Origin of the sequence: Thermoleptolyngbya sp. C42_A2020_037, assembly GCF_015272455.1 — a bacterium.
Lineage (GTDB): Bacteria > Cyanobacteriota > Cyanobacteriia > Elainellales > Elainellaceae > Thermoleptolyngbya.
The window spans coordinates 1-57,671 of sequence record NZ_JACYLP010000008.1 but is presented as its reverse complement, the minus strand read 5'-3'; the positions used below and the strand labels follow the sequence as shown (position 1 = coordinate 57,671).

Genomic DNA, 57,671 nt, shown 5'->3' with positions numbered 1-57,671 from the left:
TGATTTTGATATCTACTGGATATCTGGCTGAGAAGCAAAGCACCTCAATCTCGATTATGCTGCACATCTGGCCCCTCAGCCGGAACAGGCCTCTCCTCAACAACATTCGCACTAGCCTTGTCTAAATCCAGCGAATAACTCTCAAAGCTCAGGTTCAGCACTAGCTCAGTTTACGACCTGCTTAATTTCCTTCCAGTCTCTCTCAGGTTTTTACAGCGTTCTTGGAGCTTCTCCGAAACCCAACATCCAGAGAAATTAAGCCATTTCGGGTTCAGCCAAGGATGCACAATCTGAAATGAGAGGTACGTGTCGGATTGTAAAAATTTTCGTATGTACTTATCATATAGACAAATCTAAACTGGCTTGGCGAATCAAGGACTAGGTATAACTACCTGCTTGGGTTCTGTTTCCCCAAAGCCAAGCTGAGTCACACCACTTCAATCGGGCTGCCGATTCTGGTCAAACAGGGTCGCACCGTGAGAGGATTGGATTTTGCGCCATATTAAGAGGTTATGAAATGACCATAGCAATGGGAAGAGCGCAAGCCCAGCGAGGATGGTTTGACGTTCTCGACGACTGGCTAAAGCGCGACCGATTTGTCTTTGTAGGGTGGTCAGGCATTCTGCTATTCCCCTGCGCCTACCTGGCGCTGGGCGGCTGGCTGACCGGCACCACCTTCGTCACCTCCTGGTACACCCACGGCATCGCCAGTTCCTACCTAGAGGGCTGCAACTTTTTGACCGCCGCCGTATCCACCCCGCCCAACAGCCTGGGACACAGCCTGCTGTTTTTGTGGGGTCCCGAAGCCCAGTGGAACTTCACCCGCTGGTGTCAACTCGGCGGCTTGTGGACGTTTGTCGCCCTGCACGGGGCTTTTGGACTGATCGGCTTCATGCTGCGACAGTTTGAGATTGCCCGTCTGGTGGGCATCCGTCCCTACAACGCCCTGGCATTTTCCGGTCCGATTGCCGTGTTTGTCAGCGTGTTTCTGCTGTACCCGCTAGGACAATCGGGCTGGTTTTTTGCCCCCAGCTTTGGGGTTGCTGCCATCTTCCGATTCATCCTATTCGTGCAAGGGTTCCACAACTTTACCCTCAACCCGTTCCATATGATGGGAGTAGCAGGCATCCTGGGGGGTGCGCTGCTGTGCGCCATTCATGGTGCGACGGTGGAGAACACCCTGTACGAAGACGGTGACAAAGCGAACACCTTCCGCGCCTTCAACCCGACGCAGTCAGAAGAGACCTACTCGATGGTGACGGCCAACCGCTTCTGGTCCCAGATTTTCGGGATTGCGTTTTCCAACAAGCGCTGGCTGCACTTTTTCATGCTGTTTGTGCCGGTGACGGGTCTGTGGATGGCGAGCATTGGGATTGCGGGGTTGGCGCTGAACCTGCGGGCTTACGACTTTGTGTCGCAGGAGATTCGCGCGGCGGAAGACCCGGAGTTTGAGACGTTCTACACCAAGAACATTCTGCTGAACGAGGGCATCCGCGCTTGGATGGCTCCGCAAGACCAGCCTCACGAACAATTTGTATTCCCTGAAGAGGTACTGCCCCGTGGTAACGCTCTCTAGTAACTCAATGGTTGCCGGAAACCGCGACCAGGAATCCTCTGGGTTTGCCTGGTGGGCCGGTAACGCTCGTCTGATTAACCTTTCTGGAAAGCTGCTGGGCGCTCATGTTGCTCACGCTGGTTTGATTGTCTTCTGGGCAGGCGCGATGACCCTGTTTGAAGTGGCTCACTTCGTGCCCGAAAAGCCCATGTATGAGCAAGGGCTAATTCTGCTGCCTCACCTGGCAACGCTGGGTTGGGGCGTGGGCCCTGGCGGTGAAGTGCTGGATACCTTCCCCTACTTTGTGGTGGGTGTGCTGCACCTGATTTCCTCTGCTGTTCTGGGTCTGGGCGGGATTTACCATGCCGTTCGTGGCCCCGAAACGCTGGAAGAATACTCTTCCTTCTTTGGCTACGACTGGAAAGACAAGAACCAGATGACCAACATCATTGGGTATCACCTAATCCTGCTGGGTCTGGGTGCCTTCCTGCTGGTGTTTAAGGCTATGTTCTTCGGCGGTGTGTATGACACCTGGGCACCGGGTGGTGGTGACGTTCGCGTTATCACCAACCCGACGCTGAACCCAGTGACGATTTTTGGCTACCTTCTGAAGTCTCCCTTTGGCGGCGAAGGCTGGATCGTCAGCGTCAACAACATGGAAGACGTAATCGGTGGCCACATCTGGGTAGGCTTCATCTGCATCGCAGGTGGTGTGTGGCACATCCTGACCAAGCCGTTCGGCTGGGTGCGCCGCGCCTTTATTTGGTCGGGCGAAGCTTACCTGTCCTATAGCCTGGGCGCTCTGTCGCTGATGGGCTTTGTGGCTTCCACGATGGTTTGGTACAACAACACGGTCTATCCTAGCGAGTTCTTCGGTCCCACCGGCCCCGAAGCGTCGCAGGCTCAAGCTCTCACCTTCCTAATCCGTGACCAGCGCCTGGGTGCAAACGTGGGTTCTGCTCAGGGCCCCACGGGTCTGGGTAAGTATCTGATGCGCTCTCCGACGGGTGAAATCATCTTTGGTGGTGAAACCATGCGCTTCTGGGACTTCCAAGGCCCTTGGCTGGAGCCGCTGCGTGGCCCCAATGGTCTAGATCTGGACAAAATCAAGAATGATATTCAGCCCTGGCAAGCTCGCCGTGCGGCTGAGTATATGACCCATGCGCCCCTGGGCTCTCTGAACTCTGTGGGTGGTGTGGCGACTGAAATCAACTCGGTGAACTTTGTGTCGCCTCGCGCTTGGCTGGCAACGTCTCACTTTGTGCTGGCGTTCTTCTTCCTGGTTGGTCACCTGTGGCATGCGGGTCGTGCCCGTGCTGCTGCGGCCGGCTTTGAGAAGGGCATTGACCGTGAGTCGGAGCCAGTGCTAGCGATGCCGGATCTTGACTAATCTGATGCTCGATGTTGGTAGGTAATTGCTGACTTTGAAGGTGCCCTCTGCGATTGCGGGGGGCGCTTTCTTTGTTCTTGGGTTTTCTGTTAGCCGCCCAATTCCCGCTGGAGTCGGTACAGAATTGTGTCTTCGTCTACCTGGCTGAGGATGTCCTGAATCACTGTGTTTGGCCCGTCTGGGCCCCAGGTGCAGCCGCGCTCTAGGTAAGCTTGGGCGGCCTTGCCGACGCGGTAGGAGCCGTATCCGGCGATCGCCCCCTGAGCCACCGCCGCGCTGCCATAGGCCATTAGACCCCCGACGCTGTCGAACATCGCGCCCACCGCTGATGCACTCTTTCCCGCTCCCAGGAGCAAGCCGCTGCCCACTTCACCCAGCAGCAAACTGCCCGAACTCCACAAAATCGCCTGGAGCAGTTTGCCCGCCTCAAAGCTGGTCATGGGCAAGCCATAGAGCTTTGCCAGGTTGCGAATCATCACCAGATCGGTGATTGCGCCGCCCGCCAAGTCGAGAATGGCAATCGGGTTCACGCCAACGGCGATCGCCTTCCACTTGGCAAACTTCCAGATCAGTTCCTCGGCTTGCTCTTGATTCAGCTTCAGGGCTTTGCGGGCGATGCCCTGTTCCGTTTCTCGTGCCTGCCGCAGCGCATTCAGCGCCAGCAGCGACTTGCCTTCCTTTTGGATAATGTCCACCAGCAGCGTCCGCAGTTCCTCCATCTGTGGCGGCGGCGATTCCCATTCGTGCGTCACGCTGCCGTCGGGCCACTCCACGCGCACTTGCACGGGCGCAGGCTCCGCCGACACGCGCACCACGTCCTCCGGCATGAGAAACGGCCGACCGCGATCGCCCCCCTCTGCAAACAGAATTTTCAACTTCTGGTAAATTGCGTCCCGATCCTGGTCAGGATACAAATCTGCCTTGTTAAACACCAGCAGCATGGGCTTATGGGCTGCCTGCAACTCTGCCAATGCCTGATACTCGGTGCGCGTAATATCGCCTGCAATGACAAACAGAATCAGGTCAGCTTGATTGGCGACATCCCGCGCCATCTCAGCCCGCGTCTGTCCGCCCACTTCATCCAGCCCAGGCGTGTCGATGAGTTCCACCCGCAGGTCACTCTCCGGCAGCGCCCAATAGACCGATCGGGGATACTGCGTCACGCCGTTGATCGGCCCGGTCGGCAATAGCTTTTGCCCGATGAGTCCGTTAATCACCGCTGACTTGCCACGGCTCACCAGACCAAACACTGCAATCCTCAGCAGGCTGCAATTCAGCTTGTCCAGCGCCGCTGAAAGTTGGTTCAAATCAGTTTTGAGAGAGGCCTGAAGCTCCACATCTCCTGCGCCTCGTCGGGGCGATCGCGCCTTTTGGGTATAGCGCCCGATGGCTTGCCGCAGGCTGGCCCGCGCCCGCTGAAAATGTGTATCTTGCATTCCCAAGGGAATCAAGCCAGCATGCGGCGCAGCAGATGAGTCGCGAGGCGGAAACTGAGTCACAGCAGAAAAGAAATTCTTCAGTTATATTTTGGACGATTCTGCCCATCGCAACGATCGGAGATCGGGAGCAGTGGAGGCGAAATTGCCGTATCCCCCCGACCAATCTGGAAAAATCCAGCCGAACCCACAGCCAAAGCGTCATCAAAGTCACAGCAATGTCCCAATCATCCAGGCTTCGATAACAGCATTCCGCCAGTCCTAACTCCTCGCTCGCCGCCATGCGCTATTGGATTCGCCACACAACAACTTATCGATACGATCGCCCCGTGACGCTTGCTCCGCACTGGGTCCGGCTGCGGCCCCGCAGCGATGTCACACAAATCTTACATGATTTCTCCCTGACGGTAGATCCAGCGCCAGAGCGTATTGCTGAGAATTTAGATTTAGAGGGAAACAGCGTCCTCAAGCTGACGTTTGGCGATGAACCGCTAGAGCAGTTCCAGCTCGCAACGATTTCAAAAGTAGAAACCTTTCGCACCAATCCCTTTGACTTTTTGCTAGAACCCTGGGCCAGCCGCCTGCCCATCGACTATCCCATTTCGCTACATCGACAGCTTCAGCCCTATCTAGCCACCTCGACGGCCGGACTGCCCGCCCTTGACCCGATCGCCCTCCAGTTGGCCAACGACCTGTGGCTGCAAACAGACGGAAACCCCGTTACCTTCCTTTGGCAGTTGAACCAGCAAATTCATGCCAACTGTCGCCACATCATTCGCGAGACAGGCGAGCCATTTCCGCCGAGCGTCACCTGGGGCAAAGAGGCGGGGTCTTGCCGCGACCTGACGGTGCTATTTACGGAAGTGTGTCGGGCTGTGGGGCTGGCGGCGCGGTTCGTTAGCGGCTATCAGGAAGCCGACGCAGGCAACGATCCCGAACTGCACGCCTGGGCAGAAGTGTACCTCCCTGGCGCGGGCTGGCGCGGCTATGACCCAACGCAGAATCTCGCAGTGGGCGATCGCTACATTGCGCTGGTGGCCAGCTCCAGCTACCGAGATGCAGCCCCTCTTAGCGGCACACTGAAAACCGGCATCGGCGCAAGCTCAGAACTCCACACCACGTTGGAAATTGAGGCTCAGACGTAAGCCCGCAGGCATCGTTTGGAATCTGTGTCTGGCAACTGGTAGATGGAGGTGGGTCTTCTCCAGCCTACTTTTTCTGCCCAGAAGGTGACACGCACCTTAGGCCAGGCTTCGCATTAGCCAGGATATTTTTACATTCTTAACATTACATGTCCTGAAACTGGGTGAGTAGCCAGCGGATGACTTCGCTTTGGGGAGTTTCGCGGGTACGGCGGAGGGTGTCTTCCAGTAGGGATAAATTTAGACCAGGAAGCACTTGAGATTCGGTGATGCGCTTGCTGCCGCCGTCGGCGATCGCAAATGCCAGAATTTGCACGTTGGCAACATCGACCACCCAGTATTCGCCAACGCCCAACGCTTCGTAGAGCAATCGTTTCTCGCCCTTATCATCGGCTAGAGACGTGTTGGCAATTTCAATCACTAGGGTTGGCGCGGGATATTGGCCGAGGTCAATAATCGTGGTTCCCCAGGGAATCGCATTTGCAGCATCGCCGATGTAATAGGACACATCGGGCTGCGCTTCGCTATATCCTGTTTTGCGATAGGTGCAGTTGTCTCTGCCAGTGAGGGTGATATTTCGAAGCGCTGAAAACAGCCCTACAGCGACGATAACAACAGTGTGATCACATGCATGGTCATTTCCAATTGGTGTCATCTCAACCCTCATCCTGCCGTCGCAATAGTATCCTTTTGCTTTCTCTAAAGCTGGATCTTGGATGAGATTTAGGTATTCATCCCAGCTTGCGGAAACCCAAGTGTTAGTCAGCAATTTGGTTTGCATAGCGCTTGTCAGCTTGTGAGAATGCTTAGTGCAGGGCAAGCACTGCCCGCCCTGCTGGAGATCTGCGGATTGGGTAGGGTTAGGCGATCGCCCAACCCCTAACCCCTGACTCCCAACCCTTAACCTACTGCTCTGCACCTTCGATCGGAGCGAAGCCCTGCCGCTGGATGTTCTCGCTGATGTGGCGCGGTTCCAGGAATTGCAGCAGGTAGTCTGGGCCGCCCGCCTTGGAGCCAACGCCAGAGAGCTTAAAGCCGCCGAAGGGCTGCCGCGCCACGATCGCCCCGGTGATGTGGCGATTGATATACAGATTGCCCACTTCAAACTCGGCTTTGGCGCGATCGAGGTGGGAGGGCGTGCGCGAGTAGATGCCGCCCGTCAGCGCGTAGAGCGTGCCGTTAGCAATGTCCATCGCTTCATCAAACGTCGTCGCCTTGATCACCGCCAGCACCGGGCCAAAGATCTCCTCCTGGGCGATCTTGGCGTTGGGCGACACGTTGGTAAAGATCGTCGGGCCGACGAAATATCCGTGGTCGGGTGCGGGCATTTCCAGCGCCAGCGTGGCTTCCTCCTTGCCCTTTTCGATATAGGCTTTGATGCGGTTTTGCGCCTGCGCGTCGATCACCGGGCCGACCTTGGTGTCGGGCGATTCGGCGATGCCGACGTGCAAGGATTTAGTCGCTTCAATCAGTCGATTCACGAACGCATCGTAGATAGGTTCTAGCACGATGACGCGAGAGCAGGCGGAACACTTCTGACCGCTATAGCCGAACGCAGAGTAGACCACGCCCTGCACGGCTTGATCCAGATCGGCGCTTTCATCGACGATGATAGCGTTCTTGCCGCCCATCTCCGCCACCACGCGCTTGAGATGGCGCTGGCCCGGTTGCAGAATCGCGGCATCGGCATAAATGCGACAGCCGACCTCTTGCGAACCCGTGAACGTGATCATGTGAACGTCGGGATGTTTGACCATGTGCGCGCCCACGGTTGATCCCTTGCTGGGAACATATTGGAACACGCCAGCGGGAACGCCTGCCTCAATCAAAATTTCCGCTAGCTTGGCGGCGATCACGGATGAGGTTTCCGCAGGCTTCAGCAACGTGCAGTTGCCCGCGACGAGGGAGGCAACCGTCATGCCGGTGGGAATGGCCAGTGGGAAGTTCCACGGCGAAATGATCAGCGAAATGCCGCGCGGTTGGTAGTGGTAGCGGTTGGTTTCGCCCACTACGTCGAAGTTTACGCCTGCGTCCAGCCGTTCCATCTCGTCGGCATAGTAGCGGCAAAAGTCGATCGCCTCTGAGACTTCCGGATCTGCCTGGCCCAGCACCTTGCCCGTTTCCAGCACCATCCAGGCGCAGAGTTCGGCGCGGCGCTGTTCCATCAGATCCGCAGCGCGGCGGAGAATGGCGGCGCGTTCCGTCGCAGGCGTGTTTTTCCAGGCAGGGAAGGCAGCTTTGGCAGCGGCGATCGCCCCATCCGCCTGTTCAATGCTCAGCAGCCCCACCTTGCCCACCACCTCCGACGGGTTCGACGGGTTCACCGATTCGATCACCTCCAGCGTATTCACTCGCTGCCCATTCACCAGCGGCAGATAGGTTTGCCCTAACTGCTGACGCACGGTTTGGATAGCAGCGAGAGCGCGATCGCGCTTTTCGGCAATCGAAAAATCCGTGTCGGGGGCATTGGTAAAGGCATGGGGAGATGGCGGGCTGGCGGATTGAGGCGCTTTCTGACCCCACTCATCCTTCATCTGCGGGATTGCCAGCAGTTCCTCCACCGGACGCTCCTCCAGGTTTTGGCGCAGGAAGGAAGTGTTGGCGGTGTTCTCCAGCAGGCGGCGGATCAGGTACGCCATGCCAGGAATCAGGTCGCCGTAGGGACAATAGACCCGGACGCGATGCCCCTGGTTCACCATTGCCTTGGCCAGCTTGTCGCCCATGCCGTAAAGCACCTGAAACTCGATGCGGCGGCGGGGGATGTTGAGTTCCTGGGCGATCGCCATTGCATGGGCCTGCGATCGCACGTTGTGGCTCCCGATGGCGGCGTAGAGATACTCGTGATTTTCCAGCAGCAGGCGCGTCAGCTTCTCGAAGTTGGCATCGGTCGATTCCTTATGCTGAAATACGGGTACATCCCAATGGTGCTGGGCGGCTTTGATGGTTTCCTGATCCCAGTAGGCTCCTTTCACCAGGCGAATGGTGATCGGTGTGCCGCGTTCTTTTGCCCAGTCGATCAGCCCCTTCAGGTCAGCTTCGGTGTCCTTCAGGTATGCCTGGAGCGTTACGCCAATGTCGCTGCGGCTGCGAAACTCCTCTTCCATCAAGATTTGCTTGAGGATGGAAATCGTCAGGTCTTTGTAGGCGTATTGCTCCATGTCGAAGTGGACGGCGGCTCCGAGTTCCTTGGCGCGGCGCAGCAGGGTGCGAGCGCGATCGCTCACTTGCTCCTGGCTGCCCTTCGCGTCCAGCGGGTCAAACTGCGAATAAAACGCCGTCAGCTTCACCGACACCTGCACCTTCGGCAAGGGTTCGCCATCGGCTTCGTCAATTTGTGGAATCGTGGGCCACGACTTCGACGCGGCAGTGAGTTCTTCCATCAGTTCCAGGTAGCGATCGAGGTACGATTGTGCTTCGACCTCCGTGATTACCGCTTCGCCCAGCAAATCCACGGTAAAGCACATTTTTTCTTTGCGAAGCTGCTCCAGGGTTTTGATCACCTGTTTAATGGTTTCGCCAGAAATGTACTTGTGGGCGAGGGTTTCGACAGCGGTAGAAACGGTTGTCGCGGCCACCTGGCCGGGCATCGAGTCCGGGCTGGCAAAGTTCAGCATTCCCTTCAGCGCGGCGGGCAGTTCCACATTTTCCTTGCTGAGATACTCCTGGAGATGGCGGGCAATTTCGGGTTTGCTTTGCAGGGCGGGCAGCGCGTCGATGAAGTGAAACAACTGCACCCGCAGCCCTGGGTTGCCCATCGTCCAGCCCAGCAGTTTTTCGCTCATGTTCATCTGGTCGCGCATCTGGGCAAAAAAGGAGCGGTTTTCTCGCGTGGCGCTGAGCAGTTGGCGGGCGATCGCCTGGGTCTTGGGTTCGTATTGGGTTTGGGCAATATTGCTTACCACAGGTAAACACTCCTAATAAGTTTGGTGTGAAGGCGGCGTACAGCTTTAAGAGACCCTTCCTCCCCCAGCCCCTTCTCCCAAGCGGGGAAAAGGGGAGCCGGACGGCTCGGAAGCCCCTCTCTCGCTCTGGGAGAGGGATTTAGGGGGAGGGCAGTTAGGTAAAGCTACACATCAAGAACTTAAGGTTCTGTCGGGGGCTTTAGAAACGGCTATCTTTCTATTGTCTGATCTGGGGATCAAAGCGGGGGAGGGCCTTAAATTAAGGTAACGACTTTGGGGCAGGACGAATGCTGACAGAGCCGGAATGCCTATTGATTTTGTTAGGTAATCTTCAAAAGCACCGGAGAAAATTTAGGGGGCGATCGCCCTTCCCTCTACCCCGCCTGCCTTTATGGTTAGACCAGGGTGCATCGTAGCCCAGCACACAATTTTTCCTATTTGCAACCTCCTAACCTGACGATCAGCAGGTTCTTGAAATCACAGGGTTCGGCAAACCGGAGGTACGTTTTGGAACAGCACTATCCCGTCATTGTGGTGGGGGGCGGTCAGGCTGGATTGTCCATGAGCTACTGCCTGAAGCAGCGGAGCATCGCCCATCTGGTGTTTGAAAAGCACAAAATCGGGCACGCCTGGCGGGAATATCGCTGGGATTCGTTCTGCCTAGTCACGCCCAACTGGCAGTGCCAGCTACCGGGGTTTCCCTACGCGGGCGACGACCCACATGGCTTTATGGTCAAAGACGAGATTGTGCAATACATCGAAGCCTACGCCGCCGCGTTTGATCCGCCGGTGCTGGAAGGCGTGGAGGTACGCCACCTGCGAAAAGAGGGCGATCGCTTCTCCCTCAGCACCACCAGCGGCGACTACACGGCCGATCAGGTCGTCGTGGCCACGGGCGGCTACCATAAGCCCAAAATTCCGGCGATCGCCCAGCGCCTTCCCGCCTCCATCCAACAACTCCACTCGTCGCAATATCGCAACCCAGAGCGACTGCCCGACGGCGCGGTGCTGGTGGTGGGCACGGGCCAGTCTGGCTGCCAGATTGCCGAAGACCTGCACCTGGCAGGGCGAAAAGTCCACCTTTGCGTGGGCGGTGCGCCGCGATCGCCCCGTCGCTATCGTGGCAAAGACGTGGTGGACTGGCTGCACGAGATGGGCTACTACGACCTGCCCGTCGATCAGCACCCGCAAAAAGAAGCCGTGCGCCACAAGGCAAACCACTACGTCACCGGGCGCGACGGCGGCCGCGAAATCGACCTGCGCCAGTTTGCGCTGGAGGGCATGAAACTGCACGGACGGCTAAAGGACATCGGCGCTCGCGAAGCGTTTCCGCAGGAAAATTGCCAGCTTTCCTTTTGGGACGACCTGAAGCAAAACCTCGACCACGCCGATGAAGTCGCCGAAAGCATCAAGAAAACCATCGACGGCTACATTGAGAAAAACGGCATCGACGCGCCCGTTGACCCACCCTTTCGCCCCGTCTGGGAACCGAACGACGAGCCGCTGGTCATCGATCTGAAAACCGCAAACATCACGTCCGTCATCTGGTGTACGGGCTATCTTTCCGACTTTAGCTGGATCGAGATTCCCATCTTCGACGGCAAGGGCTATCCGGGGCACGAACGGGGCATCGTCTTGGGGGCGCGGGGGCTATATTTCCTGGGGCTGCCGTGGCTCTACACCTGGGGGTCGGGTCGTTTTTCCGGCATAGCCCGCGATGCCGAATATCTGGCAGAACAGATTCTCTCTCGCTACAAGATGACGCAGGCCAGCCCGCCAAGCTACATGAACGTGGCGGCGTTCGGCTCCTGAGTTTAGGGGTCAGGCAGAAGTTCCCCGTCCCTGATCACCTGTCTAAATCGATAGGTGCTGTCGCAAAAGCGAATAAAGCCTGACAACAAAATTTTTCGTACTACCTGTATGGATAGTCCTGGATGCTTGGTATGAAGAGATACAAACTGATCTGGCCAAAACCCCGTAACGTGGCAAGTCAAGCGCCCGGTTACTAGCAAAGTTTCGAGTAAATAGCTTAACAGCGGGCGATCGCCAATGGGTTCCTGTATCAGGCGAGTATAGATGCTTCACGATTTTTCTGAGGTTCGACAGCCTGCTCAACTGCGTCCTAGCCTTTCATGAGCATCTAAAGATTACCTCTCATACCTATCTCGGATTGCGTCATACAGCCATAGCCAGCTTTTCACTGTTTTCAAGGAGGATCGTATGCCCGAAGTTACTACCCCTGCCCATCAGCCAGGCGACTATTTTGTTGATTTTGAAGAAAAAGTGTTTCCCGATGTCAAAGCTGATCCAGGGGAAAAAGCACTGGTCACGTTCCACACGGTCGCCTTTGAAGGCTCGATCGGTTTGGTGAACCTGCTGCAAGCACTGCGGCTTCTGCGGAAAGGGTTTGAAACCTCTGTGCTGCTCTATGGGCCGGGCGTAACGCTGGGCGTGCAGCGCGGCTTTCCCAAGATTGGCGATGAAGCCTTTCCCGGTCATCAGAATTTCAACAACCAGCTCAGCAAGTTCATGGCCGAGGGCGGCAAAGTCTACGCCTGCCGCTTTGCTCTCCAAGCGCTCTATGGACATGGCGAGCCGTCGCTGATTCCCGGCATTCGCCCCATTAGCCCGCTCGACGTGCTGGATCTAATCCTGCTGCACCGCAAGGACGGCGCGTTCATTCTGGACACCTGGACGCTATAGGATTCGGGAAGATTCAGGATTAGAGGTTAGGGGCCAGGTCGGATTGGGTAACTTAAGGTCGCCCTACTCTCTAACGCCTGACCTACTAACTTCCGCAGGCTTCTTCAAGCTTTCTGGTTCCCTCTTCTCAAAGGGGGGCAAGCGGGAACCAGATTGGCTGCTTTGGGGCGATCGCCCTCAAGGCGGCGTTTCATCTTCCGGCAGCTTCCTGCTGTGGATGTGTGAGGGGGGCGATCGCCCGACTGCTCTTTCTTGCGGGCGATTCTTTGCCTAGAATCTGAAGTTTGCACCCACACAGCCCGGAGCGGGGCTTGCCGATTGGTTTTAGAAGCGGCGCAGGGCACTGCCTGGTTGCGCCAGGTTTTTACCTGGGACGTTTCGTGGCGCTGATTGAGTGTTTTGCAGCGCTCCTGCCTTCTTGCAGCAATTAAACGAGGGAAACAGTGATGGAATATTCCCGTACGGTTCGAGCAGCAGCGGTTCAAATCAGTCCGGTTTTATTCAGTCGGGAAGGCACGACAGAGAAGGTATTGCAGGCGATCGCCCAGGCCGCTCAGGCGGGGGCCCAACTGGTCGTGTTTCCTGAAACCTTCGTTCCGTATTATCCCTACTTTTCCTTTGTGCAGCCGCCCGTACTGATGGGCAAGGAACACATGCGGCTGTACGAAGAAGCAGTGGAGGTGCCCGGCCCTGTGACCGATGCCGTCAGCCGGGCCGCCCGCTCCTACAGCATGGTGGTGGTGCTGGGGGTAAACGAGCGCGACGGCGGTTCGCTTTACAACACGCAGTTAATGTTTGATGCAGACGGAACCTTGCTGCTGAAGCGCCGCAAAATTACGCCGACCTATCACGAGCGGATGGTGTGGGGCCAGGGCGACGGCGCAGGGCTGACGGTGCTGGAAACAGCGGTAGGTCGCCTAGGGGCGCTGGCCTGCTGGGAGCATTACAATCCCCTGGCGCGGTATGCCCTGATGGCGCAGCACGAGCAGATCCACTGTGCCCAGTTTCCCGGCTCGATGGTGGGGCAGATCTTTGCCGACCAGATGGAGGTAACGATTCGCCACCATGCGCTGGAGGCGGGCTGCTTTGTGGTGAACGCAACGGGCTGGCTGTCGCCGGAGCAAATCGTCCAAATCACGCCTGACGAAAAGCTGCAAAAGGTGCTGACGGGCGGCTGCCATACAGCAATTATCAGTCCCGAAGGCGTACCGCTGTGCCCACCAGTTACTGAAGGCGAAGGCATGGCGATCGCCGATCTGGATTTCTCCCTGATTACCAAGCGCAAGCGAATGATGGACTCGGTGGGCCATTATGCTCGCCCCGACCTGCTGCAACTCCATCTCAACGCCAGCGCTTGGTCGGTGATGCAGGACAATCACGGCGCGGCATCGGCGCTGCCCGATCCGCTGTCTGCTGAGGCTGGCTCTTTCACGACGAACCATAGGATTCATGAACAAACAGCAGTTGATTACGGCGCTTCAGTCTCAGGGTCTGAAGCTGGTTGAAGACCGCGTGGGGGCATCGGGGCGCAGGGGCGGCGCGGGCCCGTCGGATCACAAAGCGGTGACCGTGGACGGCACGACCGTAATGGTGCCTGTGTTTACGGACACGGCGGCGCGATCGCCCTTCTCGGTGTCCCTGGACGACCCCGCCGACTTGCCCCTGCTGCGCGTGGATGACGAGGCGATCGCCCCGCTGCACTTTCCCCAACAGCCCAAGTTTTATGGGCTATCCACCGCCGACGGCATTCCCTACTGGAAAATTGCCCTGCTGCACAGTCACGACGTGCTGGCGACGACGGTGCTGCAAACCTGCCGCCGCTATCGAGACGACTCCACCGTTTGCCAGTTTTGCGCCATTGAGAAGTCGCTAGAAGCTGGCCGCACCATCGCCCGCAAAACGCCCGCCCAGCTTGCCGAAGTGGCGGAAGCAGCGGTGCGACTGGATGGCGTGAAGCATATGGTGATGACCACTGGTACACCCAACACGGGCGATCGCGGGGCGGCATACCTGGCGGAGTGTGCGCGGGCCGTCAAACAGCGAGTTGACTTACCCATTCAAGCCCAGTGCGAACCGCCAGACGACTTTGCCTGGTTTGCCAAGCTGCACGCGGCGGGCGTAGACAGCCTGGGAATGCACCTGGAGGCAATTACGCCGGAGGTTCGCGCCCGCATCATGCCCGGAAAAGCAGACGTGCCCGTGGACTATTACTTCCGGGCGTTTGAAGCGGCGGTGAAAGTATTTGGGCGCGGGCAGGTTAGCACCTACCTGCTGGCGGGACTGGGCGACACAGTAGAAGCGTTGGTGCAGGGGTGCGATCGCCTCATCCAGCTTGGCGTATACCCGTTTGTTGTGCCGTTTGTGCCGATCACGGGAACGCCGCTGGCTCAACATCCTGCACCCAGCAGCGAATTCATGATGGCGGTCTATCAGCAGGTCGGGGCATTGCTGCGGCAAGCCGGACTGTCTTCCCGCGACATGAAAGCCGGATGTGGAAAGTGTGGCGCTTGCTCAGCGCTGTCTACCTTCGAGTAACCACCTTCGAGTAAACAGAATTCACACATCAAACGAACACCCAAAATCCAAAATCTAAAATCCAAAATCAAAGCTATCAGGAACGCATTATGGACAGTAATCGATACCATTTTGAACTGGCGCGATCGCCCTATGAATTGAACGAATATTTTAACCTGCGCCGCATGATCTTTTGCACAGAGCAGGGCTTGTTTCAAGATAGTGATGTGGACAGCATTGACGACATCGCCTATCCCATCATTGCAATTGAAAATGCAACGGATCGAGTCGTCGGTATTGTCCGCATCTACGAACCCGAACCGGGGCTGTGGTATGGCGGACGGCTGGGCACACACCCCGACCATCGGCGCGGCTGGCAGATTGGCAAAGGGCTGATTTACAAAGCAGTCACCACCGCCAACACCTGGGGCTGCCATCGGTTTTTGGCGACGGTGCAACTGCAAAACGTGCGCTTCTTTCAGCGGCTGCACTGGCAAACCCTGGAGGAACTGACCCTGTGCGATCGCCCCCACCATCTCATGGAGGCTGATTTGCACCATTACCCAGCGGGAACCGAGGTGCGGCCTGCAATGCCCTACAATCTCTACAGCACGGTGCAGTACGAGCGGGCGAGCTAGGCGCGTGAGCGAGGCAGGACAGTTTCAAACGCTGATCAAAAAACTTCGAGCATCGCTGGGTATTTTGCACAAGCAAGACATCCAGGCGATCGCCCATTCGTTTCGTCTGGATGCGTCCGATATTCTCCTGGGTGACGACTGCGCCGCGATTCCCGATGGCGACGGCTACCTGCTGCTGGCGGCGGAGGGCATGATGCCGTTTTTTGTGGAAAATGACCCCTGGTTTGCGGGCTGGTCTGCGGTCATGGTGAACGTTAGCGATGTGTACTCAATGGGCGGTCGCCCGATCGCCGTGGTGGACACGCTCTGGAGCCAGTCTGTCGAACGCAGTCAGCCGCTGATCGACGGCATGAAAGCCGCCGCTGCCGCGTATCAGATTCCCATCGTCGGCGGACACACCAACTGCCACAGCGTTTATGAGGCGCTGAGTGTGGCGATTTTAGGACGGGCTAAGCGGCTGCTGACCAGCTTTTCGGCAACGCCGGGCGATCGCCTGCTAATGGTCGTGGATCAGCGCGGCAGGGCCCATCCCCGCTATCCCTTCTGGAACGCCAGCACCGATGCCGACCCTGCCCGCCTCCGCGCCGACCTAGAACTGCTGCCCCAGCTTGCCGAAGCGGGCCTCTGCGACACCGCCAAAGACATTAGCAACGGCGGCGTGATCGGCACTGCGCTGATGCTGCTGGAAACCTCCGGCTGTGGTGCAGTGATTGATTTGGATGCGATTGTGCCGCCCTGTAAGATTGCGCTGGCCTGGTGGCTGACCTGCTTTCCCAGCTACGGTTTCTTACTCAGCGTGCGGCCGGAGCAAGTCGAAACCGTGCAGCGACAGTTTGGCGATCGCCATCTAACGTGTCAAATCATTGGCGAAATCCAGCCCACGACTCAACTCGTTCTGCATTCTCAAGGAGAATCCGTCGCATTCTGGGATTTTGCCCAGCAGCCCCTCACCGGATTTTCGCCTGCGCCATGAGTCTAGATCGTCCGCTACGCATTGCCCTCTTCACCTATTCCACCAAGCCCAGAGGCAGCGTCATCCACACGCTAGAGCTAGCGGAGGCGTTGCATCAGCAGGGGTATTTTGTTTGTGTGTATGCGCTGGATAAGGATGGACAGGGATTTGATCGAGATCTATCCTGTTTGCATTATCGAATTCCATCTCTACCTGTGCAGGGAGATGTGGATAATCTGATTCGTCAGCGCATTCAAGAAGTTGTGAATTTCTTGGATGATGAGCATCTTCAGGATCATCATTGCGAGATTTATCATGCACAAGATTGCATGACAGCAAATGCGCTGATTTTGCTGCGAGATCAAGGCAAAATCTCGTCCGTTGTGCGAACCATTCACCATGTCGAGGCATACAACAGTCCATACCTGCGGGAATGCCAGGATCGATCCATCTATCAGCCGGATCTGTGCCTGTGTGTGAGTCAATACTGGCAGAATGAAGTTCGGCAGCAGTACCAGATTATTCCCGATCGCGTGATCAATGGCGTGAAGGGCGATCGCTTTTCTCCCATTTCCACGATTCGTAAAACCGAGATTAAACACACCTTTGGGCTACACGGCTCCCCGATTTACCTAACTGTCGGCGGCATCGAACCCCGCAAGAATTCGATTACCTTACTCCATGCCTTCGCGCAGGTTTTATCTGATCAGCCCCAGGCGCAACTCGTGATTGCGGGCGGTGCGACGCTGTTTGACTATCAGTCCTATCGAGATGAGTTCTTTGCGTGGGTGCAGGCGTTGGAAATCGAAATCGGGCGATCGCTCGTCTTGCCCGGTGTGGTTTCAGATGCAGACCTACCCGCCCTCTATCGCAGCGCCGATGCGTTTGTGTTTCCTTCCACCAAAGAAGGCTGGGGTTTAGTCGTGCTGGAGGCGATCGCCGCTGGGCTGCCCGTCCTCACGTCCAACCGTCCGCCCTTTACCGAATTTCTCACCGCTGGACAGGCGGTGCTGGTTGACCCAGAGGATGCGGGGGCGATCGCCCAGGGGATGCTAGAACTCAGCCAACCCGCCGTTGCCCAGCGCCTCGTCCAGGCCAGTCAGCCCATTCTCCAGCACTATACCTGGGAGCGATCTGCCCACCTGCATGTGGCGGCTTATCGCAAGCTTCTCTGTGTAGCGTCATAGTTTCAGGAGCGCCGCTTTCGAGATGGAGTCGTGCGTCGTCGCGCTTTTCTGGATTTCGATGTCTTGGGCAAAAACGCCCGCCAGCCCTGCGTCTTGAACCGCTTGCTGCTAGAAACGAAATAGTCGGCGGCGTAGTGGCTCAGCGCCCCCAACTCCAGCCCGCCGCAAAACGCCAGCCAGGCCCAGGCATGTTTTTGGAGCGATCGCCCCATCACACCACCAATATCGCCCCATGTCCAGCCCATCTGCCAGATTTGATTCAGCAGCGCCAGTCCGAAAAAACTGGCAAACCCCACCCATGCCAGCAGGTACAAAATCCGCACAACAGTTCCCGTGATGGGCGCGTGCGAGAGGGGCGATCGATGCTTCAGACTGCCCCGATAGGGAATCCAAATCCACCGAAACCAGCCCCACCGCTTGAAGTGCACCGAGTGAATATCCAAATCGGGCCCAAACAGCAGCCCGCCCACCAAAAAACCCGCACACAAAATCAGTGTCAGGCTGCTGCTGCGCGTCAGTCCCAGCGCCAGCCCGCCCACTACAGGCAGCGTCCAGAGGGTAATGCGATCGTGGGTGCGGCCCGACGGCATGGTGTTTGCCAGAGTTTCAGAACAGAAATACTGTTATGAATCCTAGCAGGTGTTGCCAATTCTGCTATAATTGATTCTCATAGTTGATGAAGCAATGCTGCATTGCAGCGCTTTCGTCGGGCGGTTAGCTCAGTTGGTAGAGCGCCTGCCTTACAAGCAGGATGTCACTGGTTCGAGTCCAGTACCGCCCATAGGTTTCAGGAATATAGAGTAGAAAATTTCCCCAAATATTACCCACTACTGAGGGTTGGGGAAGTTTTAAGCTCTGAGTTAGAAATTTTCCTTGTTACGTTGTTACGTTGTTACAGATTTACCCAAAAGCCTTGAGATTTAAGGGTTCTGGGGTGTAACAAGACCCGTAACAAGGGTGTAACAGGACAAGTCGCTTGTTGCACTCCGTTTTGATCTAAAAATCATCATCATCACAAACATCTAGAATCGAATTAACCCCCAGCGGGGAAGCCCTTCACCGCCCCGCTACCATCAGCAAGCTCTAATGTTGATTGAGCAGTACGTCACATCCCTGCAAGCCGAAGACCTCAACGCCGCCTATGACCGGGCTGCGAGGAACCTTTTTGTGTTCCTGCGTGAGTATGGTTGCAGCAATGATCAGATCGCGCTGGCTTGCTCAATCATTCAGCAGCACACGGGCTATCACCCCAGCCAGATCAGAACCTTGCGAGACACCGAAACCGTCACGACAGCGCTGTATGGTGCCCTCAACTCTGAGGCGTTGGGATGCAGAAAAGCACCTGACCAACTGCGAAACCCATCCCGGTGGGCAATCAAAACCGTAGACTTTGGCTTTGGTGGGGAGGTCGATCCAGATGAACAAAGCTGAGTTTTTAGCTCAAGTCGCCTATGCGCGGCGCTTCTCTGCTGAGGATGTGTTCTTTGGTGACACACACTCAGAGTATCCAGACCTGGCGATCGCCACCCTTGAGCTTCTAGAGAATGGCGAAACCGCCTGGGGTGTACCGGAATTTGAGCAGTGCCTCTATCAGGCATTTCTGGGCTGGGCATCTCAGGGGCAACTGATCCGGCTCTGGCTAACGGGCAAGTGGCTGCTAGGGTCAGCACCACCTTCCTCGCGGGCATGGTTGCAAGACCTGTTGGCTGGCGAGTTCTGTCAACACCTGGATAGGTTTGAACTTCAGGGCGATCGCCTGGGGCCTAGCCAGGTCTACCTGTATCCGTTCAACTTCAGGATGTTGGTTCAGTCACAGCAGCGCCGCGATCGCCAGACCGATGAACGGCAGTCCAGGGCGATCGCACTTGTAGGCAAGTAGGGAGAGCCATGACGCAGACCCAAAACAAGACCCTAACGATTGCGGAATATCGAGAATTTTGCGCTCAGTCTGACGAGCGCTATGAATTGGTGCGAGGGAGACTAGCGAAATTGACCCCACCGACCTGGGCCCACATCTTCATTGCGGATTTTCTGGTAGGGATTTTCAACGCCGAATGCGCCCGCTTGCAAAATGGCGATCGCGCGATTCGCGAAGGCAGGCAACGGACAGAAGAAAACTCCGCCCGGTTGCCTGACGTGATGGTGGTGTCGTTGCGGGCGATCGCCCCCTATCTCAATGAGGTGGCGCTGCTGGAAAATGCCGCCCGGTTGGTTGTCGAGATCGTTAGCCCCAGTTCGGCGCGTGAAGACTATACCGACAAGCTGCGAGAGTATGAGGCGAAAGGCATCCAGGAATACTGGATTGTGGATTATGAAGCCTTGGGCGCTGGGCGCTATATTGGCTTGCCCAAAGCCCCAACCATCAGCATCTACAGCATGGTGGATGAGGAATATGAGGTCGCAACTTTTCGGGCGTGCGATCGCCTAGTGTCTGCGGTCTTCCCAACGCTAGAGCTAACGGCGGATCAGGTGTTCGCGGCTGCCTATCCCAATGGATCAGGAGAATCGCCATGACGCAAGCGAAACCAAGATTTTCGAGCTTTGCAGAGTATCTCGCCTACAGCGACGGGCTGGAAGGGCGCTACACGTTGGTCAATGGGGAGCCAATTGAGTTGCCGCCAGAATCGCCAGAAAACGACTTCATCGCCCGGTTGCTACTGCTCAATCTGGCGACTAGCGGTATCGCGCCCCTGGCACTCGTCACGATCCACACGCTTCAGATTCAGGTGTCGGTTTTGGAGCCAGGCGACCCAGCCAGCCGCTATCCCGACTTAGCGGTATTGCGACCCGAACATTTAGAGCTGATGCAGCGCCGCTTAACCGTCACGATCGACATGCCGCCGCCGCGCCTGGTCGCCGAAGTGATCAGCTCTGGCAACCGCAATCGCGATTTTGAACGCAAGCGGTCGCAATATGCGGATCGCGGCATTCCTGAATATTGGCTGATCGACCCGGAAGACAAGACCGTGACGGTGCTGCTGCTAGAGGGTGATGAGTATGAGGTGTTTGCGGTCTATCGGGGCAACACCCCGATCATCTCGCCTGCCCTCGGTACGCTGGCGATCGCCCCGGTTCAACTGTTTGGAGCGGAGTAGCACCATGACCACTACAAAGACCAGATGGACGCTTGACCAGTACCACCGGATGGTTGATGCAGGCGTACTGGAAGATGAGCAGGTTGAACTATTGAGAGGAGAGATCGTTCTGATGTCGCCTGAAGGGATTCCCCATGTCAACAAGCGCATCAAAGCGGGCGGGCGCTTGCAAAAGCTGTTGGGCGATCGCGCCCAGGTTCGCCCCGCAGCCCCAATCACGCTGAGGGATGGTTCAGAGCCAGAACCTGATCTGGCGATCGCGCAAATGCCAGAGGAGCGCTATGACCAGCACCATCCCTATCCAGAAGACCTTTACTGGGTTGTGGAATACAGCAACGCCAGCTTAGAAAAAGACCTGGGTATCAAAGCAGAAATCTACGCCGCCGCCAATATCCCTGAATACTGGATCATCAACCTGCGGACAGGCGTGCTGATTGTGTTGCGAAACCCCGTGGATGGGCAATATCGCGATCGCCAGGAATTCACACAGGGGACTATTTCACCCCTAGCGTTTCCTGACCTGCTCATCCCGGTCGCACTGTTGCTCTAGTGAGGTAGAGAATCGCCATGACGGTCAAGACAGCAAAATTCACGATTGACCAATATCACCGGATGGTTGAGGCGGGCATCCTAGAAGGCTTGCCAGTCGAGCTACTGAATGGAGAAATCATCGAGATGCCCTCAGAGGGGACAGACCATGGGGATCTCAGCACCGAGACCAGAGATTACTTGATTGCACTGCTGGGCGATCGCGCCCAGGTGAGAGAGGGGCATCCCATCACGCTGCTAGATACAAACTCAGAGCCAGAGCCAGACCTGGCAATCGTGCGACGGCGGCAAGGCGGCTATCGCAATCGCCACCCGCAAGCGTCCGACATTTTTTGGCTGATTGAGTTTGCCGACAGCAGCCTGACGAAAGACCTGGAAGAAAAGAGCCGCGCCTATGCAGCTTCGGGCATCGCAGAATATTGGGTCGTAAACCTGCGACAAAGGACGCTAGTGGTGAAGCGCAACCCTTTCGAGGGAGACTACCGCTCTACCATCACGCTAGAGTCTGGCGACCTTAGCCCGCTGGTGTTCCCTGATGTAACGGTGTCGGTGGATTGGCTGCTCAGGTGCTAGGACACTCTCAGCAGGGGCGATCGCCCAACATCTCCAAAGGAGAATCACCATGAGTGACAACCGACCGAATATTGATGAACGCCTCGACCGCGTAGCCGGGCTGCTGGAAACCTCGACCCAGCAGATCGGCTATCTGTCGGAGCTAATCGTCAGCAACAGTCAGGCAGCAGCAGAGCGCGATGCCGCGCTAAATGCCAAGCCTGACCGCATTGCTGAGGCGATCGCCACGCTCACTCACCAGATGGGCGTGATGACCGAAACCCTGACGCGGTTCGATTTGCAGCTAGAGCGGCTGGCAACTGTCGTAGAGAACCAGTCGAGAATCAGCGCAGAGCAGGCAGCCACCACCGCCGCTCTCGTGCGCTTGGTCACGGTGCTGACAGAGCGCAGCGCCTAGATCAAAGCCTTCCCCATCCGCAGCGGCTCAAAGTCCTCACAAAATGCCAGAACTTCGGTGTTTTGTGTATAGGTAGTTCTCCTTTGGAGACACTTTGCGATCGCCTCCAAAGCCTAGCCAGCAATAGCGTTCGGTGGTTCTGGAAACTCTGCAAAAGTGGAGGTGTTATATCAATTCTCTAAATACCCGCTACACATAGAGCATCGACAATCCAATCCCACTGAGTCAGCGATCGCAGCGACTCAGCCGAAAGGCGACAAACCCACTGGCTGATGGCGTGCTGGAGTTGGCCAACATCATCAAAGTGAACCCAAGCTAGCTCCCGCTTGAGTTCTCGCCAGACCCGCTCAATGGGATTGACCTCAGGGCAATAAGGCGGCTGAAACACCAAGATGACATTGTCCGGTATCGTCAGGTTCAAAGCCGTATGGGCTGCGGCATTATCCACCTGAATCAGATGTAAATCATCGGGGAACTGAGCCGCAAAGCTGTGCAAAAACGCCTCAAAACAGGAACCGTCGAGAACCGTCGAGATGAGAGAACTCGACTATCCACGAGGCATCGCTCAGCGGTTCCACTAGACCGTACAGCCACCGATACACAAACTCCCATTGAATTGAACCAATCGGCTGCACCCCAAAGCCCGTCAACTTGCGATGTTGAACCGTCAGCAGTCCGACGCGGCTCTCATCACTGCACCAATAGCGGATGCGCCCGGCATAGCGTTGTCTCAAGGCTGGCGGAATCGACTGGCTGATCGCTGAGTCGCCCCTACAGCACCAAAGATAAGCTGCAAGCCAAAAACCTAAATATCCAGGTCGGTGAGGTTGAGCTTCGGGCCGTAGGTTTCAATGAACTCGCGGCGGGGGGCCACGCGATCGCCCATTAGCACGGTAAAGATGCGGTCGGCTTCGGCAGCATCTTCAATTTCTACGCGCTTGAGCGTCCGGCTGTCGGGGTTCATGGTGGTGTCCCAAAGCTGCTGCGGCATCATTTCGCCCAAACCTTTGAAGCGCTGAGTTTCCACTTTGGCGTTTTCGGGGAAGCTGGCGATGAGCTGATCCCGTTCGCGATCGCTGTAGCAGTAGTAGTGGTTGCGGCCGCGCTCGATCTTGTAGAGCGGCGGACAGGCGATGTAGACATAGCCCTGATCCACCATTGACCGCTGATAGCGATAGAAGAACGTGAGCAGCAGCGTGCGGATGTGTGCGCCGTCCACATCTGCATCCGTCATGATGATGATGCGGTGATAGCGCAGTTGCGATGCGTCAAACTCTTCGCCCTTGATGCCCAGACCCAGCGCCGTGATTAGCGCCTGAATCTCCGTGTTTTTGTAGATCTTGGCATCGTCTGTTTTTTCAATATTGAGGATCTTACCCCGCAGCGGCAGGATGGCCTGAAAGCGGCGATCGCGCCCTTGCTTGGCTGAGCCGCCCGCCGAGTCGCCTTCCACAATGAAAATTTCTGACTCGCCCGGATCGCGAGAGCTACAGTCTGCTAACTTACCTGGCAAGGTGGAAGACTCCAGTACCGACTTGCGGCGCACCAGTTCCCGTGCCCGTCGCGCTGCCTCTGCCGCGTTGAAGGCCTGGATGGCTTTTTCGAGAATCGCGTCGGCCACGTTGGGGCGAAAGTCGAGGTATTCGCTTAGCGCCTCGCCCACCAGCGTATCCACAATGCCGCGCACTTCCGTATTGCCCAGCTTGGTTTTTGTCTGTCCTTCAAACTCTGGGTCGGGCACTTTGACGGAGATCACGGCCGTCAGTCCCTCGCGGACGTTTTCCCCTGCCAGGTTAGAGTCGGATTCTTTCAGCTTGTTGCGCTTGCGGGCGATCGCATTCATTGTCCGCGTCAGCACCGCCTTCAGACCTTCCAGGTGTGTCCCGCCGTCTACTGTGCGGATATTGTTGGCAAAGCCCAGCAGATTATCGGAATAGGCATCCACGCACCATTGCAGCGCCACTTCCACTTCTACATTGTTGCGCTCGCCCTGCACGTAGATGATCTCTTCGTGGAGCGGCTGCTTTTCGTGGTTCATATATTCCACGTATTCCCGAATGCCGCCCGCATAGTGATAGGTTTCGACTCGCGGCTCGTCGCTTTTTAGCAACTCTAGGCGATTGTCGGTAAAGGTAATCTCTACGCCCGCATTCAGATACGCTAGCTCCCGCAAGCGGCCTGCCAGCGTGTTGTAGTCAAACTCGATGCCCGTGGTGAAGATTGCAATATCGGGCATAAAAGTGACAGACGTGCCCGTGCGGTTCTCCTTGTAGGGCTGAATGTCCATCTCGCCTTTGGTGAGACCCCGCTCAAAGCGCATCTTATGCACTTTCTTGTCGCGCCAGACGGTGACCTCCACCCATTCCGACAGCGCATTCACCACCGAAATGCCCACGCCATGCAGACCACCCGACACTTTATAGCCGCCCTGGCCAAACTTGCCGCCCGCGTGCAGAATCGTCAGCACGGTCTCCAGGGCCGATTTGCCCGTGCGCGGGTGAATGCCCGTAGGAATGCCCCGGCCGTCGTCAGTCACCGTCACCGATCCATCTGCGTTGAGGGTGACCTGGATATGCTTGCAATAGCCAGCCAGTGCTTCGTCTACCGAGTTATCGACCACCTCGTAGACCAGGTGATGCAGCCCCCGCGGCCCTGTGCTGCCGATATACATCCCCGGACGCTTGCGAACGGCTTCCAAGCCCTCTAGGACTTGAATTTGTTCGGCATCGTAGTTGGTCGTCATGGATGAAGCGCTCCAAACGTTAGCTTAATAGAGAAACCTAGAAAGAATTTAGAAAGAATTTTATAGATCGAGCAGGTGATGGACTGAATCGGGCGGGCTTCCTGATGGTTTACTGATGGCTGCCTGACGGTTTGCCGATGATCTGCATGATTGGGCGAGTGTGTTGCTTTTGGTAAACGGGTCTAAGACGCACTGGTCTAAAATAGGGATTGCCTGATTGTGGCGATCGCCCAATAAATTGACTTAAAAGGTCAGCCAGAAGCCGAAACACTAAATCTATCCAAAATTATATCACAAAAGGCTTAGATGCGCTTCCAGGGGCAACAGGAGCAAGGTTTGACTCGGCAATCCAGATTTCCTTTTTGAGGCTTCTTCGGTGCTTCTTTGGGTGTTCTTGGTGTTGTCTGTGATTTGTCTGTGATTTGTCTGAATTGAGCCGTGCTTCAGAACTCTGTGCCTGAGATGGCTGAGGGGCGATCGCCCTCATCGCCATTGAGCCGTCGAAATCACCCTCCAAATCTAGCCAGAAGGTTTACCATCGCTACTTTTCAGCCTGCTGCATCCCCAACTTCCCACCTTGCATTATAATACCTCTGTACTAAACCCGTCTTTCCCCATTTTAATCGTAATCTGTGGGCCCACCGCCACTGGAAAGTCGGGTCTGGCGCTAAATCTAGCGCCCCGGCTCAATGGCGCAATTCTCAACGCCGACTCTCGCCAAGTGTATCGCGAATTTGATATTGGCACTGCAAAACCTTCTTCTCAAGAACAGCAGCAAGTTCCGCACTATTTATTAGACATTTGTGACCCCACGCAAACGCTCACAGTCGCCGAGTATCAGCAGCGAGCCACCGAGTTGATTGAAGCCTTCCATCGCGGGCAGGAAGCCATCAGCGTGTCAGGGGTTCGGAGCGTTAGAAAACCTGCCCCCAGCGCCTCGACCCCGTTCCTGGTGGGCGGCACGGGCCTCTATATCCGCGCCATCACGCGGGGTCTCCGCATTCCCCAGGTAGCTCCCCAGCCAGACCTGCGATCGCAGTTGACCAGGCTGGGGCAGTCCTTCTGCTACGACCTGCTGAAGCAGGTAGATCCTACATCCGCCCATAAAATTCACCCCCATGATCAGGTGCGGACGCTGCGATCGCTCGAAGTGTTTTATGTCACAGGCCGCCCCATGTCGGCGCAGCAGGGCGAACAGCCGCCCGCCTACCCGATTTTGCAGATTGGGCTGGACTGTCTGGCTCCCGCAGCCAAGGGCGATCCCGACCCGCTGATGCAGCGCATTCAAACGCGCACCGCGCAGATGGTGAACCAGGGCTTTGTGGACGAAGTGGCGGGGCTGGTGGCGAAGTATGGCGCAGACCTGCCGCTGCTGGATACGCTGGGCTATCGGGAAATGCGGCAATATCTGGCAGGAGAGGTTTCGCTGGCGGAGGCGATCGCCCTTACCGCCCTGCACACGCGCCAGTTTGCCAAACGCCAGCGCACTTGGTTTCGCGCCGATCCGTCCATCCACTGGTTCGATACCGAAGATCCAGACCTGGTGGAGCGCGTTTGGTCAAAAATTCAGCAATTTATAGCGACGCTCCCCGCCCAAGCCAAAGATTCACTCTTCTGAGCGAAGCCAAGGAACAATGGCTGGAAGCCCCGCAGACACTAAATTTCTACCCCAAAATCGCAAATCCAAAATCGCAAATCCAAAATCCAAAATCGACTTCTCCCAATTTTCGATCTGCGCTGCAAGCTCTGTGAATCCTTCGCAATATTCAGCAACCCCCCAGAGTGGCTGTGCTAGGTTGGGGGCGTTCTTGGGCGGGAGGCTTGCCCCATGGCCACCGACTATCTATTGTTTGTGCATGGCGTGAATGTTCGTCCCCAGCGGACCAATGCAGACAGCGCCAACTACGCAGAACCCCTGATTCACCAGATAACCCGACTCAACCAGGCGGCTGCCAGCCCGCTCACGCTCAAAATGCAGGAGTTGCAATGGTATAGCTTGATGAAGCAGGCGGAAGCAGAACTAAAAGACCTGTTTGCGCGATCGCCCGACTGGTCAAAGTTCTGGTTTCGAGACTTCCGCGAAACGCGAATCATTCCGTTTATGGGCGATGCGGCACTCTACATCAGCCGCTACATCGGCTCAGAGGTGGCCAAGCTGCTGCTGGCGCAATCGCTGCAATTTCTGAGCGCTCGACAGGCAGGCGATCGCCTCCACCTCATTACCCACAGTTGGGGCACCGTGATCCTGTTCGACATTCTCTTTGCTGGCCGCTGGGACGATCCTAAAATCCCCGGACATCAAGACGTGCAAACCATCCGCAGCGCCCTCTTTGGCGTGGAACCCAACCTGGCCGACGGCATTCTCATCACCAGCATCCACACAATGGGTTCCCCCATTGCCCTGGCCAACCTGATCAACCTCAAGCGCGAGGAAATGACCCCTGCGACGCTCACGATTCAGGAAACGCGAACCGTATTTACCCACGACATCACGCTAGGACTGGAGAAGTTTCTGGCTGCGCTTTACCAACAGCGCCAGCGGCCCCTCCCCTGGAAAAACTACGCCCATCCTGGCGACCCGATCGCCTATCCGCTGGCGACGGTCATTCCCCAACTGCTGGCACCCCAGGGCGCAAAAGCGGAATACCTAAATATTCAGGACGTGCTGACCAGCGGTGGCGGCCCGATGGAGTGGGTTGCCAGCCCTTTCAAAAGCACCTTCTTGGCGCTGGCAAACGGCGGCAGCGCCCACGGCAGCTATTGGAACAGCAAGCAGGTCGCCCAGACGATTTTGGCAACCGTCAGAGAAGCCGGCTAATGCAGGATTGGAATGCTCGGTTCGCCCGCGCCCCATACACGAATTTATTACTGATGCTATGTCGCAGAATGCAGGATTGGAATGCTCGGTTCGCCCGCGCCGCTCCTGCATCACTTCCTTTGCTCGGCTCCCCAATTCCCTGAGCCACTGTCTGCAAATTACGCAATACTGGAAAGAAATCTTAGAACTAGTGAAAAGTAGGGCACGATGGAGCTGCGAGGGATTAATACGCCACTGCTGGAATGGTCAGGCGATCTGCTGGTGGTGGGTCTGTTTGAAGACGGCATAGACCTGGGCGGCGACCTGGCAGCGCTGGACGAAAAGCTGGCGGGCACGCTGCAAGAACTCATTGCCGAAGTCGAGTTTAAGGGCAAGCCGGACAGCAGCGCGGCAGCCCGCGTCGGGTCGAACAGTCCGGTGCGAAAAATTGGCATTGTGGGCCTGGGCAAGGCGGAGAATCTGACGCTAGACGGGCTGCGGCGGGCTGCGGCTGCGGCGGCCCGGATGGCCAAGCGCGAAAAGGCAAAGACGCTGGGGCTGAGCCTGCCGCTTTGGAACCAAGATGCGTCTGCCACGGCACAGGCGATCGCCGAAGGAATTGAACTCACCCTGCACCAGGATAGCCGCTTCAAATCGGGCGAAGACGACAAAAAAGCACCGCCGCTGGAGCGGGTCGATTTGCTGGGGCTAGAAGGGCAAGATGCCGCGCTGACTCGGGCCCGCCAGATTTCGCTGGGCGTAATCCTGGCGCGGGAACTGGTGAGCGCCCCGGCCAATATCGTTACGCCGATCACAATGGCGGAAACGGCAGAGGCGATCGCCCGCGAGTATGGTCTGGAGATCGAAATTCTGGAGCAAGCCGAGTGCGAAAAGCTGGGCATGGGTGCGTTTTTGGGCGTGGCCAAAGCCTCTGACCTGCCGCCCAAATTTATCCACCTGACCTACCGGCCCGCAGGCACACCCCGCAAGAAGCTGGCCATCGTTGGCAAAGGCCTCACCTTTGACAGCGGCGGCCTGAATATCAAGGGCGCAGGCAGCGGTATCGAAATGATGAAGACCGACATGGGCGGCGCGGCGGCCACCTTTGGCGCGGCCAAGGCGATCGCCCAAATTCAGCCAGATGTAGAAGTCCACTTCATCAGCGCCGTCACGGAAAACATGATCAGCGGCCACGCCATGCACCCCGGTGACATCCTTACTGCGTCCAACGGCAAGACGATTGAAATCAACAACACCGACGCGGAGGGACGGCTGACGCTGGCCGATGCGCTGGTGTTTGCCGAAAAGCTGGGCGTGGAGGCGATTGTCGATCTGGCAACGCTGACGGGTGCGTGCATCGTGGCGCTGGGCGAAGACATGGCCGGGCTGTGGAGTCCTAGTGACGAACTGGCGGCGGCAATCCTGGCGGCGGCAGAACCCGCAGGCGAAAAGTTCTGGCGGATGCCGCTGGAGGAAAAATACTTCGACGGCATGAAGTCGGTGGTGGCCGACATGAAAAACACGGGCCCACGGGCGGGCGGCGCAATCACGGCAGCGCTGTTCCTGAAGCAGTTTGTCAAAGACACGCCCTGGGCGCATCTGGACATCGCAGGCCCCGTGTGGATCGACAAAGACAGCGGCTACAACAACGCGGGCGGCACCGGGTTTGCCGTGCGGACGCTGGTGAACTGGGTGCTGAGTTAGTTCCAGACGAGCCATTTTGCCAAGCCGCTATGCTGGAACTGCACTGCCACACTACTTACTCTGACGGAACGCTGACTCCGGCAGAACTGGTGCAGGCGGCTGCGGCGGCGGGCATAAAGGCGCTGGCGATTACTGACCACGACACGCTGGCGGGCTGGGAGGAGGCGATCGCCGCTGCCCGTCAGTATTCTTTAGAAATTGTGCCTGGGGTAGAGCTGAGTACCGTTTGGGGCGATCGCTCTTTGCACCTGCTGGGCTTTTATCCCAACCCTGACCAGCTTGCGCCCGTGCTGCAAGACCACATCACCGGCCGCAAACGCCGTGCCCAGCAGATGCTTGACAAGCTGGCAGCATTGGGCTATCCGGTTGATCTGCCAGAGCTGGGCGCGGGCATGGCTCCGGGTCGCCCCCACATTGCCAGGGCACTGGTGAATGCAGGCTATGTGCAAACGGCGCAGGAAGCCTTTGAGCGGTTTCTGGGGGACGAGGGCCCGGCCTATGTGCAATACGAAAAGTTTTTGGCGACGGACGGAGTGCGTCTGCTGCGCGAGTGCGGCGCAGTGCCCGTGTGGGCCCATCCCTATCTGTTTCGCGGGGGACCGCTAGAAGAGACGCTGACGGCGCTGCTGGATGCCGGACTCATGGGTCTGGAGGTGTATCACCCGTCCCATACGCCAGGTCAAATTGAGCGACTGGAAGCCCTGTGCGATCGCCACTCCTTGCTGAAAACGGGCGGCAGCGACTATCACGGCCCCGGCGAGGCTGCCGACCAGCCCTATGCCCTCAACCGCTTCAACCTGCCGCTGTGCCTGCTGTTGCCGCTGCGACGCGCTGCCCAATCCCTTGTTCCGCAGGCCCGCGAGTCTGGAGCAAGATCCAGGTCAATAGGAAAATAGTCACGCCCAGACTGGGTTTCCGGGTCTTCCTATATCTCTAGAGGTAGATTGCCCAGGTATGATGAGGCAGTTAATACTAGGGTAGGGGCCAGGTTTACAAAGCGTAACGATTGCCGGAAGGCGATTGCCCGCACCCCACGCCCCCTGATGCGCCGGGTTTGCACGGCTCAGGCTTTTTCTGCAAGCCGCCCGTGATTCGCCAACTTCACGCCCAATTCGCGCCCCGCGCTGGTCTTCCGCCAAACCTGACTCGTCGCTGACTTCCGTAGCAGTCTCCAGCCGGAATTCTGCGCCTGGGTTTCGCGTCTGCCGCCCCTGTTTGGCAAAGCGCCTCCCTCAAGCCTTTCAAGTCTCTAAAAGATTCAGGTTCGCTGTTTAACCTCCAGCTACTTTGCCCTCAAGTCCTGTCCTCAAACTTGATATTTATGCTGCGCTCTCTCTCGTCTCTCTGGAATCGTCAGCCTGCGGAGGGCGGTCGTCCGCCTCGCGGTTCAAACTTTGCTCTGTTTCTCGCCTGTTCTCTGGTGGGGCTAGTGGCGATCGCCGGATGCCGCATTCCTTCTGAAACGGCGCAGGCGCAGCAGACCCAGCCAGGGCAACCAGGCGGCCAGGGCGGCGGGCGACCGGGCGGCGGGCCGGGTGGGCCGGGGCAAGGCGGCCCGGCTTCGGTGGAAACGGCGATCGCCCAAACTGGCTCTTTGCAAGAAGCGCCTACCTACACAGGCACAACGCAACCCGTGCGGCAGGCATCGCTGCGATCGCAGGCAGAGGGGCGGCTCCTGGAGTTGGGTGTAGACGTGGGCGACTCGGTGCGAGAGGGCGAAGTGGTGGGACGGCTAGACGGTCGGCTGCTGTCGGCCGCCGTCAGCCAGGATCGGGCAGAACTGGCTGCCCTGGAATCGCAGGTGGCCCAAGCTCAGGCAGAAGTCAGCGATGCCCGTGCCCAGGCGGCCCAGTCCGAAGTCGAGCTTCAGCAAGCCCGCATGGACAGCGATCGCCTGCAAAAGCTGGCCGCTGAGGGAGCCATTTCCCAGCAGCAAGCAGACCAGGCGAAAACCGCTGCTCTTTCGGCGGAACAGGTGTTTCGCTCTGCCCAGGAGCGCATCCGCACCCGCGAACAGGCGGTCGTGGCAGCCCAGCGCCGCGTCCAGGCCCAGCAGGCCACCGTCGCCGAAACCCGCGAACGCCAGACCTTCAGCCTGCTGACCGCGCCCCTCACGGGCATTGTCCTGGAACGACTGACAGAACCAGGCAATTTGGTGCAACCGGGCAACGAAGTGCTGAGGGTCGGCGACTTCAGCGCCCTCAAGGTGGCCGTTCAGGTCTCAGAACTTGACCTGGGGCAACTCCGGGTCGGTCAGGCTGTTGAAGTCCGACTGGATGCCTTTCCCGATGAACCCTTTGCAGGGCGCGTCAGCCGCATTTCGCCCGCCGCCGACCCCAGTTCTCGACTCGTCCCCGTTGAGGTGGTGATTCCCAACTCCGGCGGCCGCCGACTGGGGAGCGGTCTGCTGGCGCGAGTGCAGTTTCAGACGGGGCAAGCTGGCCGCGTGGTGATTCCCGAAGAAGCGCTAGAAGCAGGCGGCCCGGGCAACGACTCGGTGCTGTTTGTGGTGGAAGGCGAGGGTGACGAAGCAAAAGTCGCTGCTCGTCCTGTACAGGTGGGCGATCGCGCAAACGGTCGCATCGAAATCCTCTCCGGCCTCCAGCCCGGTGAATCCTTCGTCCTCCGCAGCAGCCGCCCCCTAGAAGACGGACAGCCCGTGCGGTTGAGCATTCTGTCTGAAGGTTGAAGGGAGGGACGGAAAAAACGAAGAACGAAAAACGAAGAACGAAGAACGGAACTTCTTCTCTCTTCGTTCTTCTCTCTTCGTTCTTCTCTCTTCGTTTTTCTCTCTTCCCTCACTCCACCCCCCCACACTCTCCCCCTCCCCCCCTCTCTATACCCATGACCTCCCTCAGCACCCTCTCCATCCGCCGCCACATCGGCACGCTCATGCTTACCCTGACGGCCATCGTCCTGGGAGTTTTCTTCTTGGTGCGGCTGCCGGTGGATTTGCTACCGTCGATTACCTATCCGCGCATTGGGGTGCGGGTGGATGCGCCGGGGGTTGCGCCAGAAGTGGCGGTAGACGAGATTACACGACCGCTGGAGCAGGCATTTTCGGCCACCGATGGCGTGCAGCAAATCTATTCCCAAACGCGGGAGGGGCAGGTCAGCGTAGACCTCTACTTTCGTCCTGGGGGCAATATCGATCGCGCCTTAAATGACGCAACGGCTTCCTTCAACCGCGCCCGCAGCCGATTGCCCAACACGATTCAAGAGCCGCGAATTTTTAAGTTTGACCCGTCCCAGCTTCCAGTGTATGAGTTTGCGCTGACATCCGATTCGCTCCAGTCGGTTGATCTGCGCGTGTTTGCCGACGAAGAACTGGCGAGGGAACTGTCGGTGGTGCCGGGGGTGGCCAGTGTGGATGTGTCGGGCGGCGTGCGCGAAGAGGTGCAGGTCAATGTAGACATCAATCGTCTGCAAGCGCTAGGTGTGGGCTTGACCGATCTGCTCAACGCGCTGCGGGGGCGCAATCAGGATGTATCGGGCGGTCGCTTGCGAGGCGGGGAAGAGGAGGTGCTGATCCGCACCGTCGGACGGTTCCAGTCGGCAGAGGACCTGCGGAACCTGTCGCTGCCCGTGAACGGGGCCAGCAGCGCGTCTGGCGGCGAGGCATCGACCAGCAGTTTTCCAGAAGCGCGGCGCGTCTACCTGCGAGATGTGGCGCAGGTGGTGGATGGCACTGAGGAACAGCGGATTTTTGTGACGCTGAACGGCGACCCGGCGGTCAAGGTCAGCATTCAAAAGCAGCCCGATGCCAATACGGTGTCGGTGGTAGAAGGCGTGAAGCAGCGGCTGGCAGAACTGGAGCAAGCGGGACTCTTCCCAACGGGCATGGCGGTTCGCACGACGCTGGACGAGTCGCGGTTTATTCGCAACTCGATTTCCAACGTGGCCATGTCGGGACTAATCGGGGCGCTGCTGGCGGCGATCGCTGTCCTCCTGTTTCTAGGCTCACTCCGCCAAACCCTGATCATCGTATTCGCCATTCCTCTGGCCACGCTGATTGCGATTTTGCTCATGGGCACCTTCGGGCTGACGCTAAACGTGTTTAGCCTGGGCGGATTGGCGCTGGGCGTGGGCATTGTGGTGGACAACTCCATCGTGATGCTGGAGAGCATTGTGCAGGGCGTAGAGACTGCCAAGCGTCGCCGCGCCGTAAACAGCATTGAGACTGCTGAATACTCCACGACCGAGGATGTGGAAATACCGGATGAATCGAACAGCGGCGGGCATGATTACGGTTACGGCAATGGACATAGCAACGGTCACGATTCCAGCAATAGACATGGTAATGGAAATGGCAATGGCAACAGGAATGGACGCGGAAAGAGCAACGGGAATGGGAATGGCAACGGGATTTATGCCAGCCGTGGACACGACTATGACCCCAGCAGCGATGCTGAAAATGTGACCCGTGGACGCACAGGCAAACGGGTCAGCGCGACGGCATTTCTCCTGCGGCAAGCGGAACTGGCCAGCCAGCAGCTAGAATCGGCGCTGGTCGCGTCTACAACCACCAACCTGGTGTCTGTGTTGCCCTTTTTGCTGATTGGCGGTTTCTTTTCGTTGTTATTTAGCCAGTTGATTCTCACCATTAGCTTTGCGGTGGCAGCTTCGCTGATCGTGGCGCTGACGGTGGTGCCCATGCTGACCTCGCGGCTGCTGGCGGTGCGCTGGTCGAGTCGGGTGGGCGATTCGGCTCCGCTGCGGGCGTTTCGAGCGCGGCTGGCAGATGCGACCCATACCTATGTGCGGGGGCTATCGTGGGTGCTGCGGCATCGGCTGGTGGTGATTGGGCTGGCGATCGCCCTGTTTGGCGGTACGAGCTTCTGGATGGCGGGTCAGCTTCCGCAGGAGATTTTGCCCCGCATCAACACGGGCCAGGCCCGGCTCAACGCCCAGTTTGCCCCCGGCACCTCTCTAGCAGACAACCGCCGGGTGATGGAACTGACCGACCAGATTTTGCTGCAACAGCCCGAAGTGGAGTATCTCTTTTCCACCGCAGGCGGGTCGCTGTTTGGCACAAACACCAACGCCAACCCCCTGCGCGGCTCCAGCACCATTACCCTGAAGCCAGGAACCAATGTGGCTGAGTTCACGGAGCGGATGACCGCCGAACTGAATCGGCTGAACTTGGTGGGAACGCGCCTGCGGCTGAGTCCAGAATCGGTGCGCGGGCTGATTGTGAATAACTCGCCCGTGCGCGGGGCCGATGTAGATATCCTGCTCCAGGGGAGTGACACCCGTGCCCTACAGCAGGCAGGGCGCGAAGTGCTGGCGGCGCTCGATTCGCAGGCCAGGCAGGCCCGCTATCGCCCCGATGCAGATCAGGCGCAGCCCGAAATCCAGGTGCGCCCAGACTGGGAGCGGGCTTCGCAGTTGGGACTTTCCACCGAAGACATTGGCGACACGATTCAGACCGCCATTACGGGATCAGTGCCCACGCAGCTTCAGCGGGGCGATCGCCTGGTAGATATCCGCGTGCAGCTTGCCGACAATGCCATCCAGCGCCCGGCCCAGCTTGCCCAACTGCCTGTCTTTACGAGCGGCAGACAGCTTGTGCGGTTGGCCGACGTGGCGCGGATCGAGGCTGGCGAAGCGCCCGGAGAAATTCAGCGGATCAACCAGCGGCAGATCTTTCAAATCGTAGGCAACCTGGTGGATGGCGCAAACCTCAGCGATGCAATCGCCGAGTCGGACGCGATCCTGGCGGGATTGACGCTGCCCGAAGGCGTGAGCCGCCTGCCTAGCGCCAGTGCCCAAAGCGCCCAGGAAGTGCGTTCATCCCTGATTCTGCTGGGGGGGCTGGCCGCCTTTCTGGTGTTTGTGGTGATGGCGGTGCAATATAACTCGCTGGTCGATCCGCTGGTGATCATGCTGACGGTTCCCCTGGCGCTGGCAGGCGGCATTTTCGGTCTGTTCCTGACCCAAACGGCGATCGGCGCGACGGTGATCGTGGGCGCGGTGCTGCTGGTGGGCATTGTGGTCAACAACGCCATTATTTTGGTAGAACTGGCGAATCAAATCCGCGAAGAGCAAGGCCTAGACCACCGCAGCGCCATGCTGCAAGCCGCGCCGCAGCGCCTCCAGCCCATCCTGATGACTACCATTACCACCGTGCTGGGGATGTTTCCGCTGGCGCTGGGCATTGGCGAAGGGTCAGAATTCCTGCGGCCGCTAGGCATTGTCGTGTTTTCGGGTCTGTCGCTGGCGACGCTGCTGACGCTGTTCATCATTCCCAGCTTCTACACGCTGCTGCATGAAGTGCCCTGGGCCAAAGGCGCAAAGCTGGGCGCCAAGCGGCTGCGGCAACTCAGCGGCTCGACTCGCAAGCAGCCGCTGACCAAGTAGGCAGGGACGCCAGCCCAGCCCCCGGTTTGCCAGGGTTGCAACGATCCGTAATTTTCCGTAATTTTCAGCTTGCGACGACCTGACCCAATCCGAGCTACAATTTCGGGACGAATTCGGGTTGTCTGGAGGATCAGTCCAGACAGCAGATGTTTGCTATGCAAGGGGCGATCGCCCTGCGGTTTTGCCAACTTTGTGGGGAAAGTCCGGTGCAAATCCGGCGCTGTGCCGCAACTGTGAATGAGGGGTTTGAGCCGTGCCAGAGCGCATCGTGCAAAACCCGCCTCAAAGTCAGAATGCCCGCCCGATGTTGTCCATTGCGATGCCCGCGATGCACGGGTCGAGGTGAGAATGCACAATTTAGAACGGCGACAGCCTCTTTTGTCGGAGGTTAGTGCGCCTGGGGTTCGTTCGGCGATCGCCCCGCCGCCGACTCCCCTTCCGGCCATGGATTGCGTCGGTACGGTGCTGTCATCGATCGCCCTTACGCCAACGATTCAGGCCATTCGCCTATACCTAGATCAGCCAGATTTTCGGTTTTGGCCTGGGCAGTCAGTGTGGCCCCGGTTTCAGCGAGATGGCAAGCAGTTCAGCAAGATTTACTCCATCGCGTCGTCGCCGTCGCGTTGTCCAGAAGTCGAACTGTGCGTGTCGCGGGTGGGCTGGAGTTCTGCCTATTTGCAAGATTTACCCATCGGCGGGGCGATCGCCCTGCGCGGGCCCTACGGCTTGATGACGCTAGCGCACATTCCCGATCGGCCGCGCCTGTATATTGCCGAGGGTTCGGGCATTGCCCCGCTAAAAAGCCAGATCGACTGGCTGCGAGAGCAGGGCTTTGATCGGCCCGTGTGGCTGGTGCAGGCGAACCCAGAAACGCCAGACTGCCTGCCGTATGAGGCGGATTGGCGATCGCTCCAGCAGCAGTGGCCGCTGTTTCACTATTTGCCGACGCAGCCCGACCAGATCGGTCAAACCCTGGCACAGTCGGGCATCGACCTGACAGCGGTGGATGTAGACATTTGCGCGGTGGGCGATCGCCCGGCCCAGCTTCAGGACGTAGCGGTGCTGCTGGGGGCTAAACTAGACCAGGTACGCTCCGAATCGTTTTACGCCTTTTAACTACTCTTTTTAGCCGCCTGCGTTTTCCCATGACGACTCCGCCCGGTGACACGCCTGCATCAAACGCCTCGCTGCCCAACGCCATCGAACCCAGCCCAACGGTTGCGTCTCCAGAGCCGCCCGAAGCCCTGGCGGGCGATCGCGCCAATGAGCCACCTCAGCGCAGCGCTGGCTTCTGGAAGACCCAGCGAGAAAACGGACTGGTGCTGGCGATCGCCCTTGCGCTGGCGCTCGTGATTCGGCTATTCGTAGCGGAGCCGAGGTATATCCCATCGGATTCGATGGTGCCGACGCTGCAAGTGGGCGATCGCCTAGTGGTCGAAAAAGTGTCCTATCGGCTGCATCCTCCGGCGCAGGGCGACATCGTGGTCTTCGACCCACCGACCCAGCTTCAGCAGTTGGGCTACACGACCGATCAGGCGTTCATCAAGCGGGTGATTGGTCAACCCGGACAAACGGTGCAGGTTCACCTGGGCAAAGTCTGGATCGACGGAAAACCCCTGACGGAACCCTATATTGCCGAACCCCCCAACTATGAAATGCGTGCCGTAACGGTGCCGCCGGGCCACGTCTTTGTCATGGGCGACAACCGCAACAACAGCAACGACTCCCACGTTTGGGGCTTTCTGCCTGTTAAAAACATCATCGGTCGAGCCATCTTCCGCTTCTATCCGATCGCTCGCTTTGGCAAGATAGAAGCGAAAGATCCTGGCATATCTGTCCTTGCTCCAGCCGCACTAAACGAATAGGGAAGCGCCCCGTCATCGGCAGCACTTCCCACCTTCGCTCAGCAAGCCTTTTGGCTGAATTTAGATCACGCCAACGCCTTTGCTGCGATTGTCGCCATCTTCGGTCAACTTGCCGTCTTCATCGGTGTCGTTAATTTCGGCGAGTTCGGCGGCGCGGGCGGCTTCTTCTGCCTCTTCCTTCGCCTTCAGGTCGCCCGGCACCTCGTAATACATTTCGGGTTCAACGGCGAAATTATTCACCAGGCCCTCGTTGTCTACCGTATAGCCCGCAGCCGTATCGATGTCGCCTTCAGCGGTCGGGGTTTGCTTGTAGTTCTCGCCTTCGCGCTCTTTGCGGGCGGCAGTTTCAGCGGGGATAATCCCGCGATCATAGGTGTCCCGTTCGACTCGTTCGTTCGTTGACATGGAATTATCCTCCAATAGATTTGCAAGCAATCTTGAGGGAAGGGTTTTGGGGGCGATCGCCCTCTTTTCAAAAATCCCTACAAGAACTCAAAGAAAATTCAAAGAAAACGCGCAGAAATCCAAAAACTTCAAACTGAAGCCCAGCCTTTAGCCCAGTTCTTGTTAATCGCCCCAATCATTTTCTCAATCCAAACCTGAATTAAACGTGTGGATTCGGATCGACTTCGGGCACAATATCAGGACGCTCCTTATCTTCCCAACCCGTCGGACGGCGAGAGTTGTACCAGGCGATAGAACCCAGACCTGCCGCAGCCAGAAAGCCAACCACAAATACCGCAGCCAGAGACACGCCCGCACCTTCTTGGGCAGCAGAAACCGCAGGTTCCACTAAAAACAAAGCATTAAAACTCAGCACGTTTAGCACCTCAACTCAGAGATTATTGGCGCGAGATTGAGATACATTGGCGACCCAAACATTGCCCTTTCAACTATTAATTTGGTAATTTGGGGCAGCGTGATAACCTTTAATCGCTGTTTCAATCTTGCTGTATCACAGCATAAATTGATGCGATGTGATTGGTATCTCCCACAGGGAGTGTTGGGCGATCGCCCTTGGTTATAGGTTTGAGACGGGCTTTTCTATCTACAGGAATATAAAGCACTCGTTTCCTGAGGGTGGGTGCATAGCCTCTTGGGCGATCGCCATAGGTAGCGACATCAAGGCATTATAACTGCGGCAACCCCCAGGCTTCTCGCGCTATTCTGGCCTCATCTCGATTTAAGAGAAAAGGAATGCAGTTGAAAGGTTTCTGATGAGCTGCGCCTGCGAAACACGATTCAACCCCGAAATTTCCATCGCAGGCGGGTAAGTCCTGTCGGAGATGAATAAGACACTAAGGCAAGCTATAGAGATAGCTATAGAAATATGGATAGGATTCGGCGAGTACTGCTGGTCGGCGGCACACATGGCAACGAGTTGACGGGAATTTACCTGATCCGGAGATTTCAATACGCTCCCCAACTCATCTCGCGCCCCAGTTTCGAGACGATGACGCTGCTGAGCAATCTGGAGGCGATCGCCGCTGGGGTGCGCTATGTCGATCAGGATATGAACCGATGCTGCGATCGCGCCCATTTGGAACTACCAGACCCCGTCGATTATGAAATCCGTCGGGCGCAAGAAATCAACCGCCGCTTTGGGCCATCCGGCTCCACACCTGCCGATGTCATTCTCGATATCCACAGCACCACGTCGAACATGGGGATGACGCTAATCTTGGATGATCACCACCCGTTTAAACTGAGACTGGCAGCAGCCCTCAGCGCCCAACAGCCCGACCTGCGGATTTACAGTTCGGCCGACTCAGGGCGACAGCAAGACGCGCTGCGATCGCTCGGTCGGTTTGGCATTTGCCTAGAGGTTGGCCCGGTGGCTCAGGGTGTGCTGCGGGCTGACCTGTTTCAGCGCACCGAGGCGTTGGTTCAGCAAATCCTGGATGTGCTAGACCAGCAAAACTGGGACAAACCGTTGCCTGCGGTACAACCGCTAACTGTTTATCGATATTTGGGCACGGTGCCCTACCCCAGAGATGCCGAGGGACAAATCACCGCTATGATCCATCCCCAACTCCAGGGGCAGGACTACGAAAGACTGAGTCCTGATGACCCAATGTTTCTCTCACTCACCGGAGAAACCCTGCCCTATACAGGCGAAACCGTCACGTTTCCCGTGTTTATCAACGAGGCCGCCTACTATGAGAAAGACATTGCGATGGTGCTAACGCAGCGGCAAGAGATCCAATTGGGCGCGATAGAACCGCTATTCGCAAAACCGCAGGAATAGAACCACTATGCACCAGCGCTATTGCACCCGAATGCGCGACAGAATCGCCCCGCGATAGTAGTGGGTCACGATGTCTCGATAACTAGAGCCTTGGGAAGCCATGCCAAACGCGCCGTACTGGCTCATACCAATGCCATGCCCAAAGCCCCGTCCCGTCACCTGGAAGCTGGGTGGAGCTGCTGCGCCCTGAGCGCTGGCCACCTGACCCGCTTGAGGTTGAATTGTAAACAGGGTGCTGCGGAGATTTAGCGCCTGCCGCATCTGATCGCCCGTTAGCTCTCTGCTGCCTGCATCGCCTACCACGCGCACTCGCCGCAACCGTTGATTGGGCGAAGCCTGTACCAGTTCAAACCGGAGGATATTGCCAACGCCTGTAATGCGCTGCCGCATCTGCTCAGCCGTAAAGGTTTCTGTCCACTGGAACACAGGAGCTGCTTGGTCATAGTCGGGCACGCCGCGCAGGTAAGGCAGCGGACTCACCCATACATCTTCGGAGTTTTCCGTATGGCCGCCAGAGGAGGAGTGATAAACTGCGTTGATGAGTTGCCCGTTGTAGGTTAGCACTTGCCCACGGGTTGCTCGCACAGCAGCGATCGTGCTGCTAGCCTCTTTTTCTGCGCCGCCATAGGCCTGCCAGCGGGTTGTGTTGCCTACGTCGAAGACGGTGTTGCCACTAGTCTGCCGCTGATAGAGGGCGTAGGTACGGGCAGCAACCGCTTGGGCTTTGAGGGCTTCCAGATGCCAGCTTGCGGGCATTTCACTGCCTACCACGCTGTAGAGGTATTCCTCCAGGTCAACATAATTTACAGCAGTTAGTCCGGAGGAGGTGGGAACCACCAGCACTCGCCCGCGATAGTAACGGCCGCGCGTGTTGTCGTTGGGGTTGTCGATGTAGACAAAGCCGCCGTTTTGCGGCTCTAGCCAGACAGCACTAAGTTGCCAGTCGTTTACCCTCAGACCTGCGGTATCGGGCGTGGCGATGAGGGAGGTTCCCTGAGGAAGTTGCCCCAGCACCCGCCCAGAGCCATCTTTGAGAACAGAGGCGGTGTTGCTGCCAATTTGCACGGCGGGCACGTCGCGCTCGATCGACACGCGCAGGTCAAGTTCGGCACGAGCAGGGGCGATCGCCACCAGCCACAGCACTGCCGTCAGCCACCAGGAGCGTTTGCCCAGTTTGAAACCCAGCTTGACGAGGGCTTGCAAAAAGCCCGTGTATTTCAGCGTTTGAATCACAACAACCTCACACCGACAGAGACAGATTGTTCAGGATCAGGGACAAAATTAGGGACAGATGGGACTGGTTTTTCGGGAGTTACAGGCGAAACAATCAAAAAATTTGTAGCAAAACCGTCGCTACGATTCTTTACAGAAGGGTATCACGGAATGTTGGGTTGAACGCAGAGTGAGGGCGATCGCCCTCGTTCTCTGTACTCACCCCCAGTTACATAGCGTTGCTCGGAGACCTACAATCCTTGAGCATCAACGCTTTGCAGGGCAACGCAAAGGCAAATCCCACTTTGTAAAGTTTCGATGAAACTCCGAAAATGCAGCCTTTCTTATTCAGACCGCGTAATCTGTCTAATTAGTTCCAGCCAGAGTCAGCTAATTCAGGAAACGTGGTGCTCAATCGACAGAGTCAGCCATCCCAGAGAGTCAGCTATCCCAGCCACTCTTATTACCGCTTGGGCATATAGCGAGAAAAGAGTGTCTTCAATACTTGAGACCGACCTAGATTCTAAGCGACCTCCACCGTATGCCACCCCGCACAAAAACTCGCATAACCAAAAGCGCAGCAAAGACGGCAACTTCATCTGACTCCAAATCTGGACAAAAAGCCACAAAGAGCAATGTTGTAGCTCGATCTAATTCATCGCGAAGCCCCGCTGTAGTTGACAGCCCAAACGATGACTGCTGCGTTACCAAACTTACACCAGAAGCACTGACGCTGATGGCAGATTTTTTCAAGGTTCTGAAATAGTATTACGCTCAAAAGCTCGGAGAATACCTGAGCTAGGTCAACCGCGATTTGCACAGGTCATGGGCTGCTTGTCCAGGATGGGTGCCAAGTCAGGGGAACTTCTCGTTTGGGAAGGGTGGCCGGGCGATCGCCTGTGGCTTTGGGGAAGGCGTAGGCGGCAGCGACTTGGGTGCCTCAGGGCTGACCAGGCATTCTCTTCTTGTTCACCTCTGATTTCTCCTCTATGTGTTCTGATTCAGTGGATCAAATTTTTGTCTTCAGATCATGACAGAACACCATGAAAGAAAACGCCCAACCCGTCTCTCCGCAGGAGTTTCAGCCGTCTTTGCAGAACGGGGCTGCGGGCGATTTGCAGGCGCAACTTGTGCCTGGTTTGGCATTTAATTCGTCTGTGTCTCCATTTCAATCGCCCGTATCGTCACCAATTTTGAGGTGCGGGTAATGAACTGGATATCGCTGCCTGTGCCAGCCGCACGATCCACGTCAGAGATGGACAAGTCGTTAGTTAGCACTTCTTCTAAGCGGCGCTGTAGCCAACGCAACTTGGGGCGGCTGTATCTAGATGATCCGCACGATCAACCGCCTCGGCGCAACGCCGCCCCAAAAAAGCCCACCCAGAACAAAAGTAGACCACCCCGCTAGAACCCGCGAGCCGACTGACCCAGCCGTTGCCGCGAGGTGTTTCCAGGAACCGCCACATCACCAGACGGATCGTAGGTTCTAGAACTGCCAGGTTCGCAGCGTTCTTCTAGCACGCAGATGGCGTAGAGCAGGGCCCCGCGCTGCCGTTCGTGATGGTCGGCAATCCACCCAACGCGATCGCCCGTGCTGCCTGTTGTTGCGGCTTCTACGCCGTCGCGATAATGTCCCAGATCGGTCAGGTCGTCGATGTCCTGGGCGCTGCGATCGCGCGTGGCTCGGTCAAAACGCTCCCAATAGTCCCGCACGGCTTGCTGCTGGTCGTAGGCTTCGCGGCCGCGCCGGGCCCAGTCCCAATAGCGATCGCCCTGGGCTGTGAAAAATCCAGGCAGCGGCAGGGCGGCTGCCAGCGTCACCGGATTGCTGGCGGCGCGGCGTGGCGCGTGGGTAAAGGCCCAGCCCTGATTTTGCACCTCAACCTGTTCTGTTTGGGCGCGATTGGCGGGGTTGGGGCGAGTCAGGCGCACGGATTGAAAGGCGTAGGCAACCAGTTGCGGATCGGTGGGGTGGGGGCGAGGTGCGATGCGGTCGTCGTAGACTACTTCGCTGCGATACCCCTGGCTATCTGTAACGGATGTAATCCGCCCCAGCGTGTCTCGTGTAATGGTATACCGATCGGGTAGCGCAAACTGAACCTTGGTGCGGCTATAGCCCGACGGGTTATAGCGAATGAACAATCCGCTGGGATGCATCGACCAGCGGCCAGTTGGAACCTCGCGACTCCCCTCGCCCAGCCCAACCTCGCCTGCCAGCACAGCGATGCGCTCCATCTCGGCATAGGACGCATTGCCTCGCGTCAGGAGCGATCGCAAGTTTGCCTCTGCCTGCACGACTTGGCGCACCGCAGGCGGCAGTTCGGCAAAAATGCGGCGCTGCACCTCTGGCGGAATGTTGCCTAGTGCGCCGCCGTTCAGGTCGTTGATATCTTCGCGGGTGAGCAGCCGTCGCCCCGCTGCCTGTAGGTCGCTGGACAGGTCATTGAACCGGGTGCGCGATAGAATTGCCCACAGCAGCAGTTGGATATCCCGCTGGGGGATGTCGGGATGGGCGACGGAATTTTGCAACACCCGCCGCACGATGGTTTCTCGCTTGCCCAGCAGCGGCGCATAGAGGTAGCCATCGCCCTGCCCTGGCCCGTGCGTCCCCGCATGTAGGCAATAGCTCTGTGCCTCGTATTCATACACACCGGGCACGACGACAAAGCTGCCGTGTTCGCCGCGCCGCAGTTGGCTGGCGGGTGCAACACGCTGGGGATCGTAGTCGTCGAGTAGAGGCAGTTCTGTTTTGGCATCTTCCAGGCTGGTAGATACAGGAGGGCGATCGCCCATCAGTTCTCCCAGTCCTGGCACGGGCGGAATCGGCACGCCACCGGGCAAACCGGGAATATTTGGCAGCCGCAACTGCGCCATCACCGGAAGCGGAGCCATTGCCACCAGCCCTACCCCAACTGCCATTAAAATACGCCGCATATCCATGTCTCCAAACACACCAAGCCAAACTAAGGGTTTAACGCTGATTGTTGATTCACACCGACGTTTGATTCATACCAACGTTTTATTCACACCAAAACAGCGTCGATCCGGGATACTGAATCCAGACTGTATCCAAGATCGCCTCAATTCTGGCAGAGCGATCGCCCCCGCCGCCACAGTTGACTCTAAATGTAACAGATATTACAAAAACAAGCTGCGGCAGTTCCCCAGAACCGCATCCCCGCCTCCACGCTCTATCCATCTAGACAAGGAAAATTCATGGTTTCAGCATCCCACCTAGCGCAAGTCATCGAACCGGAAACGAAAGACCTGGGCGGCTTTCTGGCACGGCGCGTATTACCGAGCGACACCCGCACGATGGTCGGCCCGTTTATCTTTTTCGACCACTTGGGTCCGGCTGTTTTTCCACCAGGCAAAGGGCTGGACGTGCGCCCCCATCCCCACATCAACCTGGCCACATTGACGTACCTGTTTGAAGGCGTGATTTTGCACCGCGACAGCCTGGGCAGCGTCCAGGAAATTCACCCCGGCGCGGTGAACTGGATGACGGCCGGACGTGGAATTACGCATTCAGAGCGATCGCCCGCCTGGGCCCGCCCCATCGAATCGACGCTGCACGGCATCCAGACCTGGATCGCGCTGCCCGATGCCCACGAGGAAACCGATCCCTGGTTTCACCACTATGCTGCCGCAGAAATGCCGTCCTGGGAAACGGGCGGTGCGTCGATCAAGCTGATTGCCGGACAATTGGGCGATCGCACCTCGCCTGTAAAAACCTTCTCGCCCATTCTCTACCTGGATGTAGAGCTTGCAGGTAACGCTGAATTTACGCTGCCTGCGCTGTATTCCGAACAGGCCGTCTACGCCGTCACACCGGGAATCGCGCTGAACCAGGAACCGCTGACCGTCCACACGATGGCGCTGCTAAAATCGGGGGAATCCGTCACCCTTTCGACGGATCAGCCCGCCCGCTGCATTGTGATTGGGGGCGAACCCGTGGGGCCGCGCCAAAAGTGGTGGAATTTTGTCTCCAGCCGTCCAGAACGTATCGAGCAGGCCAAGCGAGATTGGCAAGACTGGAAGTTTCCAGAGGTTCCAGAAGAAACGGAGTTTATTCCCCTGCCCGAAGCATAGGGTTAAACTCTGGGGTCAGGAAAATGCCGATAAAAAAATCAGGGGCCGAAGGATTGCCGACCCCTGATCCTGGGTTTCTACTGCCCTAACTCATTCAATCAGTCAGCCTCAATAGGTCAGCCATTCTTCTACCGCTTCCTCCTTGGTGTTGGTGCGGCGATCGAGCGTTTCGCGGGTGAACTTCATGTGAATGTTGCGGGTTTGTTCGCCATCGGCCGCAACCGCCATAATCGGATAATCAATCAGCCCATCCTGGAAGGACATCTGGAAGCGGAAGGTGCCGTCGGGATTGAGCTTGATGGGCTGACCACCGATGGTAACAGTGGCATCGGGTTCCGTTGCGCCATAGACGATCAGTTCAGCATCAGCAATCAGCCAGAACTTGCGGGGACGAATGGGCGGCGCGGAGGCAGAGAAGCCGATCCCGCTGCCCGATGCCGTGTAGGCCAGCCCCGCGCCCGATGCCATATAGCCCACGCCCGATGCCGTGTATCCCACGCCAGACATGGTGTAACCCATGCCCACGCCCGATGCCGTGATCCCCGACATCGTGGGCACGGCCCACAATCCTGCACCCGACGGGAACACATAGGAACTGACTGCTTTTTCGGCCATGTGAACCGAGCCAAACAGCGATCCTGCAACGTTCGGCACTGCGCCCATCATCGACGCATCGACCCGCTGCCCGCCAACCATCGCCTCGCCAAAAAGTTGGTCGTAAATGGAATCGGCGGCCACACCCCGCTTGGTGGGAGGCACTAGTTCCAAGAACTGCTTGCCGACCAGTTCCTCGTCCCAGCTCACAGTGATGAACTGATCATCAACCCAATCCGATGGATAGACCGGGGGGACGCGCACCGGAGCAGACCGGGCCAGCACCAGCCAGCGACCATCGGTGCAGACGTAGCCAATTTCAACCAGATAGTCGCGATCGCTCACGGGAACGGGCAAGTACCACTCCCGCGCCAGTTCGTCACATTCGTACTGCTGGAGGCTGTGGGGACGCTGCACTGCTAGGTTAATATCCGTCACGTCGTAGAACCGCAGCGCCAAGCGTGAGCCACCCTGCCGACGCAACTCCTCTTTTTGGCTATTGGGAATGTCCCAGTAGGCGTAGACCCACTGCGGGTCGCGGGGCATCAACACAATGCGGCTCTCGCCGTAGCCATCGGGGAGATCGCTGAGGGGTTCATCCACTTCTGACAAGGAAATGGGAGCGCGATCGCTCTGCCCGACATCAAACTTGGCTGCTTCGACCTCTGCCTGTGCTTCGACTAGACGAGAGGAGGCAGGCGCGTAGCCCGCAGCCCGCTGGGCACTCAAAATGGCAGCAATAAGCTGCTCTTTCCTCATCCGGCTGTAGCGGGAGACATTAAACTCGCTGGCCACGCGGCGCAACTGCCGGAGCGTCATCTCTTCCAGGGGTGGGCGTTCCTGTGCCATGATTTTCCTCCAGTAAAGGGATGAAGAAGTGGGTAAAGGAATGACGAATTGACACCCTGCCCAAACGGACGCCAGCCATGTTGCCTACGGGGATCACCAACGGAGCTTATAAACCTTTTGGGATCACGGGGATCGAATCGTTAAGACCTATAGTGCGTAAAAATTCCTATTCGGTCAAGGGGTGGAAAGGGTTGAATAATCGAGACTTCACGAGATTACAGGTTTTATTGGGATCGTATTGCCAGGAAAACATGACTTTTAGCTGAGTTGGGATCAGCTGTGAAATCGCCTCATTGTCAGGAATTTATGACTTGCTTTGTGTGGGCTAAAGGCAAAATTTAGGCACAAGAAAAGGGGAGCAATCGCCCCCCTTTATTCCGGTTAAATCAGGTTTTAGAACCGTACCAAACCGTTCTTGTTGCAGCCTCAGTTCTACTTGGTTTCCGAGAATTCTGCATCGATCACGTCGTCGTCGCCGCTGCTAGAAGGCGTTCCCGCATCTCCGCCCGGAGGCGTTGCGCCGCCGTCGCCACCGTCGCCGCTCTGATAGAGGTTGCTGCTGAGGCTGTAGAGGGCCTGTTGCAGCTCGCTCATCAGCGACTTGATGCTGTCCATGTTCTCCTGGGCGATCGCATTCCGCAGATCCTTCGCCAGCCCTTCCACCTTGGTTTTGTCGGCTTCGGGCACCTTGTCGCCTTGATCAGCCAGCAGTTTCTCTGCCTGATAGGCCAGCGAGTCGGCCTGGTTCTTCAGCTCGATTTTCTCGCGGCGCTCCTTATCAGCGGCAGCGTTGCGCTCGGCTTCGTTCACCATGCGCTCCACCTCGTCCTTGGGCAGCGTCGAAGCACCCGTAATGCTGATAGACTGCTCCTTGCCCGTGCCCTTATCCTTGGCACGCACGTTCAGGATGCCGTTCGCATCGATATCGAAGGTCACTTCGATTTGCGGCACGCCCCGGGGCGCAGGGGGAATGCCGTCCAGCCGGAAAGTTCCCAGGCTCTTGTTGTCCGAAGCCATTTCGCGCTCCCCTTGTAGGACGTGGATCTCTACATTGGTCTGCCCGTCAGCAGCCGTTGAGAACACTTCCGACTTTTTGGTGGGGATTGTCGTGTTGCGCGGGATGATCTTGGTCATCACGCCACCCAGCGTTTCCACACCCAGCGATAGGGGGGTCACGTCGAGCAGCAGAATGTCCTTCACTTCGCCGGCCAGCACGCCCGCCTGAATCGCAGCGCCCACCGCCACCACTTCATCCGGGTTTACGGTTTGGTTAGGCTCCTTGCCCAGCACGCGCTTCACCACTTCCTGCACCGCAGGAATCCGGGTGGAACCGCCCACCAGTACCACTTCGTCGATATCGTCCTTCGACAGTTTCGAGTCGCGCAGCGCGGCTTCGACGGGCACGCGGCAGCGGTCGATCAGGTCGGCGCAGAGTTCCTCAAACTTGGCGCGGGTCAGCGTTACGTCGAGGTGCTTCGGCCCGTCCTGAGTTGCGGTGATAAAGGGCAGGTTGATTTCGGCTTGGGTAACGCTAGACAGCTCGATCTTGGCTTTTTCGGCCGCTTCTGTCAGGCGTTGCAGGGCTTGCTTGTCTTTGCGGAGGTCGATGCCCTCGTTGCGCTTGAACTCTTCGGCCAGGTAGTCCACGATCTTCTTGTCAAAGTCGTCGCCGCCCAGGTGAGTGTCGCCAGCAGTTGCCAGCACTTCAAACACACCGTCGCCCACTTCTAGAATCGATACGTCAAACGTACCGCCACCCAGGTCAAACACCAGGATGGTTTCGTTGCTCTTTTTGTCCAGACCGTAGGCAAGAGAAGCGGCCGTCGGCTCGTTGATAATCCGCAGCACTTCTAGACCCGCGATTTTGCCAGCGTCCTTCGTGGCCTGCCGCTGGGAGTCGTTGAAGTAAGCGGGAACGGTGATCACCGCCTGGGTCACTTCTTCGCCCAGATACTTCGTGGCATCTTCTTTGAGCTTCCGCAGCACCAGTGCTGAGATTTCTTCAGGGGCAAACTGCTTGCCTTCGGCGGGGCAGTCCAGCTTGACGTTGCCGTTGACGTTTAGCACCTTGTAGGGCACTTCAGTTGCTTCATGGGTCACTTCGTCAAACTTGCGACCGATGAAGCGCTTCACCGAGTAAAACGTATTTTCGGGGTTAATCACGGCCTGCCGCTTCGCAATCTGACCCACGCGACGTTCTTTGGTCTTGGGGTCAAACGCGACCACGGAGGGCGTTGTGCGGAACCCTTCTGCGTTCGCGATGACCGTGGGCTTGCCGCCTTCCATCACTGCCACGCAGGAGTTAGTGGTTCCCAGGTCAATTCCAACAACTTTTGCCATAGATAGTCTCCGGTTCAGATACAGTTCCAAGTCTTGATTAACCGATGTGTGCGATCGCCCTTTTACCCGTGTTCAAGCTAAATGCAAGCTGAGTTCTAAATGCGATCGCCCGTCCCAAGCAGCTTGGGCATTATTCGTCAGCTACGTTTTATGGCTACGCTTTATGAATGACGTAGCATCTGGGTCACGAACCCTCTCAAGCTGCACACTCTCCGAGAATGGAGTGCCTTCAGCCAGCACTGACCTAACCTGTGGGCGGCAGTGGTTCCCAACTTATATACTGCGTACCTTTTCCGAGTTCGATGAAGTCGTATTTCCCGAACCTGGAGTGGGGCGGTTGTGAATTCGCCATTGGCTTGCAGTCTGGGGGGCGATCGCCGCCTTGCGTGCAAGCCTGCCTGACAGCAGACTCACACGAATCGAGTTAGGCGGAAATTGCTTCTAGAGGGACGATTTCCTGCCTCGTTTGCTTGAGTCGGATATTGTTACCGTTGCTAAGGGCTTGGTTATGCTGCTGTTTTTAGTGTAAGAAGCAGGCGCGATTGGGATTGACGGTGAACCGTAATGCGCTGGGGCGTGTTTACCGTCTGTCGCTGCCTCCTTTTGGGTTGCTGCTATGATTGGCTTAGAAACTTCGGGTTGGGTTATCCCAATTCATCCCTGGGGCTGTAGCTCAGTTGGATAGAGCGATCGCCTCCTAAGCGATAGGTCGCGCGTTCGAGCCGCGCCAGTCCCGTTAACCTCAAAAGCTTTGATAGCAAAGGGTTTAACCATTTTGGTGCAATTCTTGGCAAAGCCTGAAATGGCGTAAATGCGTTAGCAATTTCCAGTAATGTGGTCATACCGCTACGCTGGCTAGAAATGCCCTGACGCTTTGCCGTGTTGACCAGCGAGCGCACTTGAGCGAATAACTCCGCACCCCAGATTGCTATATCTCTTCTAAATTCTCTCCGCTGGAGTGATTAAAGAGGGATCAGTAGATCAGACGACTTACCCAAATTCATCCAGCGTAATTTGGAAGACGATAGCGAACCGAGAAAAAGCGGTATGAAGAGAAGGGTGAGCGTGGCTTGGCCTTTTCTGCTTCTTTGGAGGTGGCGGTGGCAGGATTATGGGCATTTCTCAGCACTCAGCCAATTCTGACGCTGTTTCTGGTGATTGCGCTGGGCTATGCGGTGGGCGAAGTGGCGATCGCTGGATTTAGTCTGGGCGTGGGGGCGGTGCTGTTTGTTGGATTGGCGATGGGTGCGGTTGCCCAGGATGCTGCGCCGCCTGCGCTGGTGGGCACCGTTGGGCTGATTTTGTTTTTCTATGGCATCGGCATTCAGTACGGCAAACCCTTTGTGGACGGGCTACTCAGCCCCAGCGGTCGCCGCCAAAATGCGATCGCCCTGCTGAGCGTGCTGGCGGCAGGATTGGTGACGGCGCTGCTGATGTCCTGGCTGCGGCTCGATCCAGCAGTGGGGGCGGGTCTGTTCACTGGGGCGATGGTCAATACAGCGTCGCTCCAATCTGTGACCGATAAAGTCGGGGGCGACCTGCCTGCGGTGGGCTACGGCGTGGCCTATCCGTTTGGCGTGCTGGGGCCGATTTTGGGGATGTATCTGGCGCAGCGGCTCCTGCGGCCGCGAGTCGAGGTTCCCACCTCACGGGGCGTAGAGGAGTTGGAGGCGCTGGTCAGCCATCCGTCTGCGGTTGGCAAATATCTGTCGGACGTAACGGCGCAGTTTCCCGAAGAGGTGCAGGTCGTGGCGGTGCGCCAAAATGGCCACAACCGGATGCCGCGCCCCAACCTGCGGCTGCAAATGGGGGATGCGCTGCTCCTGCTGGGGGCCAAAGGCGACGCACTCAAGCAGGTCTGTCGCACGATTGGCGATGTTGCCCCGTCGCAGATTATTCCCGACCACACCGAGCTAGATGACCTGGATGTGTATGTCTCCAAGCACAGCGTCATTGGGCATCGGCTGGGGGCGTTGAACCTGGGCGAACATCCGGGCTGTACGATTCTCTCGGTGCAGCGGGGCGACGCGACCCTCTATCCGCATCCGGGGCTGGTGCTGGAGGCGGGCGATCGCATTTGGGCCGTGGCCGAGCGCGATCGCCATGCTGCCGTCCGTCAGTTTTTCGGCAACTCCGCCCGCAGCACCGCCGAAGTCAGCTATCTGGCGCTGGGGCTGGGCATGGTGCTGGGCGTGTTGTTTGGGCTGATTCCGTTTCCCTTGCCAGGACTGGGCACCTTCACCTTTGGCGCAGCCGGGGGCGCGATGATCGTCTCGCTGCTGCTGGGATGGCGCGGCCGCATCGGTCACTTGAACTGGACAATTCCACCCTCAGCCAATCTGACGCTGCGAAACTTTGGGCTGACGCTGTTTCTGGCCGTGGTGGGAATGCGATCGGCTCCGGCATTCTTCTCCACCCTCAGCAGCACGGGCCTGCAACTGGTGGGCGTGGGCGCGGCCATTACCGCCGCCATTGTGGTGGCCGCCTTTGTGCTGGGCTGTGGGCTGTTTCGGGCATCCTTCGACGAGGCGTTGGGCATTGTGGCAGGGGTGACGGGCAATCCGGCGATTCTGGCCTACGCTGCCAAGTCCGTTCCCACCAACAAGCCCGAACTGGGCTACGCCATCGTCTTTCCCAGCAGCACCATCATCAAAATCATCGTGGTGCAGATTTTGCTGGTGTGGTTTGCGGCTCGTTAGCAGAAGTAGCGCTCCTGCCTGGCTCCTGCTGCATAACGCCCACATTGCTGAATCAGCTTTGCCACCAGTCCCGTCCAGCCTGTCTGGTGGCTGGCTCCCAGACCTGCGCCATTGTCGCCGTTGAAGTATTCATAGAACAAAATGTAATCCTTCCAATAGGGATCAGCCTGAAACTGTTCTACACCGCCAAAGACAGGACGCTGACCGTCTGCATTTTGCAAAAATAAGCAAGTAAGGCGCTCCTCCAAATCAATCGACACATCCCACAGGTTTTTGACCTGATCTGACCCGGTGGGGCAGGCGACCAGAAACTCGTCGCCCAGGTAGTGATGAAATTTTTGCAGGGATTCAATCAGCAGGTAATTAACCGGAAACCAAACCGGGCCGCGCCAGTTGGAATTGCCGCCAAACAACCGCGTGGTGGATTCTGCCGCTTCGTAGGCGACTCGATATTCGCTGCCATCGGCGTAGAAGGTATAGGGATTGTCTCTGTGATAGCGCGATAGTGAACGAATGCCGTAGGGACTGAGAAACTCCTGCTCATCCAGCATCTTATCCAGCACGCGCCGCAGCTTATCGGGGCGCACCACCGCCAGCAGTCGCCGCCGCCCCATCCCTTCCGTCGTAAAGCTGGCAATATTGTGGCTCAGGTCTGGGCGATTGTCTTCAAACCATTCCAGTCGCTCTTTGAATCCCGGTAACTTATCTAGCAACTCTGGCTCCAGCGTTTCTACGGCAAATAGGGGAACCAGCCCCACCATCGAGCGGATTTTGAGCTTGAGGCGATCGCCGTGGGGCAGGTGCAGCACGTCATAAAAGAAGCCGTCTTCCTCATCCCATAGCTCCGTCTTGCCGCCGCCGATGTGGTTCATGGCATCGGCAATATAGACAAAATGCTCAAAAAACTTGGTCGCCATGTCTTCATAGACCGAGTTTTCCTGCGCCAGCTCCAGCGCAATAACGAGCATATTCAGGCAATACATCGCCATCCAGCTTGTGCCGTCGGACTGTTCCAGGAAGCCACCCGTAGGCAGCGGGGCGCTGCGGTCAAACACACCGACATTATCCATGCCCAAAAAGCCGCCCTCAAACACGTTGCTGCCTTCGGTGTCCTTGCGGTTCACCCACCAGGTAAAGTTCAGCAGCAGCTTTTGAAACACGCGCTCTAAAAACTGGCGATCGCCCTCGCCCCACATCCGCTGCTCGATTTTGTAAACGCGCCAGGTGGCCCAAGCGTGAACAGGCGGATTGACATCATTAAAGGCCCACTCGTAGGCTGGGATTTGCCCGTTGGGATGCATGTACCATTCCCGCGTCATGATATCGAGCTGGTACTTGGCAAAGTCAGGATCAATCATAGCCAGCGGAATGCAGTGGAACGCTAAATCCCACGCGGCAAACCACGGATATTCCCACTTGTCGCACATGGAAATGATGTCATCGCTATCGAGATGCGTCCACTGGCGATTGCGACCGTGTAGTCGTTCTGCGGGCGGCGTGGGCATAGTGGGGTCGCCCCGAAGCCAGCGGCTTACGTCATAGCGATAATATTGCTTGCTCCACATCATGCCCGCAAAAGCTTGGCGCTGGATATTGCGGCGATCGCCCTCCATTGGGTAAGGATTGACCTTGTGATAAAACTCGTCGGCTTCTTGAATTCGTTGGGCAAAAATTGGGGCAAACTCTGCCCCAAACGGATGGCGAATCGAAGGGTGATGACTGAGGCGCAGCCGCACACAGCGCGTTTCCCCAGGGGCAATATTTAGCACATAATGCACAGCGGCCTTAGTCCCCCGCTGCTCTGGATTAACCGCCCCCGTCTCCCCCTGAATCACCCGACGGTGAATGCCGTCTTTGACGTAGGGCGTGGGGTTGTCTACGTCAAACAGTGCCTTGTAGTGGGTCTCGTTTTCGGTGAAGTATACAGGCGGCGCAGCTGGGTCCGCGTCGGGGCTTTCGCAATAGAGCCAGTGTTGTCCCAGTTCGGCGTGGGTGGAGGCGATCGCCACGATGCCCTCCAACCCCTTCTGCCCCAGATGCGACAGGTGCATTCCTGGCTTTTCAACCGCATCACCCCAACTCCAGGTATTGCGAAACCACAGTGTCGGCAGCAGGTGCAGCGGGGCGGGGTCTGATCCTCGATTCGTCACCGAGATCCGAATCAAAATATCCTCCGGTGCGGCCTTCGCATACTCCACCATCACGTCGAAGTAGCGATTTTCAGAAAAGACACCCGTGTCGATTAGCTCGAACTCCGGCGTAAACTTATCGCGCTGCTGGTTTTCTGCGACGAGTTGCTCGTAGGGAAACTCTGCCTGGGGATACTTATACAGCGCTTTGAGATAAGAATGGGTCGGCGTGCTGTCCAGGTAGAAGTAATATTCTTTTACGTCTTCTGCATGATTGCCCTGCGGCCCCGTCAGTCCAAACAGGCGCTCCTTTAGCACTGGGTCTTTGCCATTCCACAGTGCCAACCCAAAACAAAGCCGCTGCTTTTCGTCCGAGATGCCCAGCAGTCCGTCTTCACCCCAGCGGTAGGCGCGGCTATGAGACTGATGATGCGAAAAATAGTCCCACGCGGAGCCGCCTGCGCTATAGTCTTCACGGACTGTCCCCCACTGGCGATCGCTTAGATACGGCCCCCACTTTTTCCAGGGTGTCGCTTGGCTGCGCGATTCAAGCAGGCGTTGGTGTTCAGGAATCATGGGCATTAAGAGAGCAACGGCTAAACCACAGCACCTCGTGGCGTACTTTAATGCTAACTATGCTAGGCAGACTCAGGAACCGATAAAATCTGCTTTGCGACAGAAACCGTTCTATCTATAAAGACAGGCAGATCATCTGCTTTTGTAATCTGTGTCGCCTTTAGCACTGCACCCACCCAGTAATCGGTATGCCAATTGCCAGACTCCAACGCTGGCAGGTCAGATAACTCTGGATACGGATAAGGCGAAATATACCAATAGGGTTCGCTATAGGACGGGTCGCCTGGCGACAGCCCCACGCCGAGGTACTTGGTATCCGCTTCGGTGAGGCCAGCATAGGTCATCAGCGTGGCCATGTCAAAATGGTGGGGCCAGATGGCAATCGCCGCCGCTGCTGGGTTTTCTGCCACAATTTTTTCCAGCAGCGGTTGCGTTTGGGCAAAATAAGCCGCCACTGCCTCGCGCCCTGCTGAATTGCCGACCTCAAACGCGGCTCCGTGCGCCAGGGGGTGATCGGGGAAATCGTCGGGCGGATATTCCAGCAGCTTGATCGAGTCGGTGGCAACCCCCAGTTTTGCCAGTTCTGCTTTGTGCCAGTCGAGCGCCTGCTGCATTGTTTGTCCTACTAGTGGCAAAGAGGCGATCGCTGCTCCATCTTTCAAAATTACGCTAGTCAGCGAACCGGGCAATAGCCTGACTGCCTGACACATCTTTAAGCGGCCTCCCCGGTGGGCAGTTGGCAACGCATGGACTGGATCCTAGAGAACCAGATACGGTTATAATATCGGTCTTCCGCCTTTTTAGAGGCAAAACAGGGTTCAGGGTCAACGGTGAACAAGGCGATGGGGTGGCGCAACAGACACCCTTTATTGACCACCCCTCTGAGCCAGCGGAGTCCGATGTTGAGATAGCGAATACCCCGAGTCCAATGGGGGTCAACCTGAGAGCGCAGACCGTCGAGTTGAACCGCCATGCCCTGGGTGGTGCCATAGAGAATAGCGACAGCCGCCACCAGGTAGAGGCGTTCGAGGGCTTGAGCCGAGCGAATGCCGGAGGCTTCGAGGTCAAAGACCCCCGATTTTGAATCCAAGAAAAGTTCCTCGACCCGAAACCGCAGGGCATACTGCCAGAGGGTATTGAGGGAGGGACTCCCATCCGTGATGACGGCCCAGGGCTCCTTAACACCTCTGACGTTAGCCAGAACGAGGTTGCAGCGCCAGCGCCCATCCGTCCACAGACCAACCCCCTCATTGCATCGAGCTTCCCCCTTGGGAGGCCAAAGGGTGCCGACTTCGACCGGATGACGACGAGGACCATGCACCACCACATCACTGGGTAAGCGCAAACAGTAGTGCCAGCGACTTTGGCTCAGCCACTCAAGCAGGTCACGGTTGGCAAACCCTCGGTCGGCTAAGACCATCACATCGGGATAGTCCTCCAACAGCCGATGGGCCAACCGCAGCATCGGCAGATATCGGTTCGCACTGACGCTGGCACTGGAATGCTCCAACACCCGCCACAGCAGCGGCACCGCTCGTCCGCAACAGGTCACCGACAGGTGAATCATACAGTAGCGATTCCACAGTACCGTCGTATCGAGGGCTAAGTAGAGTCGTCGTCCTTTCCAGCGATGGATAGCCGCCAAGACCAGGGGGACGTACAGGCTTTTTATCCGCACCCAGCGATTGCCCATAAACCGCTGCCACCGACGTTCGGTGCTTTGCGCTTGGCGGGCACGACTGGGCACATGCACTTCCCACTCCGGCAGGCTCAGCTTGCTGCTGTACACCAAGGCCGTCACCATCCAAGCCAGGGTCTTGAGGTGACGCAGATCCCAGCGATGGCTATATTGACGCAGCAAGGACAGCACTTGATCCTAGAGACAGGTGGTGGCTGACATGGCAAAGACCCTGAGATACGCAAATTCCAGCGTCTCATGTCACCTCACCTTTTCCCCTCTCTTCATGAGGTTTCAAGCTTTTCAGCCACTTGTGTCAGGCAGTCAGGTTTGGGAGTGTTCGATTTGACCCAGATCTTGAAGAACCGAGCCTCTGCAAGTGGGGGGCGAATCGCCCACTCACCCGAAAGCTGACAGAACCGGAACGCTGAGGGCTAACGGTGAAGTTGTGCGGCGGCAGATAACCTTGAACTCTCACCGACAACCTCTGTTCCGTCCGCACCAACGCAGTGTTAGGTGGCTGACCAATTTGCAGAAATGCAATACTCATACAGTGCCTTATTGCAGTTGCGTTTTCTAATGATTTCTGACTGAATATCTGAATAACCAAGAAGGCGCATGGATGTGGAAAGTAATGATGCTGTATCAACCATATTTCCGAAAAAGGTTGAATTTCCTACGATGTAATGTAGTTCTGCTTTGTCTTGCAAAACAGATCTCATTGAGCTTAGATGCAAGTGCATATCATGGAAATACTTCAACACATAAATAGACAGAAGCTGAGCATTTTTTCCATTGGATATTTCTATTCTTTCTACAGTGGAGAAGACTTCCTCTGGTAGATTCTCTTCCTGTATTCGCCAAGAAAGGAGCCGACTAGTTGCAATGCCCCATGTTCCACCAATTGCCAACCAATCTAGCTCACCTGCCTCTTTTGCTTCATTTAAGAACTTTGTCCAATACATGTAGGGACGCAGCTCGCGAATATAACTTATTCGATTTGGATAAGGAGGTGAGGTTATTACCTTATTGACTTTTATATCTTCTAAACCACTAATGTTACGAGCATCCATCTTCATTACTCTGGCATCACCAGGAATCTTAATTTCAGCAGTTTTTAAGATAAAACCGAGAATGCTTAAGAAAAGCTGTTCAACATATTCAATCTCGAAATGAGTTACTTGGTCATTAAATGACATAGAAACATGATTAAATGCTGCCGAGGAAGTTTCAATAACTAAGCGACAAAAAGCGACCCAGACTAAACTATAATCACTATCTTCTGCTGGCTCTCCAAATTGATTTACTAAAGCCGTTCTCAGGGCAGCAAGAATTTTAAGTGTTTGCTTAGACCCAGAAGTGTTGAATTGAGACATAAAACTTTACATTTGACCCTATGAAGCTCCTACGAGTGTCTCAGGCAGCAGATCGTGGCTCCAATGGACGATTGAACAGCGGCGACTCAATTCAAGTTGCAAATAGCGCAACTTATCGAGTAACTGATGACCATAAAACGCTGGAATTTCTATCAATTGAAGAATCAAGTAGGCAATCAATACCATGTAGATTTGTATGGTGACTCCATTGACACTCTTAGAGATTAGTTTATCTAGCTTCAAGTGCATCTTTAGAAACTTCCACAGCACTTCTATCTGCCACCGATGTCGATAGACTTCACTAATCTCTTCATTCGTCATCCTGGTTGACTGACAAAAATTGACTTTAAGAGCCGGAATACCCTGCTGCGAGGTG

General features: G+C 57.0%; 46 protein-coding genes, 2 tRNA genes and 1 riboswitch. Of the genes, 30 read left to right on the top strand and 18 right to left on the bottom strand.

The features are described 5' to 3' along the window. Positions 1–517: 517 nt before the first annotated feature. The gene (gene psbD / locus IGS16_RS02450; RefSeq protein ID WP_068508400.1) at positions 518–1,576 is read left to right on the top strand and encodes a photosystem II D2 protein (photosystem q(a) protein); all 1,059 of its coding nucleotides are present in this window, start codon (positions 518–520) and stop codon (positions 1,574–1,576) included. After that, on the top strand, positions 1,560–2,945 hold the full coding sequence (gene psbC, locus IGS16_RS02445; RefSeq protein ID WP_297083040.1) for a photosystem II reaction center protein CP43: 1,386 nt from the start codon (positions 1,560–1,562) through the stop codon (positions 2,943–2,945). Before psbD ends, psbC begins: the two co-directional genes overlap by 17 nt. 89 nt (positions 2,946–3,034) lie before the next feature. On the opposite strand, the gene IGS16_RS02440 is transcribed toward psbC, so the two are convergent. Beyond that, the gene (locus tag IGS16_RS02440) at positions 3,035–4,381 is read right to left on the bottom strand and encodes a GTP-binding protein (RefSeq protein WP_297083037.1); all 1,347 of its coding nucleotides are present in this window, start codon (positions 4,379–4,381) and stop codon (positions 3,035–3,037) included. A 281-nt stretch (positions 4,382–4,662) separates the two neighbouring features. Between IGS16_RS02440 and IGS16_RS02435 the strand changes: the two genes are divergently transcribed. Further along, positions 4,663–5,526 carry a transglutaminase family protein gene (locus tag IGS16_RS02435; RefSeq protein WP_297083035.1) on the top strand — a complete coding sequence of 288 codons (864 nt, stop codon included), beginning with the start codon at positions 4,663–4,665 and terminating at the stop codon, positions 5,524–5,526. Between the two features lie 142 nt (positions 5,527–5,668). Here IGS16_RS02435 and IGS16_RS02430 read toward each other — a convergent pair whose 3' ends face one another. Together IGS16_RS02430 and pruA are read right to left on the bottom strand one after the other, a co-directional pair. Continuing rightward, entirely contained in the window at positions 5,669–6,304 is a 636-nt protein-coding gene (locus IGS16_RS02430; RefSeq protein WP_297083033.1) for a Uma2 family endonuclease, read from the bottom strand. A 124-nt stretch (positions 6,305–6,428) separates the two neighbouring features. Further along, complete coding sequence (gene pruA, locus IGS16_RS02425; protein WP_297083032.1) at positions 6,429–9,425, bottom strand: L-glutamate gamma-semialdehyde dehydrogenase; 2,997 nt, start codon at positions 9,423–9,425, stop codon at positions 6,429–6,431. A gap of 507 nt (positions 9,426–9,932) precedes the next feature. On the opposite strand from pruA, the gene IGS16_RS02420 reads away from it, so the two are divergent. The 7 genes from IGS16_RS02420 (at position 9,933) to IGS16_RS02390 (ending at position 17,419) form a co-directional block, all read left to right on the top strand. After that, on the top strand, positions 9,933–11,237 hold the full coding sequence (locus IGS16_RS02420; protein WP_297083030.1) for an MSMEG_0569 family flavin-dependent oxidoreductase: 1,305 nt from the start codon (positions 9,933–9,935) through the stop codon (positions 11,235–11,237). A gap of 408 nt (positions 11,238–11,645) precedes the next feature. Beyond that, positions 11,646–12,128 carry an MSMEG_0572/Sll0783 family nitrogen starvation response protein gene (locus IGS16_RS02415; protein WP_297083029.1) on the top strand — a complete coding sequence of 161 codons (483 nt, stop codon included), beginning with the start codon at positions 11,646–11,648 and terminating at the stop codon, positions 12,126–12,128. A 446-nt stretch (positions 12,129–12,574) separates the two neighbouring features. After that, positions 12,575–13,633, top strand: coding sequence for a Nit6803 family nitrilase (locus tag IGS16_RS02410; protein ID WP_297083027.1), 1,059 nt, complete (start codon positions 12,575–12,577; stop codon positions 13,631–13,633). Beyond that, positions 13,578–14,663, top strand: a complete 1,086-nt coding sequence (locus IGS16_RS02405) for an MSMEG_0568 family radical SAM protein (RefSeq protein WP_297083025.1) — start codon at positions 13,578–13,580, stop codon at positions 14,661–14,663. Before IGS16_RS02410 ends, IGS16_RS02405 begins: the two co-directional genes overlap by 56 nt. Positions 14,664–14,752: 89 nt before the next feature. Then, positions 14,753–15,280, top strand: a complete 528-nt coding sequence (locus IGS16_RS02400; RefSeq protein WP_297083024.1) for an MSMEG_0567/Sll0786 family nitrogen starvation N-acetyltransferase — start codon at positions 14,753–14,755, stop codon at positions 15,278–15,280. 4 nt (positions 15,281–15,284) lie between these two features. Continuing rightward, positions 15,285–16,253 carry a sll0787 family AIR synthase-like protein gene (locus IGS16_RS02395; RefSeq protein WP_297083022.1) on the top strand — a complete coding sequence of 323 codons (969 nt, stop codon included), beginning with the start codon at positions 15,285–15,287 and terminating at the stop codon, positions 16,251–16,253. Next, positions 16,250–17,419 carry an MSMEG_0565 family glycosyltransferase gene (locus IGS16_RS02390; protein WP_297083019.1) on the top strand — a complete coding sequence of 390 codons (1,170 nt, stop codon included), beginning with the start codon at positions 16,250–16,252 and terminating at the stop codon, positions 17,417–17,419. Before IGS16_RS02395 ends, IGS16_RS02390 begins: the two co-directional genes overlap by 4 nt. Before the next feature lie 2 nt (positions 17,420–17,421). On the opposite strand, the gene IGS16_RS02385 is transcribed toward IGS16_RS02390, so the two are convergent. Continuing rightward, a complete protein-coding gene (locus IGS16_RS02385; protein WP_297083018.1) occupies positions 17,422–18,009 on the bottom strand; it encodes a metal-binding protein in 588 nt (195 codons plus the stop codon). Between the two features lie 118 nt (positions 18,010–18,127). On the opposite strand from IGS16_RS02385, the gene IGS16_RS02380 reads away from it, so the two are divergent. From IGS16_RS02380 to IGS16_RS02345, 8 genes are all read left to right on the top strand, one after another. Further along, a tRNA-Val gene (locus IGS16_RS02380) sits at positions 18,128–18,200 on the top strand. A gap of 305 nt (positions 18,201–18,505) precedes the next feature. Then, a complete protein-coding gene (locus IGS16_RS02375) occupies positions 18,506–18,850 on the top strand; it encodes a hypothetical protein (RefSeq protein WP_297083016.1) in 345 nt (114 codons plus the stop codon). Beyond that, on the top strand, positions 18,837–19,298 hold the full coding sequence (locus tag IGS16_RS02370) for a hypothetical protein (RefSeq protein WP_297083014.1): 462 nt from the start codon (positions 18,837–18,839) through the stop codon (positions 19,296–19,298). Before IGS16_RS02375 ends, IGS16_RS02370 begins: the two co-directional genes overlap by 14 nt. A gap of 8 nt (positions 19,299–19,306) precedes the next feature. After that, a complete protein-coding gene (locus IGS16_RS02365) occupies positions 19,307–19,933 on the top strand; it encodes a Uma2 family endonuclease (RefSeq protein ID WP_297083012.1) in 627 nt (208 codons plus the stop codon). Beyond that, a complete protein-coding gene (locus IGS16_RS02360) occupies positions 19,930–20,514 on the top strand; it encodes a Uma2 family endonuclease (RefSeq protein ID WP_297083010.1) in 585 nt (194 codons plus the stop codon). Before IGS16_RS02365 ends, IGS16_RS02360 begins: the two co-directional genes overlap by 4 nt. Positions 20,515–20,518: 4 nt before the next feature. Then, positions 20,519–21,064 carry a Uma2 family endonuclease gene (locus IGS16_RS02355; protein WP_297083008.1) on the top strand — a complete coding sequence of 182 codons (546 nt, stop codon included), beginning with the start codon at positions 20,519–20,521 and terminating at the stop codon, positions 21,062–21,064. A gap of 17 nt (positions 21,065–21,081) precedes the next feature. Further along, positions 21,082–21,636: a Uma2 family endonuclease gene (locus tag IGS16_RS02350; protein ID WP_297083006.1), complete on the top strand. Its 555-nt coding sequence runs from the start codon at positions 21,082–21,084 to the stop codon at positions 21,634–21,636. A 49-nt stretch (positions 21,637–21,685) separates the two neighbouring features. Beyond that, a complete protein-coding gene (locus IGS16_RS02345; protein ID WP_297083004.1) occupies positions 21,686–22,033 on the top strand; it encodes a hypothetical protein in 348 nt (115 codons plus the stop codon). A 178-nt stretch (positions 22,034–22,211) separates the two neighbouring features. Here the strand turns inward: IGS16_RS02345 and IGS16_RS02340 are convergent, their stop codons facing one another. From IGS16_RS02340 to gyrB, 3 genes are all read right to left on the bottom strand, one after another. Next, entirely contained in the window at positions 22,212–22,529 is a 318-nt protein-coding gene (locus IGS16_RS02340; RefSeq protein WP_297083002.1) for a transposase, read from the bottom strand. Positions 22,530–22,536: 7 nt separating this feature from the next. After that, positions 22,537–22,767: a hypothetical protein gene (locus IGS16_RS02335; RefSeq protein WP_297082999.1), complete on the bottom strand. Its 231-nt coding sequence runs from the start codon at positions 22,765–22,767 to the stop codon at positions 22,537–22,539. Between the two features lie 71 nt (positions 22,768–22,838). After that, the gene (gyrB, locus tag IGS16_RS02330) at positions 22,839–24,776 is read right to left on the bottom strand and encodes a DNA topoisomerase (ATP-hydrolyzing) subunit B (protein WP_172354480.1); all 1,938 of its coding nucleotides are present in this window, start codon (positions 24,774–24,776) and stop codon (positions 22,839–22,841) included. Positions 24,777–25,353: 577 nt separating this feature from the next. On the opposite strand from gyrB, the gene miaA reads away from it, so the two are divergent. The 8 genes from miaA to lepB all read left to right on the top strand — a co-directional run bounded on the left by miaA (position 25,354) and on the right by lepB (position 37,502). Then, positions 25,354–26,394, top strand: a complete 1,041-nt coding sequence (gene miaA / locus IGS16_RS02325; protein WP_297082996.1) for a tRNA (adenosine(37)-N6)-dimethylallyltransferase MiaA — start codon at positions 25,354–25,356, stop codon at positions 26,392–26,394. A gap of 210 nt (positions 26,395–26,604) precedes the next feature. Beyond that, positions 26,605–27,594: a hypothetical protein gene (locus IGS16_RS02320; protein ID WP_297082994.1), complete on the top strand. Its 990-nt coding sequence runs from the start codon at positions 26,605–26,607 to the stop codon at positions 27,592–27,594. 207 nt (positions 27,595–27,801) lie between these two features. After that, positions 27,802–29,277 carry a leucyl aminopeptidase gene (locus IGS16_RS02315; protein WP_297082993.1) on the top strand — a complete coding sequence of 492 codons (1,476 nt, stop codon included), beginning with the start codon at positions 27,802–27,804 and terminating at the stop codon, positions 29,275–29,277. A gap of 29 nt (positions 29,278–29,306) precedes the next feature. Beyond that, positions 29,307–30,173 (top strand): PHP domain-containing protein, encoded by an 867-nt coding sequence (locus IGS16_RS02310; RefSeq protein ID WP_367185706.1) that lies wholly within the window; start codon positions 29,307–29,309, stop codon positions 30,171–30,173. 425 nt (positions 30,174–30,598) lie between these two features. Then, a complete protein-coding gene (locus tag IGS16_RS02305; protein WP_297082988.1) occupies positions 30,599–31,966 on the top strand; it encodes an efflux RND transporter periplasmic adaptor subunit in 1,368 nt (455 codons plus the stop codon). A 155-nt stretch (positions 31,967–32,121) separates the two neighbouring features. Then, positions 32,122–35,637 carry an efflux RND transporter permease subunit gene (locus IGS16_RS02300; RefSeq protein ID WP_297082986.1) on the top strand — a complete coding sequence of 1,172 codons (3,516 nt, stop codon included), beginning with the start codon at positions 32,122–32,124 and terminating at the stop codon, positions 35,635–35,637. A gap of 159 nt (positions 35,638–35,796) precedes the next feature. After that, positions 35,797–35,957, top strand: a riboswitch (cobalamin riboswitch). Between the two features lie 28 nt (positions 35,958–35,985). After that, positions 35,986–36,753 (top strand): FAD-binding oxidoreductase, encoded by a 768-nt coding sequence (locus tag IGS16_RS02295; RefSeq protein WP_297082985.1) that lies wholly within the window; start codon positions 35,986–35,988, stop codon positions 36,751–36,753. A gap of 29 nt (positions 36,754–36,782) precedes the next feature. Continuing rightward, complete coding sequence (gene lepB, locus IGS16_RS02290; protein ID WP_297082984.1) at positions 36,783–37,502, top strand: signal peptidase I; 720 nt, start codon at positions 36,783–36,785, stop codon at positions 37,500–37,502. Between the two features lie 60 nt (positions 37,503–37,562). Here lepB and IGS16_RS02285 read toward each other — a convergent pair whose 3' ends face one another. After that, a complete protein-coding gene (locus IGS16_RS02285) occupies positions 37,563–37,907 on the bottom strand; it encodes a hypothetical protein (RefSeq protein WP_297082983.1) in 345 nt (114 codons plus the stop codon). A gap of 199 nt (positions 37,908–38,106) precedes the next feature. Then, on the bottom strand, positions 38,107–38,295 hold the full coding sequence (locus tag IGS16_RS02280; RefSeq protein ID WP_297083050.1) for a hypothetical protein: 189 nt from the start codon (positions 38,293–38,295) through the stop codon (positions 38,107–38,109). Between the two features lie 537 nt (positions 38,296–38,832). On the opposite strand from IGS16_RS02280, the gene IGS16_RS02275 reads away from it, so the two are divergent. Further along, complete coding sequence (locus tag IGS16_RS02275) at positions 38,833–39,750, top strand: aspartoacylase (RefSeq protein WP_297082981.1); 918 nt, start codon at positions 38,833–38,835, stop codon at positions 39,748–39,750. 18 nt (positions 39,751–39,768) lie between these two features. Here the strand turns inward: IGS16_RS02275 and IGS16_RS02270 are convergent, their stop codons facing one another. Continuing rightward, the gene (locus tag IGS16_RS02270; protein WP_225894587.1) at positions 39,769–40,983 is read right to left on the bottom strand and encodes a SpoIID/LytB domain-containing protein; all 1,215 of its coding nucleotides are present in this window, start codon (positions 40,981–40,983) and stop codon (positions 39,769–39,771) included. A 1,383-nt stretch (positions 40,984–42,366) separates the two neighbouring features. Further along, entirely contained in the window at positions 42,367–43,896 is a 1,530-nt protein-coding gene (locus tag IGS16_RS02265) for a hypothetical protein (protein ID WP_297082978.1), read from the bottom strand. A gap of 282 nt (positions 43,897–44,178) precedes the next feature. Between IGS16_RS02265 and IGS16_RS02260 the strand changes: the two genes are divergently transcribed. Beyond that, a complete protein-coding gene (locus tag IGS16_RS02260) occupies positions 44,179–45,054 on the top strand; it encodes a pirin family protein (RefSeq protein WP_297082975.1) in 876 nt (291 codons plus the stop codon). Positions 45,055–45,162: 108 nt separating this feature from the next. On the opposite strand, the gene IGS16_RS02255 is transcribed toward IGS16_RS02260, so the two are convergent. Together IGS16_RS02255 and dnaK are read right to left on the bottom strand one after the other, a co-directional pair. Further along, positions 45,163–46,497, bottom strand: coding sequence for a DUF4912 domain-containing protein (locus IGS16_RS02255; RefSeq protein ID WP_297082973.1), 1,335 nt, complete (start codon positions 46,495–46,497; stop codon positions 45,163–45,165). Between the two features lie 432 nt (positions 46,498–46,929). Continuing rightward, positions 46,930–48,837 (bottom strand): molecular chaperone DnaK, encoded by a 1,908-nt coding sequence (dnaK, locus tag IGS16_RS02250; protein ID WP_297082971.1) that lies wholly within the window; start codon positions 48,835–48,837, stop codon positions 46,930–46,932. A 662-nt stretch (positions 48,838–49,499) separates the two neighbouring features. Here dnaK and IGS16_RS02245 point away from each other — a divergent pair. After that, positions 49,500–49,573: transfer RNA gene (locus IGS16_RS02245), tRNA-Arg, on the top strand. A gap of 334 nt (positions 49,574–49,907) precedes the next feature. Continuing rightward, on the top strand, positions 49,908–51,536 hold the full coding sequence (locus tag IGS16_RS02240; RefSeq protein WP_297082969.1) for an aspartate:alanine exchanger family transporter: 1,629 nt from the start codon (positions 49,908–49,910) through the stop codon (positions 51,534–51,536). Here the strand turns inward: IGS16_RS02240 and IGS16_RS02235 are convergent. The 5 genes from IGS16_RS02235 to IGS16_RS02215 all read right to left on the bottom strand — a co-directional run. Then, complete coding sequence (locus IGS16_RS02235; protein WP_297082967.1) at positions 51,533–54,241, bottom strand: glucosidase; 2,709 nt, start codon at positions 54,239–54,241, stop codon at positions 51,533–51,535. The genes IGS16_RS02240 and IGS16_RS02235 overlap by 4 nt on opposite strands. 62 nt (positions 54,242–54,303) lie before the next feature. Then, complete coding sequence (locus IGS16_RS02230; protein WP_297082965.1) at positions 54,304–54,951, bottom strand: hypothetical protein; 648 nt, start codon at positions 54,949–54,951, stop codon at positions 54,304–54,306. Between the two features lie 2 nt (positions 54,952–54,953). Then, entirely contained in the window at positions 54,954–56,111 is a 1,158-nt protein-coding gene (locus tag IGS16_RS02225; protein ID WP_297082963.1) for a transposase, read from the bottom strand. A gap of 320 nt (positions 56,112–56,431) precedes the next feature. After that, positions 56,432–57,295 (bottom strand): DNA methyltransferase, encoded by an 864-nt coding sequence (locus IGS16_RS02220; RefSeq protein ID WP_297082961.1) that lies wholly within the window; start codon positions 57,293–57,295, stop codon positions 56,432–56,434. An 18-nt stretch (positions 57,296–57,313) separates the two neighbouring features. Further along, the coding region (locus IGS16_RS02215; protein ID WP_297082958.1) for a transposase at positions 57,314–57,671 on the bottom strand (358 nt) is incomplete at its 5' end.

Bases quoted from the DNA above. Each gene is read 5' to 3' on its own strand.
- IGS16_RS02300 (WP_297082986.1), top strand. From the start codon at position 32,122: ATGACCTCCCTCAGCACCCTCTCCATCCGCCGCCACATCGGCACGCTC.
- IGS16_RS02275 (WP_297082981.1), top strand. From the start codon at position 38,833: ATGGATAGGATTCGGCGAGTACTGCTGGTCGGCGGCACACATGGCAAC.
- IGS16_RS02370 (WP_297083014.1), top strand. From the start codon at position 18,837: ATGAACAAAGCTGAGTTTTTAGCTCAAGTCGCCTATGCGCGGCGCTTC.
- IGS16_RS02305 (WP_297082988.1), top strand. From the start codon at position 30,599: ATGCTGCGCTCTCTCTCGTCTCTCTGGAATCGTCAGCCTGCGGAGGGC.
- IGS16_RS02365 (WP_297083012.1), top strand. From the start codon at position 19,307: ATGACGCAGACCCAAAACAAGACCCTAACGATTGCGGAATATCGAGAA.
- IGS16_RS02415 (WP_297083029.1), top strand. From the start codon at position 11,646: ATGCCCGAAGTTACTACCCCTGCCCATCAGCCAGGCGACTATTTTGTT.
- IGS16_RS02345 (WP_297083004.1), top strand. From the start codon at position 21,686: ATGAGTGACAACCGACCGAATATTGATGAACGCCTCGACCGCGTAGCC.
- IGS16_RS02265 (WP_297082978.1), bottom strand. From the start codon at position 43,896: ATGCGGCGTATTTTAATGGCAGTTGGGGTAGGGCTGGTGGCAATGGCT.
- IGS16_RS02410 (WP_297083027.1), top strand. From the start codon at position 12,575: ATGGAATATTCCCGTACGGTTCGAGCAGCAGCGGTTCAAATCAGTCCG.
- IGS16_RS02295 (WP_297082985.1), top strand. From the start codon at position 35,986: ATGCACAATTTAGAACGGCGACAGCCTCTTTTGTCGGAGGTTAGTGCG.
- IGS16_RS02430 (WP_297083033.1), bottom strand. From the start codon at position 6,304: ATGCAAACCAAATTGCTGACTAACACTTGGGTTTCCGCAAGCTGGGAT.
- IGS16_RS02260 (WP_297082975.1), top strand. From the start codon at position 44,179: ATGGTTTCAGCATCCCACCTAGCGCAAGTCATCGAACCGGAAACGAAA.
- dnaK (WP_297082971.1), bottom strand. From the start codon at position 48,837: ATGGCAAAAGTTGTTGGAATTGACCTGGGAACCACTAACTCCTGCGTG.
- IGS16_RS02350 (WP_297083006.1), top strand. From the start codon at position 21,082: ATGACGGTCAAGACAGCAAAATTCACGATTGACCAATATCACCGGATG.
- IGS16_RS02435 (WP_297083035.1), top strand. From the start codon at position 4,663: ATGCGCTATTGGATTCGCCACACAACAACTTATCGATACGATCGCCCC.
- IGS16_RS02405 (WP_297083025.1), top strand. From the start codon at position 13,578: ATGAACAAACAGCAGTTGATTACGGCGCTTCAGTCTCAGGGTCTGAAG.
- IGS16_RS02360 (WP_297083010.1), top strand. From the start codon at position 19,930: ATGACGCAAGCGAAACCAAGATTTTCGAGCTTTGCAGAGTATCTCGCC.
- IGS16_RS02310 (WP_367185706.1), top strand. From the start codon at position 29,307: ATGCTGGAACTGCACTGCCACACTACTTACTCTGACGGAACGCTGACT.
- IGS16_RS02235 (WP_297082967.1), bottom strand. From the start codon at position 54,241: ATGATTCCTGAACACCAACGCCTGCTTGAATCGCGCAGCCAAGCGACA.
- IGS16_RS02355 (WP_297083008.1), top strand. From the start codon at position 20,519: ATGACCACTACAAAGACCAGATGGACGCTTGACCAGTACCACCGGATG.
- IGS16_RS02220 (WP_297082961.1), bottom strand. From the start codon at position 57,295: ATGTCTCAATTCAACACTTCTGGGTCTAAGCAAACACTTAAAATTCTT.
- psbD (WP_068508400.1), top strand. From the start codon at position 518: ATGACCATAGCAATGGGAAGAGCGCAAGCCCAGCGAGGATGGTTTGAC.
- IGS16_RS02255 (WP_297082973.1), bottom strand. From the start codon at position 46,497: ATGGCACAGGAACGCCCACCCCTGGAAGAGATGACGCTCCGGCAGTTG.
- IGS16_RS02400 (WP_297083024.1), top strand. From the start codon at position 14,753: ATGGACAGTAATCGATACCATTTTGAACTGGCGCGATCGCCCTATGAA.
- IGS16_RS02385 (WP_297083018.1), bottom strand. From the start codon at position 18,009: ATGCCGTCGGGCCGCACCCACGATCGCATTACCCTCTGGACGCTGCCT.
- IGS16_RS02315 (WP_297082993.1), top strand. From the start codon at position 27,802: ATGGAGCTGCGAGGGATTAATACGCCACTGCTGGAATGGTCAGGCGAT.
- IGS16_RS02375 (WP_297083016.1), top strand. From the start codon at position 18,506: ATGTTGATTGAGCAGTACGTCACATCCCTGCAAGCCGAAGACCTCAAC.
- gyrB (WP_172354480.1), bottom strand. From the start codon at position 24,776: ATGACGACCAACTACGATGCCGAACAAATTCAAGTCCTAGAGGGCTTG.
- IGS16_RS02230 (WP_297082965.1), bottom strand. From the start codon at position 54,951: ATGTGTCAGGCAGTCAGGCTATTGCCCGGTTCGCTGACTAGCGTAATT.
- IGS16_RS02285 (WP_297082983.1), bottom strand. From the start codon at position 37,907: ATGTCAACGAACGAACGAGTCGAACGGGACACCTATGATCGCGGGATT.
- IGS16_RS02320 (WP_297082994.1), top strand. From the start codon at position 26,605: ATGGCCACCGACTATCTATTGTTTGTGCATGGCGTGAATGTTCGTCCC.
- IGS16_RS02440 (WP_297083037.1), bottom strand. From the start codon at position 4,381: ATGCAAGATACACATTTTCAGCGGGCGCGGGCCAGCCTGCGGCAAGCC.
- IGS16_RS02390 (WP_297083019.1), top strand. From the start codon at position 16,250: ATGAGTCTAGATCGTCCGCTACGCATTGCCCTCTTCACCTATTCCACC.
- lepB (WP_297082984.1), top strand. From the start codon at position 36,783: ATGACGACTCCGCCCGGTGACACGCCTGCATCAAACGCCTCGCTGCCC.